The sequence below is a fragment of the Streptomyces sp. NPDC054770 genome (assembly GCF_053611985.1).
Genome location: NZ_JBSHBL010000001.1, coordinates 171,276 through 213,518, shown reverse-complemented (window position 1 = coordinate 213,518; position 42,243 = coordinate 171,276). Strand labels below are relative to the sequence as shown.

General features: G+C 73.0%; 27 protein-coding genes and 2 pseudogenes (1 of these 29 cut by a window edge). 23 read left to right on the top strand and 6 right to left on the bottom strand.

All coding sequences use genetic code 11. The features are described 5' to 3' along the window. Positions 1-474 precede the first annotated feature (474 nt). Entirely contained in the window at positions 475-3,087 is a 2,613-nt protein-coding gene (gene clpB, locus ACWGKQ_RS00905) for an ATP-dependent chaperone ClpB (protein WP_453289710.1), read from the top strand. Between the two features lie 129 nt (positions 3,088-3,216). Here the strand turns inward: clpB and ACWGKQ_RS00900 are convergent, their stop codons facing one another. Then, positions 3,217-4,263 carry a LuxR C-terminal-related transcriptional regulator gene (locus ACWGKQ_RS00900; RefSeq protein ID WP_453289709.1) on the bottom strand — a complete coding sequence of 349 codons (1,047 nt, stop codon included), beginning with the start codon at positions 4,261-4,263 and terminating at the stop codon, positions 3,217-3,219. A 144-nt stretch (positions 4,264-4,407) separates the two neighbouring features. Here ACWGKQ_RS00900 and ACWGKQ_RS00895 point away from each other — a divergent pair, with 144 nt between their 5' ends. From ACWGKQ_RS00895 to ACWGKQ_RS00845, 11 genes are all read left to right on the top strand, one after another. Beyond that, a complete protein-coding gene (locus ACWGKQ_RS00895; RefSeq protein WP_453289708.1) occupies positions 4,408-4,578 on the top strand; it encodes a hypothetical protein in 171 nt (56 codons plus the stop codon). A 61-nt stretch (positions 4,579-4,639) separates the two neighbouring features. Next, positions 4,640-4,873 (top strand): phosphopantetheine-binding protein, encoded by a 234-nt coding sequence (locus ACWGKQ_RS00890; RefSeq protein WP_453289707.1) that lies wholly within the window; start codon positions 4,640-4,642, stop codon positions 4,871-4,873. Continuing rightward, positions 4,870-8,070, top strand: a complete 3,201-nt coding sequence (locus ACWGKQ_RS00885) for an AMP-binding protein (RefSeq protein ID WP_453289706.1) — start codon at positions 4,870-4,872, stop codon at positions 8,068-8,070. The genes ACWGKQ_RS00890 and ACWGKQ_RS00885 overlap by 4 nt, the downstream gene beginning before the upstream one ends. Further along, a complete protein-coding gene (locus tag ACWGKQ_RS00880) occupies positions 8,067-14,474 on the top strand; it encodes an amino acid adenylation domain-containing protein (RefSeq protein WP_453289705.1) in 6,408 nt (2,135 codons plus the stop codon). The genes ACWGKQ_RS00885 and ACWGKQ_RS00880 overlap by 4 nt, the downstream gene beginning before the upstream one ends. A gap of 52 nt (positions 14,475-14,526) precedes the next feature. After that, positions 14,527-18,576, top strand: coding sequence for a non-ribosomal peptide synthetase (locus tag ACWGKQ_RS00875; RefSeq protein WP_453289704.1), 4,050 nt, complete (start codon positions 14,527-14,529; stop codon positions 18,574-18,576). A gap of 53 nt (positions 18,577-18,629) precedes the next feature. Beyond that, on the top strand, positions 18,630-19,961 hold the full coding sequence (locus ACWGKQ_RS00870) for an MFS transporter (RefSeq protein WP_453289703.1): 1,332 nt from the start codon (positions 18,630-18,632) through the stop codon (positions 19,959-19,961). Next, positions 19,961-20,167: an MbtH family protein gene (locus ACWGKQ_RS00865; protein ID WP_453289702.1), complete on the top strand. Its 207-nt coding sequence runs from the start codon at positions 19,961-19,963 to the stop codon at positions 20,165-20,167. Before ACWGKQ_RS00870 ends, ACWGKQ_RS00865 begins: the two co-directional genes overlap by 1 nt. Before the next feature lie 35 nt (positions 20,168-20,202). After that, positions 20,203-21,264 carry a MupA/Atu3671 family FMN-dependent luciferase-like monooxygenase gene (locus tag ACWGKQ_RS00860; RefSeq protein ID WP_453289701.1) on the top strand — a complete coding sequence of 354 codons (1,062 nt, stop codon included), beginning with the start codon at positions 20,203-20,205 and terminating at the stop codon, positions 21,262-21,264. A 52-nt stretch (positions 21,265-21,316) separates the two neighbouring features. Further along, positions 21,317-22,948 carry an ABC transporter substrate-binding protein gene (locus ACWGKQ_RS00855; protein ID WP_453289700.1) on the top strand — a complete coding sequence of 544 codons (1,632 nt, stop codon included), beginning with the start codon at positions 21,317-21,319 and terminating at the stop codon, positions 22,946-22,948. Further along, on the top strand, positions 22,941-24,488 hold the full coding sequence (locus tag ACWGKQ_RS00850) for an amino acid adenylation domain-containing protein (RefSeq protein WP_453289699.1): 1,548 nt from the start codon (positions 22,941-22,943) through the stop codon (positions 24,486-24,488). Before ACWGKQ_RS00855 ends, ACWGKQ_RS00850 begins: the two co-directional genes overlap by 8 nt. A gap of 74 nt (positions 24,489-24,562) precedes the next feature. Continuing rightward, positions 24,563-25,090: a YbjN domain-containing protein gene (locus ACWGKQ_RS00845; RefSeq protein WP_453289698.1), complete on the top strand. Its 528-nt coding sequence runs from the start codon at positions 24,563-24,565 to the stop codon at positions 25,088-25,090. Between the two features lie 9 nt (positions 25,091-25,099). Here ACWGKQ_RS00845 and ACWGKQ_RS00840 read toward each other — a convergent pair whose 3' ends face one another. The 4 genes from ACWGKQ_RS00840 to ACWGKQ_RS00825 form a co-directional block, all read right to left on the bottom strand. Beyond that, positions 25,100-26,281 carry a hypothetical protein gene (locus ACWGKQ_RS00840; RefSeq protein ID WP_453289697.1) on the bottom strand — a complete coding sequence of 394 codons (1,182 nt, stop codon included), beginning with the start codon at positions 26,279-26,281 and terminating at the stop codon, positions 25,100-25,102. A 127-nt stretch (positions 26,282-26,408) separates the two neighbouring features. Beyond that, positions 26,409-28,415, bottom strand: coding sequence for a hypothetical protein (locus ACWGKQ_RS00835; RefSeq protein ID WP_453289696.1), 2,007 nt, complete (start codon positions 28,413-28,415; stop codon positions 26,409-26,411). Positions 28,416-28,598: 183 nt separating this feature from the next. Next, positions 28,599-29,789, bottom strand: a complete 1,191-nt coding sequence (locus ACWGKQ_RS00830) for a pyridoxal phosphate-dependent aminotransferase (protein WP_453289695.1) — start codon at positions 29,787-29,789, stop codon at positions 28,599-28,601. A 171-nt stretch (positions 29,790-29,960) separates the two neighbouring features. Beyond that, positions 29,961-30,152 carry a hypothetical protein gene (locus tag ACWGKQ_RS00825; protein ID WP_453289694.1) on the bottom strand — a complete coding sequence of 64 codons (192 nt, stop codon included), beginning with the start codon at positions 30,150-30,152 and terminating at the stop codon, positions 29,961-29,963. A 449-nt stretch (positions 30,153-30,601) separates the two neighbouring features. On the opposite strand from ACWGKQ_RS00825, the gene ACWGKQ_RS00820 reads away from it, so the two are divergent. Beyond that, the gene (locus ACWGKQ_RS00820; protein WP_453289693.1) at positions 30,602-31,192 is read left to right on the top strand and encodes a hypothetical protein; all 591 of its coding nucleotides are present in this window, start codon (positions 30,602-30,604) and stop codon (positions 31,190-31,192) included. 1,438 nt (positions 31,193-32,630) lie between these two features. Here ACWGKQ_RS00820 and ACWGKQ_RS00815 read toward each other — a convergent pair. Beyond that, a pseudogene (locus tag ACWGKQ_RS00815) lies at positions 32,631-32,864 on the bottom strand (UTRA domain-containing protein); the annotation flags it as partial. A gap of 12 nt (positions 32,865-32,876) precedes the next feature. Between ACWGKQ_RS00815 and ACWGKQ_RS00810 the strand changes: the two are divergent. From ACWGKQ_RS00810 to ACWGKQ_RS00765, 10 genes and pseudogenes are all read left to right on the top strand, one after another. After that, positions 32,877-33,638 (top strand): annotated as a pseudogene (locus ACWGKQ_RS00810) (tyrosine-type recombinase/integrase); the annotation flags it as partial. Positions 33,639-33,812: 174 nt separating this feature from the next. Next, positions 33,813-34,331, top strand: coding sequence for a hypothetical protein (locus ACWGKQ_RS00805; protein WP_453289692.1), 519 nt, complete (start codon positions 33,813-33,815; stop codon positions 34,329-34,331). 297 nt (positions 34,332-34,628) lie between these two features. Beyond that, entirely contained in the window at positions 34,629-34,931 is a 303-nt protein-coding gene (locus ACWGKQ_RS00800; RefSeq protein WP_453289691.1) for a hypothetical protein, read from the top strand. 330 nt (positions 34,932-35,261) lie between these two features. Next, positions 35,262-35,792, top strand: a complete 531-nt coding sequence (locus ACWGKQ_RS00795; protein ID WP_453289690.1) for a DUF2617 family protein — start codon at positions 35,262-35,264, stop codon at positions 35,790-35,792. An 85-nt stretch (positions 35,793-35,877) separates the two neighbouring features. Then, entirely contained in the window at positions 35,878-37,530 is a 1,653-nt protein-coding gene (locus ACWGKQ_RS00790) for a polyamine aminopropyltransferase (RefSeq protein ID WP_453289689.1), read from the top strand. A gap of 93 nt (positions 37,531-37,623) precedes the next feature. After that, on the top strand, positions 37,624-38,337 hold the full coding sequence (locus tag ACWGKQ_RS00785) for an SRPBCC family protein (RefSeq protein WP_453289688.1): 714 nt from the start codon (positions 37,624-37,626) through the stop codon (positions 38,335-38,337). Between the two features lie 357 nt (positions 38,338-38,694). Next, positions 38,695-39,492 (top strand): aldose epimerase family protein, encoded by a 798-nt coding sequence (locus ACWGKQ_RS00780; RefSeq protein ID WP_453289687.1) that lies wholly within the window; start codon positions 38,695-38,697, stop codon positions 39,490-39,492. A 10-nt stretch (positions 39,493-39,502) separates the two neighbouring features. Continuing rightward, positions 39,503-40,051: an orotate phosphoribosyltransferase gene (pyrE, locus tag ACWGKQ_RS00775; protein ID WP_453289686.1), complete on the top strand. Its 549-nt coding sequence runs from the start codon at positions 39,503-39,505 to the stop codon at positions 40,049-40,051. A gap of 160 nt (positions 40,052-40,211) precedes the next feature. Then, on the top strand, positions 40,212-41,234 hold the full coding sequence (fbaA, locus tag ACWGKQ_RS00770; RefSeq protein ID WP_403064851.1) for a class II fructose-bisphosphate aldolase: 1,023 nt from the start codon (positions 40,212-40,214) through the stop codon (positions 41,232-41,234). Between the two features lie 72 nt (positions 41,235-41,306). After that, positions 41,307-42,243 carry the 5' portion of an MFS transporter gene (locus tag ACWGKQ_RS00765; protein ID WP_453289685.1) on the top strand. The gene runs 503 nt beyond the window's last position, so only the first 937 of its 1,440 coding nucleotides appear in the window; its start codon is at positions 41,307-41,309; its stop codon lies beyond the right edge, outside the window.

Genomic DNA, 42,243 nt, shown 5'->3' with positions numbered 1-42,243 from the left:
CGCCGTATGCCGGTGCTCACCGTGGACGCCGGACGCACCGACGCGGGCCGGCGGGGGGGCCCGCCGGCCACCCCGCGGGGGCCCCCCCCCCCCCCGCCCCCCGCTCCCCCCCCCCCGGCCCCCCCCGCTGCAGTTTTGGGGGGACATTTCGCTGTATCGAACAGTTTGGGTCACACCCCACGGTGGCTGAAAATCGGCCGCCAGAACAGGTCGGCCGCCCCGGCCTCGCCGCGGCCTCGTTCCGACCTCGCCGGGCCTCGTCCCGGCCTTACGGTCCTGCCCGGGCGCCCGTTCCGCGGCGGTCCCGATCACCATCCCGGACGGGTTCTCCCGGGGTGCGCTCCCGTGTCCCGCGGTGTACCGCCGGAAGGCGGTCCCCGGAAGGGCTCCCGATCGCATCTTGAGTGGAATAGACTCAACTTTGTGTACGTTGGCTGAGTCAGCCGTACGAATGCCGAGGAGGAGAACGCGAACGTGGACGCCGAGCTGACCAACAGGAGCCGGGACGCGATCAACGCGGCCAGCAGCCGGGCCGTGACCGAGGGGCATGCGGACCTGACGCCCGCCCATCTGCTGCTGGCTCTGCTTGCCGGGCAGGACAACGAGAACATCACCGACCTGCTCGCGGCGGTCGACGCCGACCAGGCCGCCGTACGCCAGGGCGCCGAGCGCGTGCTGGCCGCACTGCCCAGCGTGACCGGCTCCACGGTCGCGCCCCCGCAGCCCAACCGCGAGCTGCTCGCGGTCCTCGCCGACGCCGACGAGCGAGCCGGGGAACTCGGCGACGACTACCTCTCCACGGAGCACCTGCTCATCGGCATCGCCGCGAAGGGCGGCGCGGCCGGCGAGGTCCTCGACCGGCAGGGAGCCACCGCGAAGAAGCTGGTGGAGGCCTTCCGCAAGGCGCGCGGCGGGCGCCGGGTGACCACCGCCGACCCCGAGGGCCAGTACAAGGCCCTGGAGAAGTTCGGCACCGACTTCACGGCCGCCGCCCGGGACGGCAAGCTCGACCCGGTCATCGGCCGGGACACCGAGATCCGCCGGGTCGTCCAGGTGCTGTCCCGCCGTACGAAGAACAACCCCGTGCTCATCGGCGAGCCCGGCGTCGGCAAGACCGCCGTCGTCGAAGGGCTCGCCCAGCGGATCGTGAAGGGGGACGTCCCCGAGTCGCTGAAGGACAAGCGGCTGGTCTCGCTGGACCTCGGGGCCATGGTCGCCGGGGCCAAGTACCGCGGCGAGTTCGAGGAGCGGCTGAAGACCGTCCTCGCCGAGATCAAGGACTCCGACGGGCAGATCATCACCTTCATCGACGAGCTGCACACGGTCGTGGGCGCCGGCGCCGGTGGTGATTCGGCCATGGACGCCGGGAACATGCTCAAGCCGATGCTGGCCCGCGGCGAACTGCGCATGGTCGGCGCCACCACCCTCGACGAGTACCGCGAGCGCATCGAGAAGGACCCGGCCCTGGAGCGCCGCTTCCAGCAGGTGCTGGTGGCGGAGCCGACCGTCGAGGACACCATCGCCATCCTCCGTGGCCTGAAGGGCCGTTACGAGGCCCACCACAAGGTCCAGATCGCCGACAGCGCGCTGGTCGCCGCCGCGACCCTCTCCGACCGCTACATCACCTCCCGCTTCCTCCCCGACAAGGCCATCGACCTCGTCGACGAGGCCGCCTCCCGGCTCCGCATGGAGATCGACTCGTCCCCGGTCGAGATCGACGAACTCCAGCGCTCCGTCGACCGGTTGAAGATGGAGGAGCTGGCGCTGGAGAAGGAGACCGACCCGGCCTCCCGGGAGCGCCTGGAGAAGCTGCGCCGCGACCTCGCCGACAAGGAGGAGGACCTGCGTGGCCTCAACGCCCGCTGGGAGCGCGAGAAGCAGTCCCTGAACCGGGTCGGCGAGCTGAAGGAGAAGCTCGACGCCCTGCGCGGCACCGCCGAACGCGCCCAGCGCGACGGCGACTTCGACACCGCCTCCAAGCTGCTGTACGGCGAGATCCCGCAGCTGGAGAAGGAGCTGGAGGCCGCCTCCGAGGCCGAGGAGGAGACGGCCAAGGACACCATGGTCAAGGACGAGGTCGGCTCCGACGACATCGCCGACGTGGTGGCCGCCTGGACCGGGATCCCGGCCGGCCGGCTGCTGGAGGGCGAGACCCAGAAGCTGCTCCGCATGGAGGACGAGCTGGGCCGCCGCCTCATCGGCCAGACCGAGGCCGTACGAGCGGTGAGCGACGCCGTACGACGGTCCCGTGCCGGGATCGCCGACCCGGACCGCCCCACCGGCTCCTTCCTCTTCCTGGGCCCGACGGGCGTCGGCAAGACCGAACTCGCCAAGGCCCTCGCCGACTTCCTCTTCGACGACGAGCGGGCGATGGTCCGGATCGACATGTCGGAGTACAGCGAGAAGCACAGCGTGGCCCGGCTGGTCGGTGCCCCGCCCGGGTACGTCGGCTACGAGGAGGGCGGCCAGCTCACGGAGGCGGTCCGCCGCCGCCCGTACACGGTGGTGCTCCTCGACGAGGTGGAGAAGGCGCACCCCGAGGTCTTCGACATCCTGCTCCAGGTGCTGGACGACGGCCGCCTCACCGACGGCCAGGGCCGCACGGTCGACTTCCGCAACACCATCCTGGTGCTGACGTCGAACCTGGGCAGCCAGTACCTGGTCGACCCGGTCCTCGGCGAGGAGGAGAAGAAGCGGCAGGTCCTGGAGACGGTCCGGCAGTCCTTCAAGCCGGAGTTCCTGAACCGCCTGGACGACCTGGTGGTCTTCTCCGCCCTGGCCAAGGACGAACTGGCCCGGATCGCCCGGCTCCAGATCGACCGGCTGGCCAAGCGCCTCGCCGACCGCCGGCTCGCCCTGGAGATCACCCCGGAGGCCCTGGCCTGGCTCGCCGAGGAGGGCAACGACCCGGCCTACGGCGCCCGCCCGCTGCGCCGCCTGGTCCAGACCGCCATCGGCGACCGGCTGGCCAGGGAGATCCTGGCCGGCGAGGTCAAGGACGGCGACACGATCCGGGTGGACGCCTTCGGCGACGGCCTGATCGTGGGCCCGGCGACGGCCGAGGAGAAGCCCGCCAAGACGCTCTGACGGCAGCGCCCGCGCCCCGTCGGGGGCGCGGGGCTGTATCGCATGTGCGGCTACCGCCGCGTGGTCGCGACCGGCCACGACGATGCCGCAGCCGAACGGCGACGCATCGCGGCACTTGCGGCGGAACGCTCAGCGGGCCGTCTCCCTCAGCAGGTCGCGGGTGGCCGCGAGGTAGCCCGCCTGGAAGCGGCTCTCGGCGTCCAGTTCCTGGAAGAGGTCCGCTATGTGCTTGCGGCAGGTGCGCAGGGAGATGCCCAGGCGGCGGGCGATCACCTCGTCCTTCAGGCCCTTGCTCAGCAGCCGCAGGATGCCCTGGCGCAGGTCGTCGACGGCGACCTTGGTGCGCTCGGCCCCGCAGAACGGCGTGGCGTGGTCCCAGGCGCGGTCGAAGGCCTCGCACAGGTAGGCCACGGCGGCGGGGGAGCGCAGCACCACCGCCGCGCCCCGGCGCTGGTGGTGCGGGACGAAGGCGATCCTGCGGTCGAAGGCGATCAGCCGCCCGAACAGGTCGGTCATCGTCCGCACCTGGGCGCCCACCGGGGTGATCCGGTCCACGTAGGCCTGGGTGGGCGCGTGCCGCCGGGCGGAGTGCTGGTAGAGCGTGCGCATCCGCACGCCCCGGGCCAGCAGCGCGGTGTCCCGGTCCACCGCCTGTTCCAGTTCCGCGGGGGGCCGGCCGCCGCCGGGCTGACAGGTGATCATCTCCTGGGTGCACTCGGCGCTGGCCTGCTCGATCAGCGTGATCACGTCGTCGAGCGAGTCCACCACCTCGATCGCCTCGGAAGGCTGGTTCTCTCGCTGCGCACCGGCGGGGTAGGCGGAGGCGAGGGCGGTCAGCGAGTCGCGCCGGGTGTTCAGCTCGAAGAGCTGCCGGCGCAGCCGTGACTCGGCGCTCGCCATATGGGCGGCGGCCATGTGCGGATGGACGGTGCGCCACCACGGACCCTGGTCGCACATGCCGTCGAGATTTTCCGAACCGTTCACGCGGTCGACGAGATGGAATTCCTCCAGCGCGTCGATCGCCGCGATCGCCTCGGATTCGCTGATGTCCAGGACCCCCGCGACTTCCTGGGTCGTGAAAAAGGCCTGGGTGGCTCCCCAGTGATAAAGCCGTATGTGACCCGGCGAGAGTGCCTGGAGAAGCAGCGAAGGGTCGGTTTCCAGGATTTTGTCCAATTCTTCCCCCCTGCAGTTTCCTGTTCGCAACATCATGCGTGCCGACCTCCCTGGACGGCCATGGAGCCGGGATTACAACATCGTGAAACGACCGCCCATGCGGTCGGTCGATCACGTAGCGTCTCGAAAACGGGGGATATTTCCGTGAAGAAGTACAGATCTGTCGCTTTTGCTCTTCTGGTCGTGGGTGGCCTCGCCGGTGGTGTGCACGTGGCCTCGGTGCCGGGTGCGCACGGTGCCGTTACGGCCGCGGTGGCCGAAAACGCGCGTTCTGCCGGCCATGCCGACCCGCTCGACGACAGCGGCTGGAGCTAGGAATCCGTTCGTCAGGACCGGCTCGCCGAACAGTGGAGAAAACGATATGAGTCATCTCGATGTGACCCGGGAAATCACCGCGGAAAGCACACGGCAGCTTCTCGCCGAGATCCTGGGCACCGAAATCCACGACGATCTGACTTTCCTGGCCCAGGGCGGCGACTCCTTCCACGCGGTACTGGTGGTCGAGCGCGTCGCGGAACTCTGGGGAATCGAGGCCGACTTCACCGCCGTACTCCGGTCGACCCCCGTCGAATTGGCGGAAGCGCTCGGCACGGCGCCCCGGCTGTCATGACGGTCCCGCGTCCTTCGGTCGCCGTCGGCCCGGGACGGCCCGTCCCGGCCGGTGCCACCGCCCACGAGGCGGTACTGCGGCAGGCCGTCCGGTCCCCGCGCGCCACCGCGCTGCGCGGACCGGGCGGTGTCCGCCTGACCTACGCCGAACTGGTGGCCCGGGCCCGCGCGGTACGCGACCTGCTCGTCGGCGCGGGCGTCCCGGCCCGCGGCTTCGTACCCGTGGCCGCCCGGGCCGGCGGGGAGTTCGCCGTCGCCGCGCTCGGCGTGCTGCTGGCCGGGGCCGCCTACGCCGCCGTCGACCCGGACTGGCCCGCCCGGCGGCTGCGCGAGGTGATCGAGGACCTCGGCGCGCACGTCGTCCTCGACGCGACCGGCGGCACCGTCCGGCTCCCGGCCGGGACCCGGGTCCTGCCGCTGCCTGACCGTGCCGCCGCTGCCCGGCCGGCGGCACCGGACACCGGCCTGCCGGCCGTCGGCGCGGACGACCCCGCCTGCGTCTTCTTCACCTCGGGCTCGACCGGCCGCCCCAAGGGCGTCGTCCTGCCGCACCGGGCCTTCGTCCGCACCTTCGTGGACGGCGGATACGCCGCGTTCGGGCCCGGCACGGTCATGCCGCTGCTCGCCGCGCCGTACTGGGACGCCGGCGCGCTGGAGGTGTTCGGGCCGCTGATGAACGGCGGCTCCTGCGTGACCCCCGACGAGCCGCTGATCACCCCCGACGGACTGCGGGCCCTGGTCACCGCGGACGGCGTCGACACGCTCTGGCTCACCAGCTCCCTGGTCAACCTGATCGTCGACGAGGACCCGGACGCCTTCACCGGGATACGGCACCTGCTCTGCGGCGGCGAACGGCTCTCCCCGCCGCACATCGCGGCCCTCCTCGACCGGCACCCCGGCCTGCGCGTCACCAACGGCTACGGGCCCGTCGAGTCCATGGTCTTCGTCAGCACGCACGACGTCCGGCCCGCCGACACCGCCGCCGCCTCCGGCATCCCGGTCGGCCGTCCGGTCCGCGGCACCGTGCTCGCCGTCCTCGACCCCGAGAGCCTGCGCCCCGTGGCCCGCGGCACCGAGGGCGAACTGTGGGTGGCGGGCGACGGACTCGCCCTCGGCTACCTCGACCGGCCGGACGAGAACACCCGCAGGTTCACCCGGGTCGCCCTGCCTGGCCTCGGCACGCTGCGCGCGTACGCCACCGGGGACCGGGTCCGGATGGACGGCGAGGACCGGCTGTCGTACGTCGGCCGCGCCGACCGCCAGTTCAAGATCCGCGGCTACCGCGTGGAACCCGGCGAGGTGGAACGCCGGATCTCCGCACTGCCCGGCATCCGGCACGCCTTCCTGGTGCCACTGCGGGACGAGTGGACCACGGTCACGTCGACGGCCTGCGCGTACACGACGGAGGACGCGGCACCCCGGTCCGAGGACGCCCTCCGGCGCGCGGCCGCGGACACCCTCCCGGCCTACCTGCGCCCCGACCGCTTCCTGCACCTCCACCCGGTACCCCTGGGGCCGACCGGGAAGACGGACCTGCGAGCGGTTCAGGCGTGGGTACGGGAGCGGGTGCCGGCGGATGCCGGGGCGGCCGGGGCGGCGGAGGCCGTCGGGGCCGCCGCGGTGGCGGGCGCCGGGGCGGCGGGCGTCGGGGCGGCGGGGGGCACCGGCTCGCCGGAGGCCTCGGCCGTGTCCCCCGTCCTGCGTGAGGCGCGGGCCGTGCTGGCGGAGCCCGGGCTGCGTCCCGACGCGGACCTGCTGACGTCCGGCGCGACGTCGCTGCACGTGCTGCGGATCGCCGCCCGGCTGTCGCGGCTCTTCGACATCAGCCTCTCGGCCCGTGACGTGTACGAACACCCCAGTGCGGCCGCCCTGGCGGAGCTGGCGGTGGCACGCCGGTCGGGGCGGACCACGGGCGGCACCGGCTCGGGCGACCCGTCCGGTCTCCCGGATGGCACCGACCCCGGTGATCCGGCCGGTCTCTCGCCGGGTGAGCGTCGCTTCTGGCTGGTCTCCCGGCTTGCGCCCGCCGCCCCCGGGCAGGTCGCGGTCAGCCGGATCGAGGTCACCGGCCCGCTGGACCCGGCCCGGCTCCGGCACGCCCTGGCCGCGGTCGCCGGCGCCCACCCGGCCCTGCGCACCACGTTCCCGCGCACGGGGGGCCGCCCGCGCCGGCACACCGCCGAGGCCCCGCCCCCGCCCCCGCTGCTCGTCCGCACCGGTACCGAGCAGGCCCTCACCCGGGAACTCGTCGCCCGGGTCGGCGATCCCGGCACCGGCCCGCTGTTCGCCGCCGGTGTCCTCGACCGGGCGGCCGGCCGGCGGCTCCTGCTGCTGGCCGTCCACCACATCGTGTACGACGCCCGGTCCGAGGAGATCCTCGTGGCCGACCTCGCCGCCGCGTACGCCCGCCGCACCCCGGAACCCGCGCCCGCGCCGCCCGTCGGCGGCCCGCGGGCCGGTACCGGGGCGGCCCGCGAGTTCTGGCGCGGACGGCTCGCCGGGCTCACCGCGCCGGAGTGGCCCGGCGGTACGACGCTCGGGATGCGGGAGGTGTGGACGCGCCCCGCCGTCGCGCACCGGCTCGACCTCGGGCCGGAAACCACCGCCCGGCTGCGGGAGTTCGCCGCCCGCGAGCGGTACCCGGTGCTGGTACCGCTGCTCGCCGCCTGGTGGCGGGCGCTGGCCAAGGTCACCGGGCGCGAGGACCTCGCCGTCGGCACCGTCGTGGAGGACCGCCCGGCCGCCCACGACCGGACCGTCGGCTACTTCGCCAACGGCCTGCCCGTACGGATCGCCGCCGACCCGGCCCTGGACGCCCCGGCCCTGCTGGGACTGGTCCGCGAGCGGCTCCTCGAGGTCCTCGCGCACACCGCGCTCGGCACCGACGAGGTCGCCGCGCTGGCCCCCCGCCCGGCGCCGGGCCGCGCCCCGCTCTACCAGAACCTGCTGGTGCTCCAGCGCGTGGCGGCTCCCGCCGAGGCGGCCGGCGTGCGGTTCGCGCCGCTGCCCGCGCCCGCCCTCGGCTGCCAGACCGAGCTGACCTGCGAGCTCTGGGACGACGGCCGGTCCTTCGCCGGCGCCGTCACCGCGCCCGAGGGGCTGCTGAGCCCTGCCGCGCTCGCCGAGACCGCTGCCCTGTTCACCGTCGGCCTGGCCGACCTCACCGGCCGCACCGACTCCCTGGGGGACCCCTCATGACCGACCACCCGCCCTCCCACCCGCTCTCCTGGACACAGGAGCGGATCTGGTTCGAGGAGCAGCTGCGGCCGGGCGACACCGCCTACCACATGCCGGTGATCCTGCGGGTGCGCGGAGCCCTCGACGTCGCCGCGCTGCGGGCCGCGGTGGCCGCCCTGACGGCCCGGCACGACGCCCTGCGCACCGTCTTCGGCGCCGCGGACGGGGAGCCCCGGCAGCGGGTGCTGGACACGGTGACCGTGCCCGTCCGCACCCAGGACGTGCGCGGGACCTCCGACCCGGAGGCGGCGGCGCACACGGCGCTGCGCCGGGCCGTGCGCGAGCCGTTCGACCTGGCCCACGGCCCGCTGCTGCGCGTCCTGGCCGTCCGGTACGCCGACGACGCGTGGCTGCTGCTCCTGTCCGCCCATCACCTGGTCGCGGACGGACAGTCGTTCGCCGTCCTCTTCGGCGAGCTGTCCGCGCTGTACGCCGACGCGGACACGGAACTCAGGCCGCCCCGGCGCGGCTTCGCCGAGGCGGTGCGGGCCGAGCGCGAGCAGGTCGGCGAGGCCGGGGCCGACGCGCTGGTGGCGTGGTGGCGCGGTCATCTCGACGGGGTGCCCCGGGTGCTGGAGCTGCCCGCCGACCGCCCGCGTCCCGCCGTACGCGGCAGCCGCGGCGCCCGGGTCCGGGCGGAGCTGGACGCGGCGGCCGGGGCGGCCGTGCGCGAGCTGGCGCGGGCCCACGAGGCGACGCCGTTCATGGCCCTGCTCGCGGCGTTCGGTGTGGTGCTCGCCCGGCACAGCGGGCAGCAGCGGATGATCGTCGGTACCCCGGCGTCCACCCGCGGCCCCGGCGGCCGGGACCTGGTCGGCTGCTTCCTCAACACCCTGCCCCTGAAGGTGGACGCGGCGGGCGACCCGGCGTTCGCCGAACTCCTCGGCCGGGTCCGCGACGACGCGCTGGAGGCCTTCGCCCGGCAGCGGGTGCCGTTCGGCAGGCTGGTCGCGGACCTGGCGCCCGAGCGCGACCTGTCCCGGGGACGCCTGGTCCAGGTCTTCTTCAACATGCTGCCGCCGGTCGGCGTCCCCGTCCTGCGCGGCTGCACGGTGGAGCAGCTGCCGTTCGGGGACATCGACAACAAGTTCGACCTCACCCTGTACGCCGGTGCCCGGCCCGACGGCGGCTACACGCTGGAGGCGGTGTACGACGCCGGCCTGTTCGACGCCGGCCGGGTGGCGGACCTGCTGCACCAGCTGGACGGCGTCCTCGCCCAGGCCGCCGCCGAACCCGCCCGCACCGTACGGGACTTCGACCTGGCCACCGCCCGGTCCGCCGCCCTGCTGCCCGACCCCGCCGCCGACCTCGTGCCCGCCCGGCCCGAGCCGCTCGCCGACCGGCTGGCCAAGCACGCCGCGGCGACCCCGGACGCCCCCGCCCTGATCGCCGGCGACCGCGTCTGGTCGTACGCCGAGACCGAGCGGACCACCGACCGGCTGGCCCGGCTGCTGCACGACCGCGGCATCCGGCCCGGCGACGTGCTCGCCCTGCACGCCGTACGGCACCCGGCCGTCGTCCTCGGCATCCTGGCCGCCGTCAAGGCGGGCGCGGTCTTCGCCGTGCTGGACGCGGACCACCCCGAGGACGCCCTGCGCGCCCGCGCCGAGGACCTCGCGCCCCGGGCCTGGCTCGGCTGCGCCCCCGGCCTGCCGCTGCCCGGCTTCGTCACCGGACCGGTGCTGCGCATCGAGCCCGGCGAGGCCCTCGACCGCGCCCTGGCCGCACTGCCCGACGGCGCGCCGGTCGCCGCACCCGACGCCGATGCCGACGCCTATGTCGCCTTCACCTCGGGCACCACAGGGCGGCCCCGCCGGGTCGTCGGCACGCACCGGCCGCTCACGCACTTCCTCGACCGGTACACGCGCGCCCACGGCCTCGGTCCTGACGACCGGTTCGCCGTGCTGTCCGGGCTCGGCCACGACCCGTTCCTGCGGGACGTCCTCGCCCCGCTGTGGGCGGGCGGCGCCGCCGTCTTCCCCGACAACGACGTCCGCGACACCGCCGCCGTCGCCGGCTGGCTCGCCGGGGCCGCGCCGACCGTCGCCCACCTCACCCCGGCCCTCGGCCGCGCCCTCGCCGGCCAGGCGGCCGGCACGGGCGGCTGGCCCGCGCTGCGGCTGGTCGGCTTCGGCGGCGACACCCTGACCGGGCACACCCTGCGCGCCTGGGCCCGGCTCGCCCCCGGCGCCGACCTGCTGAACCTGTACGGCGCCACCGAGACCCCGCAGGCCGTGTCGGTCCACCTGGCCCACCGCGCCGGTACGCCCGCCGACGCGATCCCCGCCGGCCCGGTGCCGCTCGGCCCCGGCATCGAGGGCGTCCAGCTGCTGGTCCTCGCGGGCGACCGCCCGGCCGGGATCGGAGAGATCGGCGAACTCGTCGTCCGCACGCCGTACCTGGCCCGGTACGGCGAATCCACCGACGACCGGGCCGCCACCGGCTTCGTACCCGATCCGTTCTCCGGGCGGGCCGGTGACCGGGTCTACCGGACCGGGGACCTCGCCCGGCTGCGTCCCGACGGGCTGCTGGACCATCTCGGGCGTGCCGACCGGCAGGCCAAGGTGCGCGGCCACCGGGTGGAGCCCGCCGAGGCCGAGGCCGCGCTCGACGCGCTGCCGGGGATCCGGCAGAGCGCCGTCCTCGCGGTGCCGGACGGTGACGGCGACCACCGCCTGGTGGCCTTCCTCGCCACCGGCGGCCCGGCCCCGGACCTCGCCGAGGTCCGCGCCGTACTGGCCCGGCGGCTGCCCGGCCACCTGGTGCCGTCCGGGTACGCCGTCCTCGACGCCCTGCCGCTCACCGCCAACCGGAAGGTCGACCACGCGGCCCTGCGCGCCCTGGAGCACCGCGCCGAGGCCGCCACCGGCGGCTACGTCGCCCCCGACGGGCCGGTGCAGGAACGGCTGGCCGAGCAGTGGCGGGTGCTGCTGCGCCGCGAACGCGTGGGCGCCACGGACGACTTCTTCGCGCTCGGCGGCCACTCCCTGCTGCTGACCCGGCTGCTGGCCCGGATCCGGCGCGAGTTCCCCGGTGCGGCCGCCGAACGGCTCACCCTCCAGGACCTGTTCGCCCGCCCGACCGTCGCCGGACTTGCCGGCCTCCTGGCGGAGACCGCCCCGGCCCTGCACCCGGACATCCCGCGCACCGACCCCACCGGGCCCGCGCCGCTGTCCTGGACCCAGGAACGCCTGTGGCTGGAGGAGCAGGTACGCCCCGGCGACGCCGCCTACCACATGCCCGTCGTGCTGCGGCTGCGCGGCCCGCTGGACCCGGCGGCGCTGCAACGGGCCGTGGACACGGTGACCGCCCGGCACGCCGTCCTGCGCACCGTCTTCGAGACCGGACCGGACGGCGGCCCGCGCCAACGGGCCGTCCCCGGCGCCCGGACCGTCGTCCGCGCCGCCGATCTCTCGGACCGCCCCGATCCCGCGGCGGCCGCCCTCGCCGCCGCGATGGACGGCATCAGGGAACCGTTCGACCTCACGCGCGGCCCGCTGCTGCGGGTGGCGCTGCTGCGGATCGGCGACCGGGATCACCTGCTGGCACTGACGGTGCATCACATCGTGTTCGACGGCTGGTCGTTCGGGGTGCTGCTGCGCGAGCTGTCCGCCGCGTACGCGGACCGCCGGGGCGAACTGCCCGAGCCCGCACTCCAGTTCGCCGACGTGGCCCGCTGGGAGCGCGCGGACCTGGACGGGCCGGCGCTCGACGGGCTCCTTGCGTGGTGGCGCGGGCATCTGGACGGCGCCCCCCGGGTGCTGGAACTGCCCACCGACCGGCCGCGCCCGGCCGTCAGCGCCCACCGGGGAGCCCGCCGCCGGATCACCGTGGACGCGGCCACCTCGGCCGCGCTGCGCGAGCTGTCCCTCGCCCACGGCTCGACCCTGTTCATGACCCTGCTGTCGGCCTACGCCGTCGTGCTGTCCCGCTGGAGCGGGCAGGAACGGCTGCTGGTCGGCACGCCCGTCGCCAACCGGCCGCGCGCCGAGTTCGAGGACCTGCCCGGCTGCTTCCTCAACACCCTGCCGCTCCGCGTCGACCTGGACGGCGACCCCGCCTTCGGCGAACTGCTCGGCCGGGTCCGGGACAGCGCCCTGGCGGCCTTCGCCCACCAGCGCGTTCCGTTCGGGCGGCTGGTGGGCGAACTGGCCCCGGAGCGGGACCTGTCGCGGGGTCCGCTGGTGCAGGTGCTGTTCGCCCTGCAGAACGTGGAGCTGGGCACCTTCGACGTACCGGGCGTCACCGGCGAGCTGGTGGACGTGTCCGTCGCCAACAGCCAGTTCGACCTCAACCTGCGGATGATCGACACCGGCCGGGAGCTGATCGGCTGGCTCGACCACGACGTGGAGCTCTTCGAGACCGCCACCGTGGAGCGGTTCGCCGAGCACTTCACCAACGTGCTCGCCGCCGTCGCCGCCGACCCGTCCGCCGCGCTCTCCGTCGTCGACCCGCTGGGCGCCGCCGAGCGGGACCGGCTGCTGGTGGCCTGGAACGACACCGCCGTGGACCGGCCCGACGGCGACACCCTGACCGGGCTGCTCGCCGAGGCCGCCGGCCGGCACGCGGACGCGGTCGCCGTACGGTTCGCGGACCGCGAGCTGACGTACGCAGAACTGCACGCCCGCGCCAACGCGCTCGCGCACCGGCTGCGCGGCCTCGGCGTCGGCCCCGACACCGTGGTCGGCGTCCACCTGGACCGCTCGCCGGAGCTGATGGTGGCCCTGCTCGCGGTGCTCAAGGCGGGCGGCGCCTATCTGCCGCTGGACACCGGATACCCGCACGAGCGGCTGGCGTTCATGCTCGCCGACGCCCGGGTCCCGGTGCTGCTCGCCCACCGCGGCGGGGGCGAGGCGCTCGCCGCCGACGGCGTCACCGTCGTGGCCGTGGACGAGCGGGCCGGGGACGGTTTCCCCGGCACCGAGCCCGCACCGGCCGCCGGTCCTGACCACCTGGCGTACGTGATCTACACCTCCGGCTCCACCGGCCGCCCGAAGGGCGTGCAGGTGCCGCACCGGGGGATCGTCAACCGGCTGCGCTGGATGCAGGACGCGTACCGGCTGACCGGCGCGGACACCGTGCTCCAGAAGACGCCGATCAGCTTCGACGTGTCGGTGTGGGAGCTGTTCTGGCCCCTGCTGACCGGGGCCCGGCTGGTCCTCGCCGAGCCCGGCGGGCACCGCGACCCCGAGCACCTGGCCGCCCTGGTGCGGGACGAGCGGGTCACCGTCTGCCACTTCGTGCCGCCCATGCTGGACACGTTCCTCGCCGCCGGCCGGGCCGCGGACTGCGGCTCGCTGCGCCTGGTGGTGTGCAGCGGCGAGGCGCTCCCGGCGGACCTGGCCCGCCGCTTCCACCTGGCCCTGCCGGAGGCCGCCCTGGAGAACCTGTACGGCCCCACCGAGGCGTCCGTCGACGTCACCCGCTGGACGTCCCGCCCCGGCTGGACCGGCGCGGCCGTACCCATCGGCACCCCCATCGCCAACACCCGCGCCTATGTCCTCGACGCCCTCCTGCGGCCCGCCCCCGTGGGCGTGCCCGGCGAGCTGTACCTGGGCGGGGTGCAGCTGGCCCGCGGCTACGGCGGGCGCCCCGGACTGACCGCCGACCGCTTCGTGCCCGACCCGTACGGCGACGCGCCCGGCGCCCGCCTCTACCGCACCGGCGACCTGGCCCGCTGGCACGCCGACGGGTACGTGGAGTACCTCGGCCGGACCGACCACCAGGTCAAGGTGCGCGGCTTCCGCATCGAACCCGGCGAGATCGAGGCGGCGCTGCTGGACCTGGAGCCGGTCGCCCAGGCGGTCGCGGTGGTCCGCGAGGACCGGCCGGGGGACCGCCGGATCGTGGCGTATCTGACCGCGGCGGCCCGGGAACCGTCCGCCGGTGAGCTGCGGGCCGCGCTCGCCGAGCGGCTTCCCGACCACATAGTGCCCAGTGCCTTCGTCGTGCTCGACGCGCTGCCGCTCAGTCCCAACGGCAAGGTCGACCGCAAGGCCCTGCCCGTCCCGGACCACGGCGCGGGCACGGCGGGCGCGCACACCGCCCCGGCGACCCCGCAGGAGGAGCTGCTGGCCGGGCTGTGGCAGCGCGTCCTCGGCCTCGACCGGGTCGGCACCCGGGACAACTTCTTCGAGATCGGCGGCGACTCGATGCACGCCGTCCGGATCGTCGGCCTGGCCCGCGAGGCCGGTCACGAGATCCCCCTCCAGCGGCTGTTCGCCGCGCAGACCGTCGAGGACCTCGCCCGCTGGCTGGCCGAGCGCACCGGGCCCGCCGGGGACCGTGCCGGCGGACCCGCCCGCCAGGAGGTCGCCGCGTTCGGCCTGCTCTCCCCGGAGGACCTCGCCCGCCTCCGGGCCTGACCCCCGGCCCGCCCCCGCCCCGGCTCCCCAGACACACTCCGGAAGGAACCCCGTGCCGTCCCACGACGACATCGCAGACCGCACCGACATCGCAGACCGCACCGAGACCGCCGACCCCGCCGGCCGCAGCGAGACCGCCGAGATCGTCGACGCCTATCCGCTGACCCTCCTCCAGTCCGGCATGCTGTTCCACAGCCACGCCGACGGCGACACCCCCACCTACCACGACATCTCCGCCGTCCGGCTGTCCGGCCGGTTCGACGAGGCCGCGCTGCGCGCCGCCCTCGCCGGGGTGATCGCCCGCTCCGACATCCTGCGCAGCTCCTTCGACCTGACCCGGTTCAGCACCCCGATGCAGCTGGTGCACGCGGCCGTGGCGACCCCGCTGACCGTGGCGGACCTGCGCGGGCTCGACCCGGCCGAGCAGGAGCGCCGGGTGGCCGCCTGGACCGAGCGGGAGAAGGCGACGCCGTTCACCCTGACCCGGGCCCCGCTGCTCACCCTGCACGTGCACGTCTTCGCCGACGACGACTTCCGGCTCAACCTCAGCTTCCACCACGCGGTCCTGGACGGCTGGAGCCTGTCCCTCGTCACCTCCCAGCTGATCACCGGCTACGACGCCCGGCTGGCCGGCCGCCCCGACCCGGCCACCGCCCCGGTCACCCGGTTCCGCGACTTCCTGGCCCTGGAACAGCAGGCGCTGGCCAGTGATGAGTCCCGCGCGTACTGGGCGGACGTGCTGGCGGACACCGACTTCACCGGGCTGCCCCGGCGCGCGGACCCGGAGCTCGCCCCCGTCCGCGAGGCCCGGGTGCACGAGGTGCCGCTGCCCGCGGGGCTCGGGGAGAAGCTGCGCGCGGTGGCCGCCGAGGCCCGGGTGCCGGTGAAGTCGGTGATGTTCGCCGCCCACGCCCGCGTGCTGTCCCTGCTGTCCGGGCAGAGCCGGATCGTCACCGGCCTGGTCGGCAACGGCCGTCCGGAGACCGCCGACGGCGACCAGGTCGTCGGCCTGTTCCTCAACACCCTCCCGCTGGTCGTCGACGTCACCGGCACCACCTGGACCGGGCTGGCCCGGCGGGTGCACGCCGCGGAGAGCGGGGCGCTGCCGCACCGCCGCTACCCGATGGCGCAGATGCTCCGGGACCAGCGCCGGCCGGGGTTCTTCGAGACGGTCGTCGACCACCGCAGCTTCCGCAGCTACGACATGGAGCTGGAGCACCTCGCGGTCACCGGCGGCGAGTTCTTCGAGCAGACCAACTTCCCGTTCACCGCCAACTTCGGCACCGACCCGGTCACCGGCGAGGTCCGGCTGCGGATCAACTACGACGCCGCCGAGTTCACCGCCGCCTGGATCGACACCGTCGGCGGCTACTACGCCGGCGCGCTGGCCGCGCTCGTCGCCGACCCGCACGCGGCCGTGCACGCCACCCCGCTGCTCGGCGCCGCCGACCTGGACCTGCTGTTCACCGAGTGGAACGACACCGCGGCCGGCTGGGACCTCGACCGCACCCTGCCCGAACTGCTCGCCGAGCGGGCCGCCAAGCACCCCGACCGCACCGCCGTACGGTTCGGCGACACCACCCTGACCTACGGCGAGTTCAACGCCTGGGCCAACCGGCTCGCCCACGAGCTGCGCGGTCTCGGGGTCGGCCCGGACACGTTGGTCGGCGTCCACCTGGAGCGCTCGGCCGAGCTGGTGGTGGCCCTCGTCGCGGTGCTGAAGGCGGGCGGCGCGTATGTCCCGCTGGACCCCGGTTATCCGCGCGAGCGCCTTGAGTACATGCTCGACGACGCCCGGGTGCCGGTCCTGCTGACCGGTGCCGGGCTCGCCCCGCCCGCCGTGCCCGAGGGCACCGCCGTCGTCGAGGTGGACCGCACCGTCGCCGCGGACCGGCCGGAGACCGACCCGCTGCCGCAGGCCGGGCCGGAGCACCTGGCGTACACGATCTACACCTCGGGTTCCACCGGGCGCCCCAAGGGCGTACAGATCCCGCACCGGGCCCTGCTCAACCTGCTGTTCTCCTTCGGCCGCGACCTCGAACTGACCGAGGAGGACCGGCTGCTGGCGGTCACCTCGCTGTCGTTCGACATCGCCGCCCTGGAGGTGTACCTGCCGCTGCTCTCCGGCGGCGAGCTGATCGTCGCCCCGGACATCGCGGTGGACGGACCCCGGCTGCGCGCGGCGGTCGAGGGGTCCGGCGCGACCGTCGTACAGGCCACCCCGTCCAGCTGGCGGCTGCTGGTGGAGGCCGGGCTCGGCGGCGACGAGCGGCTGCGGGTGATCTCCGGCGGCGAGGCGCTGCCCGAGGACCTCGCGCAGGAGCTGACCGCACGCTTCCCGGTGGTGTGGAACGCCTACGGGCCCACCGAGACCACCATCTGGTCCGCCCTGGACCGGGTGCGCCCCGGCGAGCCGGTCACCCTGGGCCGCCCGATCGCCAACACCCGCGTCTACGTCCTCGACGCGTCCTTCGCCCCGCTCCCCGACGGCGTCCCCGGCGACCTCTACATCGCCGGCGACGGACTGGCCCGCGGCTACTCCCGGCGCGGCGACCTGACCGCCGACCGCTTCGTGCCCGACCCGTACGGCGGCCCGGCGGGCGCCCGGATGTACCGCACCGGTGACGTGGCCCGGTGGCTGCCCGACGGCCGGCTGGAGTTCCTCGGCCGCTCCGACCACCAGGTGAAGGTGCGCGGCTTCCGCATCGAACTCGGCGAGATCGAGACCGTGCTGGCCCGGCACCCGGGCGTCGGCCGGGTGGTGGTCATGGCCCGGCACGACCAGCCCGGCGACGCCCGCCTCGCCGCCTACCTCACCCCCGAGACCCCCGGGACCCCCGGGACCCCCGAGACCCCCGAGGGCGGCACCGTCCCGAGCGCGGCCGAGCTGCGCGAACTGGCCGCCGCCGCCCTGCCCGAGTACATGGTGCCCAGCGCCTTCGTGGTCCTGGACGCCTTCCCGCTCACCCCCAACGGCAAGGTCGACCGGCTCGCGCTGCCCGCCCCCGGCCGCGAGGAGACCACCGCGGGCGCCTTCGTCGCCCCCCGCACCCCCACCGAGGAGGCCATCGCGGCGATCTGGCGGGACGTCCTCGGCGTCCCGGAGGTCGGTGTCACCGACGCCTTCCTCGACCTCGGCGGCAACTCCATCTCCGCGCTCCGCGTGATCATGCGGCTGCCCGACATCACCGACGTCGAGGTGCCGGTGGCCGCGCTGTTCGAGGGCGGCACGATCGAGCGGCTCGCCGAGATCGTCAGCGGCGAACGGCAGCAGGCCGCGTCCACGCTGGTGCCGCTGCGCTCGACCGGCACCGAGTCCCCGTTCTTCCTGGTGCACCCGCTGGGCGGCAGCGTCTTCTGCTACTCCCAACTCGTCGACGTCCTCGACCCGGACCGCCCGCTGTACGCGTTCCAGGCGCCCGAGTACGCGGGCCCCGAGGTGCCCCGCCCGGACAGCGTCGAGGAGATCGCCGCGCTCTACCTCTCCGAGGTGCGCGCGGTGCAGCCCGCGGGCCCGTACTTCCTGGGCGGCTGGTGCATGGGCGGCATGGTCTCCTACGAGATGGCCCGCCAGCTGGAGGCCGCCGGCGAGGAGGTCGGCATGCTGACGATCATCAGCGCCAGCATCGACGACCCGGTACCGCCGCGCTACGCCACCAGCGAGTCCGCCGCCATCCTCGGCGCCTTCGCCGGCCGGCTCGACGTCACCGAGGCCGAACTGGAGGCCCTCGACCCCGAGGCCCGCCTCGCCCACGTCGTCCGGCTCACCCAGGGCACCAGCGACGAACGGGCCGACGCCCGCTCGGTGGAGGACCTGCGCCGGCTCGTCCAGCTGTACACCCGGCACGCCCGCGCGCTGCTCGCCTACCGCGACACCCCGCGCGAGCCGCTGCGCGGCGACGCGGTGCTGATCCGCGCCGAGACCGAGCTGTTCGAGGGCTGGCACATGGGCTGGCAGCCGCGGGTCGGCGGCACCCTCCTGATCGACGAGTCGCCCGGCGACCACTTCAGCATGCTCGAACAGCCCAACGTCCCCCAGGTCGCGCGCCGCCTGGAGGACGCGGCCGCCGGCCGCCCGCGCGGCGTCCCCGCCGAGTCCTGATTCCCCCCCCGCAGAAACCCGTGCAGTACCAACCCCCTGTGTAGGAGCACCTCATGAGCGACGCCGCGACCGTCGGGGAAGCCGCCGCCCCGCCCGCCCCCAGCGTCTGGCGCAACGCCGACTTCACCCGGCTGTGGACCGGGCAGACCGCCTCCCTGTTCGCCGCCCAGATCAGCGAACTCGCGCTGCCCCTGGTCGCGGTGCTGGCCCTGGCCGCCAGCTCGGCCCAGGTCGGCCTGCTCACCTCGGTGGTCAAACTGCCGTACCTGCTGGTCTCGTTGTTCGCGGGCGTGCTCGTGGACCGGGTCCGGCGCCGGAACATCCTCATCGCCACCGACCTCGGCCGCGCCCTCGTGCTGTCGGTCGTACCCGTCCTGTACTGGACCGACCGGCTCGGCATCAGCTGGCTTTACGTGCTCGGCTTCCTGGCCGGCTGCGGCAGCGTGCTCTTCGACGTGGCCGGGCAGGCCTATCTGCCCCGGCTGGTGGAGCGCGACCAGCTCACCGCCGGCAACTCGGCACTGGGCGCCAGCCAGTCCGCCGCCACCATCGGCGGGCCCGCGCTCGGCGGGGTGCTGGTGCAGTGGCTGACCGCGCCCGTCGCGGTGCTGGCCGGTGCCGTCTCCTACCTGGCGTCCGCGCTGACCATCACCACCATCCGGCACAAGGAGGACCGGGCCGAGCACGCCGGGGACGCCTCCCCGGCGGGGACGCTGCGCGAGGTGTGGGCGGGCCTGAAGTTCGTCTTCGGCAACGAGCCGCTGCGTGCCATGACGATCATGGCCTCGATCTTCAACCTGTCCTTCACGGCGCTGGAGGTCGCCTTCGTCCAGTTCATGCCGCGCACGCTGGGCCTGTCCGCGGGCGAGATCGGCCTGGTGATGGCCGCGCTGGGCCCCGGTTTCCTGGTCGGCGCGGCCTTCGCGGGCCGGCTGCCGCAGCGCTTCGGCTACGGCCGCACCATGCTGACCACCGCCTCGATCGCCAACCTCGTCATGCTCGGCCTCTCCACCGTGCACGGCTCCGGGTTCCTGGCCGTCGGCACCCTGATGCTGATCAACTTCCTGTTCGCGTCGTTCGGCGTCGCCAACAACGTCACCGTGCTCAGCATCCGGCAGACCCTCACCCCCGACTCCCTGCAGGGCCGGGTGGCCGCCACCAACCGCTTCGTCGCCATGGGCATCGCCCCCGTCGGCGCCCTCGTCGGCGGCTTCCTCGGCGGCGCGGTCGGCCTGCGCGCCACCGTCCTGATCACCGCGATCGGCCTGTCCTCGGCCCTGCTCCCGCTGGGCCTGTCCTCGCTGGCCCGGATCAGGTACGAGCTGCCGGCCCCGCTGCCGGCCGACACCTCCGACACGTCCGACTCCAAGGAAGCAGCAGCCTGATGACCCAGCCCCAGCACCCCGCCGACGCCACCACCGCGCCCCGCCATCTCGTGGTCGTCAACCACGAGGAGCAGTACTCGGTGTGGCCCGCCCCGCTGCCCCTGCCCACCGGCTGGCGCGCCACCGGGTTCGAGGGCAGCCGCGAGGAGGCCCTCGCGCACATCGGCACCGTCTGGACCGACCTGCGCCCCCTCAGCCTGCGCTGACCGCCACCGACCCACCCGTCCCGAGAGGCCCCGAGATGGACTTCAGTCTCTTCTACTTCGCCGACGGCAGCGTTGGCGAGCGTGCCGGCGACAGCGGCGGCGGCCGCTACGACCTGCTGCTCGAAGGCGCCAAGTACGCCGACACGCACGGCTTTTCGGCCGTATGGACCCCCGAGCGCCACTTCCACCCGTTCGGCGGGCTCTACCCGAACCCGTCGGTGACCGGTGCCGCCGTCGCCACCGTCACCGAGCGGGTCGCGATCCGCGCGGGCAGCGTGGTCGCGCCGCTGCACCATCCGCTGCGCATCGCCGAGGAGTGGTCGGTCGTCGACAACCTCTCCGGCGGCCGGGCGGGCCTGTCCCTGGCCTCCGGCTGGAACGCCGTCGACTTCGCGCTGCGCCCGGAGGGCTACGCGGACCGCAAGACCGCCGTCATCGACGCCGTGGAGCAGGTGCGCGCCCTGTGGCGGGGCGAGCCGCTCGCCGTCACCGACGGCGCCGGCAACCCGGCCGAGGTACGCGTCTTCCCGCCGCCCGTCCAGCCCGAACTGCCGGTCTGGGTGACCAGCGCGGGCGGCCCGGAGACCTTCCGCGCGGCCGGCACCGCGGGCGCCGGGGTGCTCACCCACCTGCTCGGCCAGGACTTCGACCAGCTCGCCGAGAAGATCGCCCGCTACCGCAAGGCGCTCGCCGAACGCCCCGGCCACGACGGATGGCCGGGCCATGTCGCCCTGATGCTGCACACCTACCTCGGCGCGGACCCGGAGCAGGTGAAGGCGACGGTCCGGGAGCCGTTCACCGCGTACCTGAAGAGCTCCTTCGGGCTCATCGCCCGGTCGGCCGGCAGCATCCTGTCCGGCTTCGACCCCGACAAGCTCCGCGAGTCCGACATCGACTTCCTGGTCCGGCGCTCCTTCGACACCTACTACAGCACCAGCGGGTTGTTCGGGACGGTGGCGCAGGCGGCGGCCGTGGTGGAGCGGGCCCGCGCGGCCGGCGTCGACGAACTGGCCTGCCTGATCGACTTCGGCGTGGCCAAGGACGCCGTGCTGGCCGGCCTGGAGCACCTGAACACGCTGCGCGAGGCCACCGCGTGACCGCCCCCGGCAGCGACGGCCGCACCCCGCCCGCACGAATCGGAGCACGACCATGAGCAGGACATCCATCGCCCGGGACCCGCGCGACTCGCAGGGCCCGGCCCGCCCGGTGCCGGGCGCCGTGCGCGGCGGCACCCTGCGCGTGCTGCGCGACGGCGACCACGACCACCTCGACCCGCAGCGCATCCAGACCCTCCAGGCCACCGCGCTCGGCCACCTCCTCTTCCGCACGCTGACGATGTTCGCCGAGGACGGCGCGGGCGGCTGGCGGCTGGTCGGCGACCTCGCCGAGCACCCCGGCCGGGACGTCGACGGCGACGGCCGCACCTGGGAGTTCACCCTCAAGGCGGGCCTGCGCTACGAGGACGGCCGCGAGATCACCGCCGCCGACGTGGCCCACGGCATCGCCCGCTCCTTCGAGGAGAGCCTGGCCGGCGGCCCCCGCCACCTCCAGGACTGGCTGGCCGCGAACGGCCCCTACGCGGGCCCCTTCACCGACGGCCCCGGCGCGGTGCCGGGCCTGGAGGTGCGCGGCGCGCGCACCCTGGTGTTCCGCTTCCCCGAGCCGCGCCCCGACCTGCCGTTCGCCGCCGCCCTGGTGACCACCGTGCCGGTCCCGCGCGACACCGACACCGGCGAGACGTACGGCAAGGCACCGCTCGCCTCGGGGCCGTACCGGATCACCGGGCACCTCGCCGGCGAGCGCCTGGTCCTCGAACGCAACCCGCACTGGGACCCGGCCACCGACGCCGTACGGCACGACCACCCGGACCGCATCGAGTTCGAACTCGGCGTCGACTCGGCCGCCCAGAACCGGCGCGCGCACGCGGGGGAGGGCCCGGACGCCTTCGCCGTCGCCGAGAACAACGCGCCCGAGGAGGTCGCCGCGCAGCTGCTCGCCGACCCGGACCTCGGGGCCCGGCTGCGCCGCGACCGCACCCCGCTGGTCTGGTACCTGGCGATCAACACGGCCCGGGTGACGGACGTCGAGGTCCGCCGGGAGATCGCCCGCGCCCTGGACAAGGAGGCGGTCCGCGACGCGATGGCGGGTGCCACGCAGGGCGAGATCACCCACACCATCCTCTCCCCGGCCACCCTCGGCCACCGCCCCTACCCCGACCCGCACGCGGGCGGCCCGCGCGGCCTGCCGGACGGCTGGGACGGCCGTACGCTGCGGCTGCTCAGCCGCGACGGCGCCTACTTCACGGCGGGGGCCCGGGCGGTCGCCCGCTCCCTGGAGGCGGCGGGCCTCGCCGTCGAGGTGGTGGCGACCGACCGGCCCCGGCACAACACGACGGTCCTCACCCGGGGCCACGACTTCGACCTCTACCTGATGGGCCAGGCCGCCGACTGGCCCGGCGCCGCCACCCTGCTCACCGGGTTCGACGGCCGCACCCTGCGCCCCACCGGGAACGCCGACTACACCTACCTCGACGACCCGGACGTCAACGCCGAGATCGCCCGGATCTCCGCGCTGCCCGCCGAACCCGCCGCCGCCGAGTGGGCCGCCCTCGACGAGACCCTGACGACCCGGCACGTCCCGCTGGTGCCGGTCTTCTCCTATGTGTACCTGGCGGTCGTGGGCCCGCGCGTGGGCGGGGTGTTCACCTCGTCGTTCCTCGGCACGCCGGTGTACTACGACGCGTACGTGACGCCCGTACCGGAGGACGCCGGCCGTGGCTGACCAGCGCACCCTCTACGAACGGTTCGCCGCGTCCGCCGACGCCCACCCCGGACGCACCGCACTGGAGACCGGCGGCCGGGTCCTCGGTTACGCGGAGCTGCGCCGCCTCGCCGAGCACACCGCCGCCCGGATCCTCGGCGCGCTAGGCGGGCGGCACCCGGAGCGCGTCGGCGTGCTGGCCAACCGGACCGTCGCCGCCTACGCCTGCTACCTGGCCGCCCAGCGGCTGGGCGCGGCCGCGGTGCCGCTGGGCCCGGAGGTCGCCCCGGCCCGGCTGACCGCGATCGCCCGGGCGGCCCGGCTGGACGCGGTGCTGGCGGAGCCGACGGCCGCGGAACACGCGGAACACACCGGATTCCCCTGCCCCGTGCTGCCGTTCACCGAGGACGGGGATCCGCCCGGGAATCTCCCTCCGTACCGGCCGAGCCCCGACGCGATCGCGTACATCGTCTTCACCTCCGGCTCCACCGGCACCCCCAAGGGCGTCCCGGTCCTCCAGCGGAACGCGGCGGCGATGCTCGACCACGCGACGGACCGCTACGGCATCGGCCCCGGCAGCCGGGTCTCGCAGAGCTTCGACCTCACCTTCGACCCGACGGCCTGGGACATGTTCACCGCCTGGAGCACCGGCGCGGCCCTCGTCGTACCGGCCCGCTCCGAACTGGTCCGGCCCGCCCGCTTCATCCGCGAGCACCGCGTCACCCACTGGTTCTCGGTGCCCTCGGTGATCACCTACGCCCGGCGGCTGCGCGACCTGGCCCCGGACAGCATGCCCGGGCTGCGCTGGACCCTGTTCGGCGGCGAACCGCTCACCCTGGAGCAGGCCGCCGCCTGGCGGGAGGCCGCCCCCGGCAGCGTGCTGGAGAACCTCTACGGCCCCACCGAGCTCACCGTCTCCTGCACCCAGTACCGGCTGCCCGCCGACCCCGCCCACTGGCCGGCCACCGCCAACGGCACGGTCCCCATCGGCACGCCCTACCCGCACCTCGACGCCCTGGTCCTGGACGACGACGGCCGCGAGGCGGACGAGGGCGAGCTGTGCCTGCGCGGTCCGCAGCGCTTCCCCGGCTATCTGGACCCCGCCGAGAACCCCGGCCGGTTCGTCCGCTTCGACGGCGGCCGGGCCACGGTGTACGACGACCGGGCGGCGCCCGGTGCGGAGCTGTACTACCGCACCGGCGACCGGGTACGGCGCGGGTCGGACGGCGCGCTGCTGCACCTGGGCCGGCTCGACCAGCAGGTGAAGATCCGCGGCCACCGCGTCGAGCTCGGCGACATCGAGGCCGCCCTGCGCACGGCCGCCGGGGTCGCCGAGGCGGTGGTGGCCGTGGTGCGGCCGGCCGGGGAGCCCGAACCGTCCCTGGCGGCGGCCTACACCGGCACCGCCCAGGACCCCCTCGCGCTGCGCGCCCACCTCGCAGGCCGCCTGCCCGTCTACATGCTGCCGCGCGGCTTCACGCACCTCGACGCCTTCCCCCTGAACGCCAACCGGAAGATCGACCGCCGCGCGGTCGGGCGGATCCTGTCAGCCCACGGCTGAAGGCAGGGCCGGGGTTGCCACCCCCCTCCCCGCATGAGGGAGGATGGCGGCGTCCAGACGAAGGGAAAATCACGGTGACCATCGACCCGTCCTCGATTCCGAACTTCGGGGGCCAGCCCGAGCCGCAGCCCCAAGGACCGGCGGGCCCCGTCGTCCCGGATCAGGATCTTGTGAAGCAGCTCCTCGACCAGATGGAGCTCAAGTACGTCGTCGACGACGAGGGTGACCTCGCGGCGCCGTGGGAGCAGTTCCGTACGTACTTCATGTTCCGCGGTGAGGACGAGCAGGCCGTCTTCTCGGTGCGGACGTTCTACGACCGCCCCCACAAGATCGACGAGAAGCCGCAGCTGCTCGAGTCGATCGACGACTGGAACCGGCGGACCCTGTGGCCCAAGGTCTACACCCACACCCACGACGACGGCACCGTCCGCCTCATCGGTGAGGCCCAGATGCTGATCGGCACGGGCGTCGACATCAACCACTTCGTCTCGTCCACGGTCAGCTGGGTGCGGGCCGCGATCGAGTTCGACAAGTGGCTGGTCGAGCAGCTCGGCCTGGAGGAGGCCGTGAACGAGGCCGAGGAGCCCGGGGACGACGAGTAGTCCGTCCCCTTACAGCGGTGTCCGTGCGTACACGACGAGGTACGTGCCGTAGCCGAACGAGAGCCCGGCCAGGGCCGCGACCACCACCGTCGCGTGCCAGGGCCGGGCTCTCGCCGTGCGGACCAGCGCCCGGGCCAGCGGGAGCAGCAGCGGGAAGGCCGGCAGCAGGAAGCGCGGCTTCGACTCGAAGAAGCCCGAGCCGCCGAGCGCGATCAGCAGGAGTACGGCGGTGTAGGCGAGGATCGGCAGCGGCGCGCGGTCCAGGGCCAGCAGGGCGAACAGGACGACCGCCGCGGCCACGATCACCAGGGCCATCGGGAAGACGAAGCGGTCGCCGCGCAGCAGCAGCGTGCGGACGAAGACCAGCGAGCCCCGGCCGAAGTCGAAGCGCGAGCCCCACAGCCGCTGTACGTCGAAGTAGCCGCCCAGCCGGTTCCCGCTGCGCCGCCCCACCCACAGGACGTACGCCGTCCAGCCGAGCGGGGCGAGCGCCGCGCCCGTCCACAGCCTGTGGGCAACCCGGCCGCGGGCGCGGCGCAGCTCGCAGGCGGCGGCCAGCAGGACGGCCGCCGCGACCGCGAAACCGTTCGGGCGGGACAGCCCGGCCAGGGTGGCCAGGGCACCCGCCCACACCCAGTTCCCGGCCAGCACCGCGTACAGCGACCAGGCGGCGAAGGCGGTCAGGACCGGCTCCGTGTACGCCATGGACAGCACCACGGAGTGCGGGAGCAGGCCCCAGAGCAGCACCAGCGCGGTGGCCACCGCGCGGCCGTGCAGCCGGGCGCCCACCGCGTAGATCCCGGCCGCGGCGACGGCGGCGGCCGCCCACGACACCAGCAGCCCCGCACCGGCCCCGCTGAGCGGGGTGACGGCGGTCAGGGTCCTGATCAGGGCCGGGTAGAGCGGGAAGAACGCCAGGTCGCTGTGGATGATGCCGGGGCCGAAGTACAGGGTGCGGCCGTAGCCGTGCGCCGCGATCCCCAGGTACCAGGCCGCGTCCCACGACCTGCCCAGCAGGGTCAGCGGATGCCGGCCGCCCGCCCAGGCGGCCACCGCGAGCACGGTCATCCCGGTGAGCCGGGCCATCGCGAACAGCCCCACGGCGACCCCGCCGGCGGCGACGAGGGACAGCCGCGCGCCGGGCTGCTGCGCGACGGGCGGGGCGAGGGCGGCGGTGCTGGCGTGGCTCACATTCGCACAGTGCCGGGGGATCGGGGTGATGTGCGAGAAATGTACGCCCGATGGGGTAGCTCCGAGCCCGGGAGCGCCGACGGGCCAGCCGCGATCGTGCCCGCCGAGTGGGACGACGGCCCCCGGATCAGCTGACCTTGACCGTCCAGGACGAGGAGTAGGTGTCCGTCAGGTCGGTGGTGCCCGGGCGGTAGGCCCGCAGCGTCCAGGTCCCCGCACGCGAGAAGGTGATCTTCGCGGTGGCGCTGCCGCCGGTGGTGAGGGCGGCACTGGTGAGGGTCACCCAGGTGCCGTCCTTCTGGCGGGCCTGGAAGCGCAGTGCGGTCCCCTTGACGTAGGGGGAGCTGTGCGCGGTGAAGGACACGGGCCTGCCGTGGACCGCCTTGGCGGCCGGCCCGCTGACCGTGAGTACGGCCCTGACGTGCGAGCTCAGGGTCTTGCTGGTCGAGGACGTCCACGTCAGGTTCTTGGCCGCGGTGACGGCACGCCAGGCGCCGTTGTACTTGGCGGTCGTGGTGTAGGCGGCCTTGCCCGCGCTGTCCGCGGTGACGGTCCCCTGGGTCTTCCAGGTGGTGGTTCCCGCCCGCTTGTACTGGAAGGTGACCTTGGCGCCGGCCGCGGGCTTCGCGCCGGTCCGGGTCACGGTGGCGGTGAAGGTCGCCTTGCCGCCGTAGGTGCTGGTGGCCGGGCCGGTCAGCTGGGTGGTCGTGGCGGCCACCACGCGGAGCGGCCGGCTCTGCACGGTGGTGTCGCCGTACTGGGAGACGATGGTCAGCGTGACGTCGTGCACGCCGGTGGTCGTGGTCTTCCAGGTGCCGGCGGGCTGCGCGGGATAGCTGCCGGTGGCGACGGTCGTGCCGTCGACGTCGAGGGTCCAGTGCTCGGCCCGGCTGACGCCGTCGGCGGCGGACGTGGTGGCGGCGGTCTTCCAGTCGCTGCCCGCCACGGGGAAGTCCTGGAAGCCGTCCGTCCAGGTCGGCGTGACCTCGGAGACCACCCTGACCGGCAGGTCCGCCCGGCCGTGGGCGCCGCGGTTGTCGACCGTGTCGAACGTCAGCGTGTGGGTGCCGTAGGGGAGCTGTCCGAGGTCGGCGAGGAAGCCCTCGGTGTTGCCCTCGTAGGTGGAGGCGCCGACCGGCGTCGTCGCCTGCGCCTTGCCGTCCAGCGACACGGTGGTGCTGACCGGGTAGGCGTAGTTGAGGTCGGACGGGAACGTCTTGTCGAGCGCCGACGGGTAGGCGTAGGTCACGCTCACCGGGGTCTCGTCCGGGCGGATGACGGTGCCGAGCTTCGGCGTGATCGTGAAGCCGTGGTCGACCAGGGTGTCGGCCCGGACCGGGGAACCCGCGCGGCCGTCCTTGTCGTAGGCCACGACGTAGACGCCTCCCGCGTACAGGCCGGCCGGGACCGCACTCGTGTCCAGTGCGGTGGTCCACGTCGCGCCGCTTGCCGGGGCGGTCAGGTCGGCGGGGGCGGGCCAGACTCTGCTGGAGCTGAAGTAGCGCACGCGCGAGACGCCGTTGTCACCGGTCGCGGTGGCGCGCAGCGACAACTCGTCGTCCGCGGTCAGGCCCACGGGCTTGCGGGTGGTCCAGGCGTCGGCGCCGGGCAGGTCGGGCAGGGTGACGACCGGCCGGCCGTTGTCGACGGTGACGGCGGTGTCGGCCGTGACGGTCCGCGGGCGGGGGCTGTCCACCTCGATGTGGACGGTGTTCGCGCCGTCGTTCACCAGCGGCGCGGCCACCCCGTTCGCGGAGCCCCCGAACTGCTGGGTGGCGGCGGTGTCCAGGGTCGCGTGCAGGGTGCAGGAGGGCAGGCAGTCTCCCGGGTTCAGACCGAAGGTCTGCCTGACCGTGCCGGTGCCCTGGTACTCGGTGCCGCCGGTGATGCTGACCACGGCCTCGGTCGGCTCGTCGTCCGGGTCCGCGTGCACCGTGAAGGTGACCTCCGTCGTGCCGGTGATCGTCTGCCCGGCGCTGACCGTGCCGTCGCCTCCGGCGTCCGAGGAGATGCCGTCGAACGTGATCACGGCACCGGTGTCGTCCGCGACAGCGGCCGGCGCGGGCGCGACGGCGCACAGCACGGCGGCACTCGCGGCCACGGCGAACGACCTGGCAGATCGGGATATACCCACGTCTCTCCTCCTGGGCCTGCCCTGCTCCTGGTGCGGAGCGCAGGCCGTCCCCGGGGCACGGTGTCACGGACGGGGAGTGGCCGGCCGGTGTGGCGGCAGCGTGAAGATCCTGAATGGGCTCCGGGTGCGTGTCAAGAAATTCGCCGGCCGTCCCGAGGAGTGGAAAGCCCGTCCCCCGCCTGTTCAGGACGTCAGGCGCCGCAAGCGGCCGGCCGCCTCCTGGAGGACGTCGTCCTTCTTGCAGAAGGCGAAGCGGACCTGGCTGCGGCCGGCGTCGCGGTCGTCGTAGAAGACGGAGTTCGGGATGGCGACGACGCCGCAGCGTTCGGGGAGGGCACGGCAGAATGCGTAGGCGTCCTTCTCGCCGAAGGGGGTGATGTCGGTGGTGATGAAGTACGTGCCCTGCGGACGGTAGACCTCGAACCCGGCCGCCCGCAGCCCGTCGCCGAGCAGGTCGCGCTTGCGGCGCAGGTCGGCGCGCAGGCCGTCGAAGTACGCGTCGGGCAGGGCGAGGGCCTCGGCGACCGCGTACTGGAAGGGGCCCGAGGCGACGTACGTCAGGAACTGCTTCGCCGAGCGCACGGCGGTGACCAGCTCCGGTGTCGAGGTCACCCAGCCGACCTTCCAGCCGGTGAAGGAGAAGGTCTTGCCGGCCGAGCCGATGGTGACGGTGCGCTCCCGCATGCCGGGGAGGGTGGCGAGCGGGATGTGCTCGGCGGCGTCGTAGACCAGGTGCTCGTACACCTCGTCGGTGACGACCAGCAGGTCCCGCTCCACCGCGAGCTCGGCGATCGCGGTCAGCTCGGCGCGGGTGAGGACCGTGCCGGTCGGGTTGTGCGGGGTGTTGATCAGGAGGAGGCGGGTGCGCGGGGTGACGGCGGCGCGCAGCTCGTCGAGGTCAAGGCGGAAGGCGCCGGCGTCGGGGCGCAGGGTGACCGGGACCCGGGTGCCGCCGGCCATCGCGATGCTGGCCGCGTAGGAGTCGTAGTACGGCTCCAGGGCGACGACCTCGTCACCGGGTTCGAGGAGGGCGAGCAGGGCGGCCGCGATGGCTTCCGTGGCGCCCGCCGTGACCAGGACCTCGGTGTCGGGGTCGTACGCGAGCCCGTACCTGCGCTGCTGGTGCGCGGCGATCGCGGTGCGCAGCTCGGGGACGCCCGGGCCCGGCGGGTACTGGTTGCCGCGGCCCTCGCGCAGCGCCCGCACGGCCGCCTCGCGGACCTCCTCCGGGCCGTCGGTGTCCGGGAAGCCCTGGCCCAGGTTGATGGAGCCGGTGCTGAGGGCGAGGGCGGACATCTCGGCGAAGATCGTGGTGCCGAACTCGGCCAGCCGGCGGTTCAGGAGCGGGCGTTCGCTGGAGGTCATGCCGGTCATCCTGCGCCCAAGCTCTGGAGTTCCTCAACTTACGTTCGGGGCGTGGTGTCTGCGGCGATACCCGATGCGGCCCCTCTGAGCTGGGCGAGGACTGGTGTCATCTGTCGACGTTGGTCGTCGTCGGCCACCCTCGGACGGCCCGGAGACGGCCCGAGGGCGGCCCACATGTCGTCAGTTGCCGTCGGCCTCGCGCATGGCGCGGGCTTCCTGTCGGCTGAACTCCTCGCCGCAGTTCAGACATGCCCAGTCGGTGTCGCGTGCCCCCAGGTGGAACTCCTGATCGAGATTATGGCGCTCGCATGCCGGACTTCCGGCGTCGATCCACCGTTGTCGGATCTTGGCAACATCACTGATTTGCACCATGTTTCGACCCTATGCCATCCCTGGTCCACCCATGCCAACGTGACCGATGGAGTGACCTGGCCGGCAGTGTTGATGAACCGGCCAAGCGCTGGCATGCCCGGATCCTGGAGCACCAGTTTGGGAGCGAGGTTGGGCGATCGGGGGTGTGACCTGCGGGTTCCTCACCCTGGCCGATCTTCTGCCGTTGCCCTTCTAGGCGCTCCGGTTCCCCGCGAGTCCCCGCTCGTTCTGGCACGACAGTGGCACGCCCCGGGGCCGCTGACGAGTGGGTCACTTCTCCGTGGAGTGTTTTGCCTGTAGTACGTAAATCGGGCGAGCCGGTTACCCCAACCAAAGAAGCGCTCTGACCTGGCAAGAGCCGCGCGCCACACGGCGATCGCTCGGCGGACTGCGTGGCCTGGCAGGCCCCGACAGTTTGCGTGATCAGCACACTTGATCACGGTCAGAGAATGAAGATGATCCGGTGCTCGAAACTGCGCTCACGATCTTTAGCATCCTGCTTCAAACGCTCGGGTTGGTTGCGGCTGCGACTGGCCTCTACAAGACGTTCAAGGACTCCTCAGCTTCCCGGCGATCGCTTCTTCAGCAGCGTGCTGGCGACTGAAGTCGAAGTGGCCCGGCAGGTTCGGACTGCCCTTGAACGCCTGCTTCGGCGTCTCCTTCGACGCCCTCGACCGGTCGTGACTCACGTTCTTGGTACGGCTCTGTCCATCGAGTTTGCGGGGAGCGCCAGCGGGCTCGTTCAGTTCGGCCGGCTGCCGGACCCCATGCTGGATGCCGAGGCCTTCAGGGTCGAGATTGAGAACCGCTTGAACCGTGTCTTCAAGCTTGCCCAGGACGTGCAACACGATCTGGGCGAGGAGGCGAAAGTCCGAGGCCAGGAAGACCAGCTCCTAGGGGAAGATCCTCAGGCTCGTATCGCCAACATTGATCAGGAGTCGAAGCGGGCCACGATTCGAGGCTTGCGTGAGCAGGTGCTCGGGCTTTTCTGCGTTGCTCTTGGGCTAGTGGTGCAGAGCGTCCTTGACCTGGCCTTCTAACTCCGGAACTAACGTCTTCGTCAACTTACGTCCGGGGGTTGGTACCTGCGGCGGCATCCAACGCACCGTCTCTGGCCAGGGGGGAGAACGGTCGGTAACTGTCGTCGTTGGCTGCTGTCGGACGGCCCACAGACGGCCCGGCCCAGGGCCCGGATGAGCCTCTCGCCGCACCTCAGAATCGAGGATGGGCACGGGCGTGGGCGGGCATTGTCATCTCATGTATCAGGTGCTCATAGCAGGCCTCGCCATAGCCGCCGTGATCCTCTCGGGGCTAGTCGTCGTGGTCTTGGCGCTGACTGTCAGAAGGTGGGACGCCTGGTGGGCCAGATCGGCCCACGCCTTGGTCTTCCTGGCAGCCGCGGCAGCCGTGGCGTTCGGCATCCATTGGGGAATCCATGCCCTACCGCGGGACGGATGCGCGCACCATCCATGCGTGACCGCGCCCGGTGACTAGTTGGCACGGGCCTTGCGCAGGGTGCGGATGAGACGACCTCGACCGTACGGGAATGATCCCAACTCCACCTGAAAACAGGTGAGTTGAGCCCCGTCGGTGTTTCACGTGAAACCACCCACTTCGTGATCGTGCGCACGGGTCGGGGGAGAGGGTTTGAGGTCTGGTGATCTGTGGGGCGAGAGCATGAAAGGGGGCTATTACACTTGATCCAATGGAGAGGGTCATTGATCCTCACCGTGCGAAGCAGGCACTCGGCCCCCTTTCTTGCTCTCGGAGGGGCCCCTCAGGTCGGCAGACCTTAAAGTCTCGGAGCGGCCTCCCCAGCCAGCACGGTCCCTTCCCACCACGGCCCGCAGCGTCCAACGAAGCTCCCAGCCGTCGCGTACCTGTTCTTGGGTTCAAAGCGTCTGTTGGTCTGTGGCAGATCATGCAAGTAATCCCGTGTGGCAATGCCCTTTCCCTCAGGTCGGGCCTGGTGGTGTGGGTCATGGGTGGGGAATCAGGCTCGCTCCGGTGCATCGGCCCTTGGCGGGATCGGAGTGTGAAGCGTGATCACCCCGGGGCATCGAAGGTGGCGCGGGGCCGGGGCCGGGCCGGCGCGGGCCGAAGGCAGGAGCGAAGGCCCGAGTCCCGAGCCGCGCGCCGGCCCGCAGTGCGGGCCGGGGGTGTGTGATCAACGCAGCGACGGTCGAAAGCCGATAGGGACAGCGCGACCGGATGGCCGAAGGGCCAAGAGCCCCCGCCGCTGTCCCGTGCCGCTGCGGGCCTGCGATCCAAGGGGGTTGAGGTGGAAGCCGTGAGGGGGCTGTGAAGCGTGGGAGAGCTGAGGAACCTTACGGTTGCTGTCGGGTCCTGTTATCCCAGGTGCGCGACGGCTGGGAGCTTCGTTGGACGCTGCGGGCCGTGGTGGGAAGGGACCACCCTCCCCGCCCAACGGGCGGGGCTTGATGAGGCAGAGAAACCTGTAACAAGATCCGCGTCGGCCTACGCGTCGAAGTCGTACTCCAGGATGTAAGAGGCCGCGTCCAAGGTCATCTCGTTGATCTCGACCGGGCGCCCTTCGTCTGCGAACGCGGTCCGGCAGATCAGGATGACGGGCGTACCGGAGGAGATACCCAACTGCGAAGCCTCGTCCTTCGAGGGCATGCGCGAGCGGATCTCCTCACGGAAGTGCACAGGCTTGTAGCCGAGTTCGGCGAGGCGGGCATAAATCCCGCCTGCTACACCCTGCTGTCACGCAATCCGTGCAGCGCTCGGACCGTGCGACGTCCGAAGGCTGAGCCATCACGGGTGGTCCCCTGGGTGCCTGCACAGGTGTTCGCTGTTCGAGCCGCGCTCCTTGAACGATACCGAGCGATGGTCGACGTGGGCGCCGGCTGCGGTCTGCGCCAGGGGGAGGTGTTCGGCCTGGCGGAAGACGCCATCGACGCTGATGGGCGCACGCTGCACGTGGTCCGGCAGATCAAGCACGTGGAAGGGCACCCGGTGTTCGCGCTCCCCGAGGGAGGCAGGAAGCGGGACGTGCCGTTGCCCGATCACGTTGCCGAAGTGCTCCGTGCGCACATGGACGCCTTCAAGCCCGTAGAGATCACGTTGCCGTGGGACGTACCGGAGGGGCCGAAGGTGTCCGCCCGTCTGATCTTCACGGCCGAGCAGGGCGGCATGGTGTGGCGCAGCAACTTCAACGGCAAGGAGTGGAAGCCTGCCCTGGCGGCCGCCGGCCTCATCCCGGAAGCGGATGACAACGGCAAGTACGACTCGGCGCGCGAGCACGGGATGCGTGCCCTGAGGCACTTCTACGCCTCGGCGCTGTTGGACGCCGGCGAGAACATCAAGGCAGTCAGTGAGTACATGGGGCATGCAGACCCGGCGACGACGCTGCGGGTGTACGCCCACCTGATGCCCGACAGTCGCCAGCGTGCCCGCCGCGCTATCGACATGGTGTTTCAGCGCAGTTCCGGGAAGGACCAGGGCCCGCAGCAGACAGAGTGAGGCAGCCTGGCCTAGGCCATCCGGCGTTATCGCCAACGCTGAACGGGCGAAGCCTTCGCGGATCGTGTGTGGTGAACGTGGGAGCGATCAACCCACTCGACACCCTTTCTGGTAGCCCAAGCGCCAAGCGAGTAGCTGCCTCGGCGTACGTCACTACCCAGCAAGGACAAGCGAGTGAAGCCAGTCAAGACCATCAGCACTATTTGCGCTGCCGTCGCAACGGCCATGCTCCTCGGCGGCGCTACCGCCCACGCAGACAGTGACGGGGGGTTGCTCGGCCTCGGTCTTCTCAATACACCCTCCATCACCCTCGCGTGTTTTCCGGCGGGGCAGGTGGGCCATGGCAACTCCATCACCGGCAACCAAAACATCAACTGCAGCCAGTCCGCTTCTGCAACGGGGACAACGCCACCCCCGAGTGGCAGCGGTTTGGCAGGGTTTGACCATGAATTCGGGTCCGCTACCGCGCAGCCTGGCGAGGTAGCTATTGCGAGTGCGATCTGCCCGAATGGGAAGACGCCCACAGGCGGCGGTTTTCGTGTCGCGTCGGGTGACTCCTGGCAGGTAACGGCGTCTGCATTTCAGGCGGGTGTCGTCCCGAATCCGAGCGGTTGGACGGTGGTCGCCAAAAACACCGGTAGTGGGCCTCAGACACTCACCGCCGAGGTGATTTGCTACAACGGCGTGACCTGACGGGCAGCCAGTCCTCGGATGCTGCCGGTTCGTCTCTGCATGCCAACTGGCGGTAGTCCACTGAGCACGTCATGCAGGATGAACACGGCCCGCAGACGGCCCAGCGACATCCGGTCAGCCCCTGAACTGCGTATGTGCGCAGGTCAGGGGCCATTTCCATGCTAGGACCCTCAGAAGTTCCTCAACTCCGCTTTGGCCGTCGCGGCGGCCGGGCATCCCCAGTCCACGCCGTGCTCGCACGGCGGCCGGGGCGCCCACGGGGGGTCGCCCTCGGGGGAACGGAAAGCAGGTGACGCCATGGGCACGGTCTTCATCGTGGTGGTGGTCGCGGTCGTGTGCTTCGGGATCATCGCGGCGGTGGTCCGCGGTGTCGGAGGGGCCAAGGGGGCGTACCGCGGGGGCGGGTCCTCCTCGTCGTCCTCCTCGTCCTACGACAGCTCCGGCAGCTGGTGGGCCGGGGACTCGGGGTCGTCGTCCTCGCACGGCGGTCATCACGGCGGCGGCCACCACTCCTGCGGCGGCGGGCACTCCTCCTGCGGCGGATCGTCCTGCGGGGGCGGCTCGTCGTGCGGCGGGGGCGGCTGCGGCGGGGGCAACTGAGCCGCCCCACGGGCGGCGGGGGACCGGGCGTCCGGACGGAGAGCGGGGAGCTCTCGCCGGGCGCCCCGGCGTGCGCCGGAAGCAGTGGGGCGCACAACACGGTTGAACAGTTGAGCTGTGGAGCCCTCTGAGGGATGGAAACCCCACGAAGTTGGGTAAAAACGCTGTGGCAGCGCCACAGTTCATGATTCCCTCTAAATCACCAAAGCAGCGCCTCGGACGTCCTGACGACACCCCTCCCCGGCTGGGCCGGCCGGGCCGATTTCCCGGTGTCGACCGAGGCGCGCCGGACCACACTCCCCGTCTTTTGCGTGTTAGCGGAGCCGATCCATGCTCACGACCCTTCACACCTCCTACACCGATACGCGCGCGGCCGACCTCGCCTGGGCCCTGGGGCGCGAGCCGCTGCCCGCCCTGGCCACCCTCGACCTGGAGCTGACCGGGGCGAAGTTGCAGTTGAGACTGCTCGGCGCGTCCCACCAGGTGCTCCTGGAGGAGGAGTGCGGCGGCTGTTCGGAGACGGTGGCGTGCATCGCGGGGTCCAGCACCCCCCTGCCGCTCGGGGTCGCCAAGCGCAACGGCGACTGGGAGTACGAGTTCGCGGCCCGCGTCGAGGTGCTGTCACCGGGCTCCTTCGCGGGCCGCGCCCAGGAACTGCTGGCCCTGGTCTCCGAGCATCCGTACGGCCTCGCCGGGGTCTTCCCGGGCAGCCCGCACGCGTTCACGGCGATGCTGGCCCAGCGCCACCAGGGCCAGGTGCACTGGCGGACCTGGCACGCGTACCCGCAGGACGGCCAGCTGGTGGCGACCCGGACCCGGGTCGGCGTAAGGGTTCCGGTGCCCCACCCCGTGGGCGGATGACATAAACCAACGAGGCGTCAAAGGGCCCTGAGTTCCACACGTGTGGGTGACGAAGCGTACCGAGCGAGTGACGTAACGTCGCAGAGTGATCGATCCGCACGCACCCGCCCCTCCCGGCACACCGCCGCCCTGGGGCGCCCCCGCGCCGCTGCCCGTGCGGCCGGGGACGGGCCGCCTCCTGGTCCTGGCGTGCGCGTTCGTCTGCGCGGCCTGCGGATTGGTGTACGAACTCGAACTGGTCGCCCTCGCCTCGTACTTGATCGGTGACTCGGTCACCCAGGCCTCCGTCGTGCTGTCCGTGATGGTCTTCGCGATGGGCGTCGGCTCCCTCGCCGCGAAACGGCTGCGCTGGCACGCGGCCGCCGGGTTCGCCGCGGTGGAGGCCGCGCTGGCGCTGGTCGGCGGGTGCAGCGCGATGGCCCTGTACGCCGTCTTCGCCTGGACCGGCGACTGGGGCGGCCTGTGGGCCACAGGGCCGCGCTGCCTCCTGGTCGCCTTCTCCCTCGCCATCGGCCTGCTGATCGGCGCCGAGGTGCCGCTGCTGATGGAGCTCATCCAGCGCATCCGCCGCCAGGACGCGGGCGGCGCGGTGGCCGACCTGTTCGCGGCGGACTACGTCGGCGCCCTCGTCGGCGGCCTGGCCTTCCCGTTCCTGCTGCTGCCCTTCCTCGGCCAGCTGACGGGGACCCTGCTCACCGGCACGGTCAACGTCGTCGCCGGGGGCACCCTGGTCCTCGGCCTGTTCCGCCGCGACCTGTCCCGCCGGGCCCGCTGGACCCTCCTCGTCGCCAACGTCACCGTCCTCGGCGTCCTCGCCTCCGCCGCCGTCCTCGTCGGCGACTTCGAACGGGCCGCGCGGCACGCCGTCTACGGCGCCGACGTCCGGGTCGCCCTCCAGACGGACGTCCAGGAGATCGTCCTCACCGGCGGCACCCGCGGCCGCCCCCTCGACCTCTTCCTGGACGGCCGGCTGCGGGTCGGCGGCCGCGACGAACGCCGGTACCACGAAGCCCTCGTCCACCCCGCGATGAGCGGCCCGCACGCGCGCGTGCTGATCCTCGGCGGCGGCGACGGCATGGCCGCCCGTGAGGTGCTGCGGCACACCGGCGTCGACCGCGTCGACATCGTCGAGCTCGACGCGGGCCTGGTCCGGCTCGCCCGCCACGACCCCGCCCTCGCCGCGCTCAACGGCCACGTCTACGACGACCCCCGCGTCCACGTGTTCACCGCCGACGCCTTCCAGTGGCTGCGCGACGCCCCTGGCATCGGCCGCTCCGGCCACTCCGGTTACGTCGTCGTCGTCGCCGACCTGCCCGACCCCGGCATCACCGCCAGCACCAAGCTGTACTCCCAGGAGTTCTACGGCCTGGCCCGCCGCGCCCTCGCCCCCGGCGGCCGTCTGGTCGTGCACGCCGGGCCGGTCCAGGGCCGCCCCCGCGCCTTCTGGACGGTCGCCGCGACCATCCGGGCCGCCGGCCTGGCCACCACCCCCTACCGCGTCCTCGGCCACGACGCCGGCTTCGCCCCGGGCCCGGACCGCTCGGCGGGCGAGTCCCGGGCGCCGCACGACTGGGGCTTCATCCTGGCGACGCCGGGATCCCGGGCCCCGCCGTTGCGGCTCCCGGCCGGCGGCCCGCGACTGCGGACGCTGACCGAGCGGACCCTGCGGGAGGACGCGCTGCCGGCACCGGCGGCCGGACTGCCGCCGCCCTCGACGCTGGTGCACCCGAGGTACTGACGTGGTGACGCGCCCCGGTCGTCAAGGAGGCGCGCAGCGTGCCGTTCGCCGGGGAGGTTGTGCCGGACCGACTCGTGGGTAGGCTCAGTCGGCATGGAGCACCAGGTGTACGTCCCGGCCCCGGCCTCGCGGCTCAGGGAGGCGCTGGCCGACCCCGCGCGGGTCGCCCGGGCGGTCCCCGGCCTCCAGCAGGACGCGGGCGCCGCCCCCGGCACCGGCAGGCTCAAGGTCCGGATCGGCAGCCACTCGATCACCTACCGCGGCTCCCTGCGCGTCAGCCCCCGCGACGACGGTTCGTACGCGCTCGACGGCGACGCCACCGAGGCCCGCGGCACCGGCACGGTGAAGCTGGCGCTCGCGCTGCGCGTCGCCGACACCGACGAGGGCGGCTGCACGGTCACGGTGACCGGTACGGCCACCGCCGACGGGCGGGTCGCGGAGCTGCCGGCGGAGGCGGTGGAGTCGGCGGCGACGAGGCTGCTGAACCGCTTCGCGGAGGGGCTCGGGGAGGCGCCCGCCGCCTCGGTCTTCGAGACGGAGGTCCCACCGCCGTCCCTGGCACCGGAGCCGCAGCCGGAGCCGGAGCCGCTTCCCGAGATCTTCGCGGAGGCGGCGCACGCGCGCCGGACGATGATCGGGCGCAGCGCGGAGGAGGTGGACCATGCCCCGCCGAGGGGACGGTACGCACCGGTCCCGGCGCCGCAGACGGTGGCAGGAGCCTCGACCCTACGATGGGCCGCCCCGGCGGCGGCACTGGCACTGGCCTCGGCAATCGTGGTGACAAGGGCCCTGCGACGCCGACGGTGAGCTGTGGGGGTGGGGCCGCTTACCGGCGCTGGCAGGGTGCCGCTGCGCCCACCCGTGCCGCCCTGCGGCACGCCTGCCCGCAGCTGTGTAGCTGACGCGACTGCAGCGCCCCGTAAGGGGTGCGGGGCTGTATTCGATTTGCGGCTCCGCCGCGTGGGCGCGACCAGCCCCCACCCACGCCTGCCCGCAGCTGTGTAGCTGACGCGACTGCAGCGCCCCGTAGGGGCGCGGGGAACTGCGCGAGCAACCCCCACCGGCCCGCACCCGAAACCCGGCCTCCATCCACCCGCACCCGAAACCCGGCCTCCATCCACCCGCACCCGAAACTCGACGCCCTCCCCCCAGTACTGTCATCCCGTGAGTAACGAAGACATCACGCTGACCGCAGGCGACGCCACCCTCCACCTGCACCCCGGCAACGGCGGCCGGATCGCCGGACTCGAAGTCGGGTCCCTCGAACTCCTCCGGCAAGGCGACCGTTTCGGCTGCTTCCCGATGGTCCCCTGGTGCGGCCGGATCCGGGACGGCCGTTTCCGCGACGGTGCCAGGACCGTCCAGATGCCCCTCAACTCCCCGCCGCACGCCATCCACGGCACCGCCCGCGACGGCGCCTGGCGCACCGCGCGCGTCTCGGCGACCGAGGCCGTGATCACGTGCGATCTCGGCGCCCCCTGGCCGCACCCCGCCCGCGTCACCCACGTCGTGCAGCTCGCCGAGGACTCGCTGACGCTCACGATGTCCGTGGAGACGTACGACGACTCCTTCCCGGCGCAGATCGGCTGGCACCCCTGGTTCAACCGCAACCTCGGCGGCCAGGACGCCCAGGACGTCCAGGTCGACTTCACCCCGGCCTGGCAGGAGGAGCGCGGCGAGGACCACCTGCCCACCGGCAACCGCATCGACCCGAAGCCCGGCCCCTGGGACGACTGCTTCGGCATGCCCGACGGAGTCGACGTCACCCTCACCTGGCCCGGGCAGCTGGAGCTGAAGGTCGCCAGCCGCGAGCAGTGGGTCGTGGTCTACGACGAGCAGGAGGCGGCCGTGTGCGTGGAGCCGCAGACCGGCCCGCCGAACGGGCTGAACACGCTTCCGAGGCTCGTCACCCCGCTGGAGCCGCTGGAAGCCACGACCACCTGGACGTGGACGCGCCTCTAAGCTGGTCGGTATGACGGACGTACGCGCTGAGCTGCTGCAACAGATCAAGGACAAGGCCGTGGTGCACGGCAGGGTGACCCTGTCGTCGGGGCTGGAGGCCGACTACTACGTCGACCTCCGCCGCGTCACCCTCGACGGCACGGCCGCTCCGCTGGTCGGGCAGGTGCTGCTGGACCTGACGGCGGACCTGGAGTTCGACGCCGTCGGCGGGCTGACCATGGGCGCCGACCCGGTCGCCGGCGCCATGCTGCACGCGGCCGCCGCGCGCGGCCGGCACCTCGACGCCTTCGTCGTGCGCAAGGCGGCGAAGGCGCACGGCATGCAGCGCCGGGTGGAGGGTCCGGAGATCAAGGGCCGCCGCGTCCTGGTCGTCGAGGACACCTCCACCACCGGCGGCTCCCCGCTCACCGCCGTGGAGGCCGTGCGCGAGGCCGGCGCCGAGGTCGTCGCCGTCGCCACCATCGTGGACCGGGCCACCGGCGCCGCCGAGAAGATCCAGGAGGGCGCCGGGGTGCCGTACCTGTTCGCCTTCTCGAAGGATGAACTGGGGCTGGACTGAACGCCGGGTTGACGAGTGGGATTGACCCGGATTTGACCGGCGCGCGGAGCATCGGTTCATGTCTGGAAAGATGTGGACGACGATGACGTCGCCCCCAAGGTCTAGGTCAGGGCCGTAAGAACAAGCAGTACGCCGACCCGCACACTCAAGGAGCGGACACATGCCCATCGCAACCCCCGAGGTCTACAACGAGATGCTCGACCGGGCGAAGGCAGGCAAGTTCGCCTACCCGGCCATCAACGTCACCTCGACCCAGACCCTGCACGCGGCGCTGCGCGGCTTCGCGGAGGCGGAGAGCGACGGCATCGTCCAGATCTCCACGGGTGGTGCCGAGTTCCTGGGCGGCCAGTACAAGAAGGACATGGTCTCCGGCTCGGTCGCGCTCGCCGAGTTCGCGCACATCGTCGCCGAGAAGTACCCGGTGAACATCGCGCTGCACACCGACCACTGCCCGAAGGACAAGCTCGACGGGTACGTACGTCCGCTGCTCGCGATCTCCGAGGAGCGGGTGAAGAACGGCCGCAACCCGCTCTTCCAGTCGCACATGTGGGACGGCTCCGCCGAGACCCTCGCCGACAACCTGGCCATCGCGCAGGAGCTCCTGGAGCAGGCCCGCCGCGCCAACATCATCCTCGAGGTCGAGATCACCCCGACCGGCGGCGAGGAGGACGGCGTCTCCCACGAGATCAACGACTCGCTGTACACGACGGTCGACGACGCGATCCGCACGGCCGAGGCGCTCGGCCTCGGTGAGAAGGGCCGCTACCTGCTCGCCGCCTCCTTCGGCAACGTGCACGGCGTGTACAAGCCGGGCAACGTCGTGCTCCGCCCCGACCTGCTGAAGGAGCTGAGCGACGGCGTGGCCGCCAAGTTCGGCAAGCAGTCGCCGTTCGACTTCGTCTTCCACGGCGGCTCCGGCTCCACCGAGCAGGAGATCCGCACCGCGCTGGAGAACGGCGTCGTGAAGATGAACCTGGACACCGACACCCAGTACGCCTTCACCCGTCCGGTCGCCGACCACATGTTCAGGAACTACGACGGCGTCCTGAAGGTCGACGGCGAGGTCGGCTCCAAGAAGACCTACGACCCGCGCACCTGGGGCAAGCTGGCCGAGGCCGGCATGGCCGCGCGTGTCGTCGAGGCCACGCAGAACCTCCGCTCGGCGGGCAACAAGATCAAGTAAGTCGCGTCACGGTCCGGACCCGGCGGCTGTCTGCATCTGTCGACAGCGCCGGGTCCGCTGTATACCTGGACCATGCCCGACGTCCGGCTGGCCTCCCCTCAGGGCAAGTGGATCCTGCTCACCACCGTCCTCGGCTCCAGCATGGCGATGCTGGACTCGACCGTCGTCAACGTCGCCCTCCCGCGCATCGGCCGTGACCTGGACGCGAGCCTGTCCGCGCTGCAGTGGACGATCAACGCGTACATGCTGACGCTGGCCGGCCTGATCCTGCTCGGCGGCTCGCTCGGCGACCACTACGGCCGCCGGAAGGTCTTCGTGATCGGCGTCGTCTGGTTCGCGGCCGCGTCCCTGATGTGCGGCCTCGCCCCGACCGACGCGATCCTGATCGCCGCCCGCGCCCTCCAGGGCATCGGCGGCGCCCTTCTCACCCCCGGTTCCCTGGCCCTCATCCAGGCCTCCTTCCACCCCGACGACCGGGCCCGCGCGGTCGGCCTGTGGTCCGGCTTCGGCGGCATCGGCGCGGCCGTGGGGCCCTTCCTCGGCGGCTGGCTGGTGGACGGCCCGGGCTGGCGCTGGGTGTTCCTCCTCAACGTCCCGCTGGCCCTGCTCTGCGTCCCCGTCGCCCTGCGCCACGTCCCCGAGTCCGCCGACGGCCGCGCCCACGGCCGCTTCGACGTCCTCGGCGCGGTGCTGGGCGCCGCGGCCCTCGGCCTGGTCACCTACGCCCTGATCGAGGCCGGCACCGCGTCCCTGCTCGCCGTGGCGGGGGTCGCGGCGGGCGTGGCCTTCGTGTACGTCGAGAAGCGCCGCCAGGACCCGATGCTCCCGCTGGACATCTTCGGCTCCCGCCAGTTCACGGCCCTCAACATCGTCACCCTGTGCGTGTACGGCGCCTTCGGCGGCTACTTCTTCCTCACCGCGCTGCAACTCCAGGTGGTCGCGGGATACTCGGCGCTGGCGGCCGGCACGGCCCTGCTCCCGACCACCGCCCTGATGCTGCTCTTCTCCG

Coding starts and splice junctions, on each gene's coding strand:
- pyrE (WP_453289686.1), top strand. CDS start 39,503: ATGACGGACGTACGCGCTGAGCTGCTGCAACAGATCAAGGACAAGGCC.
- ACWGKQ_RS00830 (WP_453289695.1), bottom strand. CDS start 29,789: ATGACCGGCATGACCTCCAGCGAACGCCCGCTCCTGAACCGCCGGCTG.
- ACWGKQ_RS00785 (WP_453289688.1), top strand. CDS start 37,624: ATGGAGCACCAGGTGTACGTCCCGGCCCCGGCCTCGCGGCTCAGGGAG.
- ACWGKQ_RS00885 (WP_453289706.1), top strand. CDS start 4,870: ATGACGGTCCCGCGTCCTTCGGTCGCCGTCGGCCCGGGACGGCCCGTC.
- ACWGKQ_RS00820 (WP_453289693.1), top strand. CDS start 30,602: ATGAAGATGATCCGGTGCTCGAAACTGCGCTCACGATCTTTAGCATCC.
- ACWGKQ_RS00795 (WP_453289690.1), top strand. CDS start 35,262: ATGCTCACGACCCTTCACACCTCCTACACCGATACGCGCGCGGCCGAC.
- fbaA (WP_403064851.1), top strand. CDS start 40,212: ATGCCCATCGCAACCCCCGAGGTCTACAACGAGATGCTCGACCGGGCG.
- ACWGKQ_RS00855 (WP_453289700.1), top strand. CDS start 21,317: ATGAGCAGGACATCCATCGCCCGGGACCCGCGCGACTCGCAGGGCCCG.
- ACWGKQ_RS00860 (WP_453289701.1), top strand. CDS start 20,203: ATGGACTTCAGTCTCTTCTACTTCGCCGACGGCAGCGTTGGCGAGCGT.
- ACWGKQ_RS00800 (WP_453289691.1), top strand. CDS start 34,629: ATGGGCACGGTCTTCATCGTGGTGGTGGTCGCGGTCGTGTGCTTCGGG.
- ACWGKQ_RS00865 (WP_453289702.1), top strand. CDS start 19,961: ATGACCCAGCCCCAGCACCCCGCCGACGCCACCACCGCGCCCCGCCAT.
- ACWGKQ_RS00870 (WP_453289703.1), top strand. CDS start 18,630: ATGAGCGACGCCGCGACCGTCGGGGAAGCCGCCGCCCCGCCCGCCCCC.
- ACWGKQ_RS00825 (WP_453289694.1), bottom strand. CDS start 30,152: ATGGTGCAAATCAGTGATGTTGCCAAGATCCGACAACGGTGGATCGAC.
- ACWGKQ_RS00880 (WP_453289705.1), top strand. CDS start 8,067: ATGACCGACCACCCGCCCTCCCACCCGCTCTCCTGGACACAGGAGCGG.